We start from the raw sequence: 42,455 nt of genomic DNA on the forward strand, positions 1-42,455 counted from the left end.
CCGCAGATAGTTTACCAGCTGACTCAGCAAGCTGGGCTGATCCAGCCTTCAGCTGGGCAAGCACAGTCTGAAGCTCAGCTTTTTCAGGAGATCCATCAGGAAGCTGCGATATAAAGCCCTGCAGCTTTTGCTCTAAAAGAGCAGTGCCTCCACTGAGTTTTTGTGCCTCCGTTTGCCATTGTTCCAGAGATGAAGATAAGGTTTTCGCTCCATTTTCCACCTGCTCGGTTCCATCAATCATAACAGGAAGTTTTTCCTTTATTGTAACAATCCCTGCTTTTGTTTGTGTAACACCTGCTGACAGCTTTTGACTTCCAGATTCCAGCTGATCAGAAGCTTTACTTAATTCTGATTGGCCTTCAGCTAATTTCCCTAAACCTTCTGAAAGGGATTTAGCTCCTTCTGTCATTTCTTCTGAACCTTTTCTTGCTGAGCTTACACCATTATTGAACTCAATGGATTTATCGGCTAAAAGCGCCAGCTTCTCATGCAGCGTGTCAGAACCATCCTTTAAATCTGCAGCTCCTTCACTGATTTGAAGGGCCCCATCACTTGCCTGTCCAATGCCATCTGCCAGTTCCCCTACCTTATCGAACATCGTTTCAGCATATGTTTCAGTCACTTTTTCTGACAGAGACGCTTTAATTTTTTCTACAGCTGTTCCGCCAATTTGAGCTGATAAAAAATTGTAGCTCTCATTGGGAACGTAAATCAGGTTCATTTTCTGCGGATTGTCTTCCAGGAGAGTGGTTGCATTCTTGGAAAAATCCTTAGGGATTTCAACAAGCATATAATATTGCTGATCATTTAGATCTTTATATGCTTCCTCTTTATCAACAAATTGAAAATTAAAGTCCTTGCTTTCCTTTAATTTATCAACAAGATCATCGCCCAGATGCAATTCATTATCTTCAAATGCAGCACCTGCATCCTCATTAACGATAGCAACAGGCAGATCATCTAAATGATCGTATGGATCCCAAAATGCCCAAAGAAACATTCCGCTGTATAAAATAGGAATAAACACTACTGCGATAATAGGAATCAGCAGTTTTTTGTTTTTTAAGATTGCTGAAAACTCCTTCAAGAAAAGTTTGTTTCTCACCGTAAATCCCTCCGTAATAACTTAATGACTAATTTCCCCATTCGGTCATTTCTCTGAAAAAATAGAGGACTATCTAGTTCGATAATCCTTTCATAATGTATTGTTCAAACAGCATAGCTATTTTTTCTTTTTCCAAAGGTTCATGACGCTGCTCCCAATCAAATATGAGAGCAATATAAAGCTTCAGCATCACAAAAGATGTCAGTTCCGGATCGCATTTCCGGATTTCTCCTTTTTCAATCGCTTGTGTGACTTTGTCTTTTAAATAACTTAATATCGCATCCTCTACTTTCCCAATTACATCTGTAACAGCAGGAGTTCCCATTTCCTTTGCTTCCTGGAAAAGCTTGATTGTCAGCTGATGCTTCATGCGGAATTCAAGTATTTTATACAAACCCCGATGAACATTTTTATGAAAGGGCAAAGAAGGATCAAGCGCTTCATCAGCTGCGCTTTTCATTTCCATAATGAGCGTATGGATAATTTCATCAAACAGCTCTTCTTTATTTTTAAAGAAATTATAAATAGTGCCTTTTCCAACATTTGCAAGCTTTGCAACTTGATCCATAGTGGTTGCTTTATATCCAAATAGAGAAAATGATTTAGTGGCAGCCTCAATAATTTGCTGTTTCCGATCTGCTGACATGAACTCACCTCTTTAGAAAATGACTAAATGAACAATTTGGTCATTAGTACAAAAAGAAATTTACCATACTCTAAATGAAAAAGCAAGCTGAAATGATCCAATATAAAAAGCTGTCACACACGGACAGCTTTTTGCTTGTTGCTTTGCAAGTATTCAACTGCATTTCGAACTGCCTCTTCTGCCTGATCTATGCAGTCAGGAACGCCAAGACCTTCAAATGAACTTCCTGCCAGAAAAATGCCCGGCAGCTTTTCCTGTGCCTGTTTCTTTGCCAGCCCGACGCGTTCTTTATGTCCTACAGTATACTGCGGCATTGAATCCTTCCATCTTGTTACATAAACAAAGTCCGGATTCATTTTAATATTCATTGTTTTATTTAAATCATCAAGTACAACTTTAACAATTTGGTCATCTGACAGATCCACCACTGCTTCATCACCGGCTTTGCCAACGTAACAGCGCAGAAGCACTTTTCCTTTTGGGGTCGAATGAGGCCATTTCTTATGTGTCCAGGTACATGCAGTAATGGTGTAATCACTATGGCGTGAAACAACAAAACCGGTTCCGTCAATATCCCTCTCAATCGCTTGCTCAGGAAAAGCCAGCGCTACAGTTGCCACAGAAGTGGAAGGCATGTCTTTGAACTGCCCAAAAAGTCCCCAGCCAGAGAAAATGCTGCACAGAGCATGGTGGGGAACAGCCATAACCATGCAATCTGCCTGAAGGTTTTCTCCGCCATTCATTTCAACTGTATAGCTTCTGCCAGTCTTCTTGATCGATTCAATTCGATGGCCTTTTAATACAGTTCCAGGTTCAAGCTTGCTCTCTAGGGCATCGACAAGCGATTGAAGCCCCGATTTGAAAGTAAGGAACATCCCTTCTTTGCTTTTGCGGTTTGCGGCTTGTTTCGGGTGAGAGCCTGTGGACTTTTTCATTCCCAGAATTAAACTTCTATACTTCTGCTCAACCTGATAAAACTGCGGGAAGGTGGCCATAAGGCTTAATTGATCAATATCGCCAGCATAAATGCCAGAAAGAAGCGGTTCAATCAAATTATCGACAACTTCGTCACCAAGCCTTCTCCTGAAAAAGGCACCCAGTGACTGATCATTGGAAGAAGCGGAGCGCGGCAGCACAAAATCTGCCGCAGCTCTTGCCTTCCCTGCGGGAGAGAATAAGCCGGTTGTAATAAAGGGAGCAATTTGTGTAGGAATGCCCATGATTGATCCGCCCGGCATTGGAAATAGGCGCTGTCTTACAAGAACATAGGACTTACCGGATGTATTTCTCACAAGCTCTTTTTCCAGCCCTGCTTCATTGGCAAGCCGGGACGCACTTTGTTTACGGGCCAGAAAGGAATCTGGTCCTCTTTCGATCACAAAACCGTCTCGTGTTATTGTTTGAATCTTGCCGCCAAGACGATGTGAAGCTTCTATGAGCTTTACATCCAGGGCCATTCCTTTTTCTTTGGCTTCCTTCTGCAGATAGTAAGCTGCAGCAAGACCAGTAATTCCCCCTCCGGCAACAACAACTTTCTGTCTCTCTCCCTGCACGGTAAATCGCCTTCTTTTCTAATTTTTTGCTTATCTATTCAGCAACTTAAAAATGGCATCAGACATCGCATCAATAAACTCTGGCTGTGAATTTGGCATTTCTGGACGGTAATAGCTTGCACCAAGCTCATCAGTGACAACTTTGCATTCATAGTCATTGTCGTACAGCACTTCAAGATGATCTGAAACAAAGCCGACAGGAGCATACACAAATGCCTTGTAGCTCTTGTTTTCATAAAGGTCCCTTGTCAAATCCTGCACATCAGGACCAAGCCATGGTTCAGGTGTGTTTCCTGCACTTTGCCAGCCAACGGCATAGTTTTTGACGCCAGCCTGTACGGCAATCAGGTCAGCTGTTTCCTGCAGCTGATGCGGATATGGATCCCCTGATTGCAGAATCTTTTCCGGCAAACTGTGTGCAGAAACAATTAACACAGCTGAATCTTTTTCTTCAGCAGGCATTTTATCGAATGTTTCCTTTACACGATCAGCCCAATATTTGATAAACTTAGGCTCTTTATACCAGCTTTCAACTGATTTTATAACAGGACCGCCAAGCTTTTCAGCCTCTTCTTTGGCTCTGCCGTTATATGATTTTACACTAAAGGTTGAGAAATGAGGTGCAAGAACAATGCTGACAGCCTCTTCAATCCCATCCTCATGCATTTGTCTAACTGCATCTTCTACGAAAGGTTCAATATGTTTTAATCCTAAATACATTTTGAATTCATAATCGTCCTGAATTTCATTTAAATGCTGTTCAAGTTTTTCAGCCTGATCTTTAGTAATTTCTGCAAGCGGTGATATTCCGCCAATCGCTTCATATCTGCTTCTTAAATCTTCAAGCATTTCCTCAGAAGGCTTTCTTCCCCTGCGGATATGTGTATAGTAACGCTCAATGTCTTCTTCCTTATAGGGAGTTCCATAAGCCATTACAAGTAAACCAACTGTCTTTTTACCCATGTCTTCCACCTCAAATAGTTTTGTATCCAGTCCTTATTGTGCCAAAAATTAAATTGATTACCAAAACTAATGCTCAAGCAATGTGCCAATCGGTTTACCAGACATTGCTCAAAGCTGTCCTAAAGGTTACTTGTTTAGTTTGGAAGCAGAGTACTCATGAATAAAAGCAGTTAATTTCTTTAATGTGTCCGGATTAACCTCCGGGAAAACACCATGCCCAAGATTAAATATATAACCAGGCTGGGCCATTCCCTGATCGAGAATAGCTTTTGCTTTTTCCTCTATAACCTCCCATGGTGCAAGGAGAATAGCCGGATCAAGATTGCCCTGGACTGTTTTGGTGATGCCTTTTGCCCTTGCTTCCTGAATCGGAAGTCTCCAATCCAGCCCAACTACATCAAGCGGCAGATCATGCCACTCCAATGCCAGGTGGCTTGCGCCTACACCGAACATGATCAGCGGAACATTCTCTTCTTTTAAGGCAGAGAAAATACGATTCATTACAGGCTTAATAAAATAGCGGTAATCCTCCACATTTAAGGCGCCAACCCATGAATCGAAAATCTGGATAGCTTTCGCACCTGCTTTGACCTGGGATTTCACATATGTAATAGTCATTTCCCCAAGTTTATCCATTAAAGCAAACCAGGCTTTAGGTTCTGCATACATGAATGCTTTCGTTTTGTTGTAATTCTTAGATGGTCCGCCTTCAATCATATAGCTGGCAATAGTAAATGGAGCCCCTGCAAAACCGATTAGAGGCACAGTCAACTGCTCTTGAGTAAGAAGCTTAATAGTCTCCAGGACATATGGAACGTCCTCTTCCGGATTGATTTCCCCAAGCTTTTCTACATCCGCTATGGAACGGATAGGATTTGAAATAACAGGGCCGATTCCTGATTTAATTTCCACATCAACCCCCAGGGCAGGAAGAGGTGACATAATATCTTTATAAAGAATGGCAGCATCATTGTTATATTGCTCTACTGGCAGCCTAGTAACATAGGCACAAAGCTCAGGCTGGTGTGTAATTTCAAATAGGGAGTATTTTTCTTTTATCGCTCTATATTCCGGCTGCGAACGGCCAGCCTGGCGCATATACCAAACAGGAACATAATCTGTCTGTTCCCCCCTCGCTGCCTTCAGAAATGTATCGTTAAATGAGTTCGTCATTAAATTTTATCCACCTTTCAAGACTTGTCTGCGTATTATTGTAATATATATATACCAAAATTAGAAATCGCCAGTATCTATCCTTTATGACTATATCCTTTTTTCTCTGTTTTTGTATAGATTTGAAGGACAAATGTCAAAAAATTGACGTTTTTAACTATCTAAATAAGGGAAAATTAAAGATTGTAAGGATATTAGCTCATAAAATTTTTCAATTAATGAATGAAATGTTTAACAGCATGATATTTTCACTGAAATGACTTTCAAAAAACACTATAAACTTTTCCAATTGGAGTGAGAAAAAATGAAGATATATATGGCAAGAGGAACTTACGATTTTTTGAAAAAAATTGAAAAAAAGCACTCCAATGAAAACATGGTTGCAATGCAGAATACTGAGAGTGCCTTATTAATCCATGAAACAGCAGGAGCCTCCATCTTTAAAGAACCTCGTTCCTATGAAGTAATTGATTCTTCCGGTACATTCAATGATGCAGGATTTGCAGTTCTGAATAATATACCTGTTACAGATGAAGGCAGGCCGCTTTTTGAGCACCGGTTTAAAAACAGGGCAGGACTTATTGAAAATGAACCGGGATTTACGGCCATCCGGGTTCTGCGGCCACTTGAATCAAACACATATATCATTCTAACACTATGGAAGGATGAAAAATCCTTTAAGAACTGGCAGAATTCCAAAGCATATGAAAAAGCACATGAAAAACGCGGGACGGAAAGCGGCATCGATAAGACACCGAATATATTCTCCAGCCCTTCATATGTGACCCAATATTATATCCCTGAAGAAGAGAAATAAGAAAAGCGGAAGCGCCTTGCCCACCCCCGACAAGCACAAGACGAGCCTTCCGGAAAGGCGTCCTTTGCCTTTTTGGGAGGATTGGCTTGTGACCTCGAGGGGGTAGGCGCTGGAGCTAGACAATTATCTAACTTAAGAATTCATACATTCTTTTAATTTAATAAAGGATGAGCTGCAGCAGCTCATCCTTCTCTATGCCTGTCTTTTAATTATGCCATTTCGATTGGCATAAACTGCTGCCTGAGTACGGTCAGTCACACCCAGTTTACTGAGGATATTGCTTACGTGTGTTTTGACTGTTTTGATGCCAATGAACAATTCCTCACTGATTTCCTGGTTTGTCATCCCTTCCCCAATGCAGAGCAGAACATCAAACTCCCTTTCAGTTAAATCATCGTGAGGCTTTTTTTCTTTTTCTCTAAAACGGCTTACCATTTTCCCCGCAACCTTTGATTCAATAACGGACTCTCCTTGTGCAGCTTTCTTAATTGCATTCACAACCTCGGCAGCATTTGCTGTTTTAAGCATATAGCTGAACGCACCCGCTTCAATTGCCGGGAAAACTTGTTCATCATCGTAATAGCTGGTTATGATTATAATTTTGCACCCAGGATAGCTTTTTAAAATCTCCCTTGTGGCTTCAATTCCGTTCCCATTTTCCATCAGCAGATCCATCAGAACGATTTCCGGCCGTTCATTGAGTACAAGCTTTACAGCTTCATTTCCGCTTTCTGCTTCCCCAATTACCTTTATTCCAGCTTCCGTTGCCAAATAAGATATAATGCCTTTTCTTACCATTTCATGATCATCCACTACAGCAACACTGATCATTTCAGCCTCTCCCCTTTTGCCGGAATTTTAATATCTATATAGGTTCCTTCATTTTTCTTAGAACGTATTTTGAATATTCCTCCAACTTCTTCACAGCGTTCCCTCATTGTCTTCAGCCCATAGGAGGTGATCCTCTCTTTATGAGGATTAAAGCCTTTTCCATTATCAGCAATAAAAAGATAAATGTAATCTTCTTCTTCCGTTAAGGTTATTTTTATATTCCCTGCATCAGCATGGCGGAGTACATTGGATAGGGCTTCCTGCACAATCCGAAACAAATGCTCTTCCGCTGCTTTTGAAAGATTTTCAATCTCATCAATGCTTGCATTAAAATCGATGTTTGTCTTTGCCTTTAACTCCTGTATCAGCTTAATAATTCCATCGCATAGCCTGTCATCACTCAGCTGCACGGGTCTCAAATGGAGAAGAAGCGCCCTCATTTCCCCCTGCGCTTTAGCAGCGATTTGAGAGATTTCATTTAACTGCTCTCTTGCTTTGTCGCTATCTAAATCGAAAACTCTTAGGGCAGCTGAAGACATCATACTCAAAGCGAAAAGCTGCTGGCTCACTACATCATGCAGATCCCTTGCCAGGCGCTGTCTCTCTTCCATCACAGCAGCTGAATGGGCTGTTTGTGCCAGGATAGACTTTTCATCAGCTAGCCGCTGCATGGAAAAAACCTGCTCCTGGATATTTTCCGCCAGCTGATTCAGTTCATCTGAAATTAACCCTATCTCATCTTTTTCATAGGATTCCATCCGATCAGCATACTTGCCGCTCCTTAATGTTGAAACAAATAATAAAATATCACCGAGCCTGCCTTTAATTAAGTAGCTGCCCTTAAGTCCAAAGTAGGCTCCTGTAAGAAGTAAAATGGTTAAAGCATACAAAAAAAGCGAGAAGGTGCTCTTTATCGTCATTGGCGATTCAGGATTATAAAATAGATACACCTGTAATCCGACAAAAAAGATTAATGAACTTATAATGGCCATCATAATAAAACTCTGTACAAACCAATACCTGATCCCGGTTTTTCTCATCATATACCCCTATACTTTATCGATCCGGATGGATCCAATTTTTACTTGTACAGCGATTCTCAGCTTTCTTGATGCTTCATCGTAACCGGGCGACTTATATTGAAGACTGCGGTTAATGTCACCTGTCTTTTGATCAAAAATGCGAATGTCCCCTATATTAATATTTGACTGGATCATCACGGGAATGTTTTCAGGTATGATCATTTTTACATCCCCAATCCACCCTCTTACAATGACAGATGTCTCTTTCTCCGGGATGAAGGCCTTGCTGAAATCAATAAAATAATCACCGATCATTGTATATAAATCCATTGGCTCCAGAGACCAATTTGGCTGTTTAAAATCCACATCGCCAATCGAAAAACCTCTTATATTTTTAAGCGGCTGCGGGCTTTCGTATTTTGATATATTAATAACCTTCTTCTCCGCTGCACCCTTGTTTTTTTCATATATATCCGCTGGGAAATCCTGTTCAAAATGAATCTTCAAACGATCTCGTTTCAATAAAATATTAATGCCGAAAAAAATAAGGAACAGGGGCCAAAGTTTCCATATTTCCATAAACCTAAATTCAGTTACTTCAAAACGATCAAGGATTAATAGAAAAGAAAATACTATTAGAAATAACCCGGGAAACATTCCGCTCCGGCTTTTCTTCAACATGTATGACAGCAGGTAATGGAGTCCTGCAGCCAATAAAATAAAGGGGTAAATTACGACAAATACCTCTTTTATTTCCAAGGAAATGACACCTATGTTCATAAGGAGAAGCAAAACTCCAACTGCTGATAAAGTTACCGCGAAGATGATCTGATTAACTGACCTGTATCTCATAGGCGTTCCCTTCCTTCTTTTCTCCTATTCTTGTATTCGCTAAAATAGAAACCTTTTCCTTCAATATATTCATTTTATCACTCAGCTGTTTTACCGAAACATTCCGCAGAGTGGTTCAGCCTCCGCCTCCGGACGGATGCAATTCATATCACCATTTATTTCTTCCCATCATATTCTGTACTACATTCCAAATCGGGTGATTCGCCTAAATCGGCGCTTCTCTATGGAATTATGAAAGGGGGAAAATAGATGGGAGTTGAACTTACAGCCATCCATTGGATTTATGTTCTTTTTATTCTGTTAATTATTGGTTTCATGATTATGCGGAGAGATACAACCCTTGTCTGTATTGCAGGCATCTTTTTAATTGCCATAACGGCTACCGGCTCCTTAAGCAGTTCAGTCAGCAGTATTTTTACCAGTTTTATTTTTGCCATTACAGAACTCCTTTCCACCATACTGGTCATTTCGATAATTGTCGCCATGAGCCGGACACTGACCATAACTGGAATCAATGATGTCATGATCTCTCCTTTTACCAAATTAATCAGGACACCAGCGCTCGCCTATTGGACTATTGGGATTTTGATGATGGTCATCTCATGGTTTTTTTGGCCATCTCCTGCAGTTGCATTAATGGGAGCAGTACTTCTCCCAGTAGCCATCCGGGTTGGATTGCCTGCTTTGGGCGTGGCAAACGCCTACAAAAGAGAGTTATTGAAAGCAGATTTTTAAGGGGCCACAAATTAAGACACTCTTCGGTCAACACACTTTTTGCATTTGCAACATTCTAAATATGCTAATATGAACTTAAAAATGTTTTATTTTGTAGGTTTAGGAGGAGAATAATAAATGAACGAATCAAAAAGTCAGCAAATCATTCACTGCCCTCAATGCGGGGAAAATAAAGTGAAGGGTACAGCTTCTGCATTTAAAAGTATATTAGCATTAGGAATTTTCACTTGTGTAACGATCATCGGACTACCTATCGGAATTATTTTAATCATTTCTGCCTTTGTAATGAAACACTCTAAAAAGAGACTCACTTTTCATTGCCAGGAATGCAAACATGAATTTAAAGTGAACACCAATACATATGATGATTATTTAAAGGCAATTGGTCAATGAAAGTAGTAATCCAAACAATCCTGAATGTGGAAGGTAACCGCGGATTTAGAAACGGTGAATTTTTTGTACAAGATAGTGAATTTAAGAAAGACCCCGATTTTGCAGTGGCTGTTGTGGCATATGAGTGGATCCAGCAGCAGAAATGTGAAAACGGTCAAAGGAATACTATTATAGAGAAAGTGGCCTGGAATGAGGAAAACGATATAACGCAGATAGTCAGAGAGATTGAGCCGGTTTTACCGGAAGATGATTTGCCATTTTAAGCCCTTCAGTATGAAGGTCTTTTTATTATTCACAAATTCGACACAAGGACTTTTCTCCTATCAGCTGAATTAATTAGCTAAAGGGAGGGATATAGTTGAAGACTAAGAATAATATTAATCCGCATTGTCATGTCTGTATGGAAGAATTTAAGATGGGCGTAGATGTAGTAATGGATGGAACCTTCAAGGGGATTATACATGCAGCTTGTAACTATCTGCCGCCAGGTGAGATTGAAGATCGAGGAAAATTTGAGGATGTTGTCATGAGGAACCAAAGGTGGTTTAACCAATTTAATCATGTTATAATGCACTGAAATTAAAGCCCCTCTCGAGTGAGAAGGGCTTTTATTTTTATACTTCTTTTGCTATTTCACTTCTATTAGGAGCAAGTGGCGGTTGTTCTAACCATTTATTTTGTACCATAATATTAAACCATTTCTTTGTTACTATAAGGTTTTTTAGAATTGTACTTTCATAAGCGGTCACAAGGTCTGTTCGCATGGCTGATGCTAAACCTGCCCCATGATAGTTTTGAGCAGCTTGAAACAAGAAACCAATATGATACAACATTAACTTATCGGAGAAAGGAGAGTCCGTTGATGTTGTCACTTCTGTTTCCCAAGATTTTGGAACGGGTAAGTTATCCGCTTGCATGATTTTTGAAAATGATTTTATTTGACCATCAGATGTTTTCTCTGTATCGGTTAAAAACTTTCTTACCTCTTTTGTTTGAGCGACTTGACTGAATGCAATAGAAAGGGTTTTAGCCATTATGCTTTTTTTAAGGTTAAAAGATATACTTATGATTTCTGTCGCTGCTAATTTTCTACCCTTTCCGAAAAATCCATCTGTGAAATCTTGACTGGAAACAAATTCAGGGTTTTTAGCAGGATAAAATAAAGGATCTCTCTGGAAATTTCCTTTTTCAAGCAATAACTCAATTGTTTGGTGATACATCTTTTTTGCATCGTTATTGCAGGAATCGTAAAAATCCCTTAAGTCTTTTCTAACAGAAACAGCTAATGCAGTGCTGTGTCCTAGCAAGCCATGTAACGTCATGATATGTAAATAATTCAAGCAAAATATATCCGTGAACAATCTCTGTTTACCTTTGAAGAGGTCAGAATCATTAAATCCAATTGGAACGGGAAACCCTTCACTCTGTATAAAGGATACGATTTGTTGCTTTTGTTTTCCGAATGTCTTAATAGCATCCTCAAAAATGGCTTTAATTTGCTCGTCATCAATAATTGAAACCATATATCTATTAACAACATCTGTCATTGTACCGTTCACATATTCTCCCCATAGTGTACCTATCTCGGAAGATGTGAGCTTTAATTTATTATTTTCCATATTATCACCTCTTGAATATCATTTACCAATTCAGTAGGTGTTATAAATATTGAAAAAGTTAATGGGAGGATATAGATGAGGTAAAAATATTATTAAAGCCCCTCTCCATCGAGAAGGGCTTTTTATGTATTTTTTTATAATTCGGGAACACAATAATACAAAATGTTTCCGAGGTGAGTAAATGGATAAACTCTTTGGTTGGTTAAGAAAAGACACTGACAGTAATTCAGAGCAATTAGAGACCACACCAGAAGAAGAATATGACTTTGATTTTTATGATGTAATACATAATTTCGAAAGAAATGCCCCTCTTAAGTGAGAAGGGCTTCTTATGCTTATTTTACTCGAAGTACCTGTCCAACATATATCGTGTAATTGTCATCAAGGTTATTCCAATCTTTAATTTGCTGCACAGTGCTTCCATAAGTTCTGCTTAAAGAGTAAACAGTATCACCAGATACAACAGTGTGGTAAACAGCTGAGTTCTTTTTAGGAAGATTGAAGCTCTTCACAATTCCATTCACATGGCCGCGGGCAAGATTTTCAATAAAGGTACTTGATTTTAATTTAGCTGCATCATTATCATTGTCGATAAATCCATTTTCAGTTAACAACGCAGGCATATTTGATTCCCGAAGGACATGGAAGTTTGCCTGCTTTTTACCACGGTCATTAAAATCAACCAGCTTTATTACTTCAGCATGTATGTTATTTTGATATGTGGTGGTAGGTGCCCCAATACCTGGATAAACATAATCTTCATATCCAGTTCCCCCACCAGCATTAATGTGGACGGATAGATAGAAATCAGTTCCCCATGCATTGGCAGCATTCGTGCGCTCAGATAAGGATACAGTTTGATCTCCAGTCCGGCTCATCCGGATTAAAACATTATCATATTCAAGGGTCAGAATATCTTTAATACGTGTGGCAATTTGAAGTGTTAAATTCTTTTCTTGTAGTCCGTTTCCAATTGCACCTGGATCTGTTCCGCCGTGTCCTGGGTCAATAAATACTTTTACCATGTTTAATCACCTCTAATATTATTTTTATTCCCGTTTATATTTAACTGCTTGTACTCCTGTCCTTCATTCCTACATGACAATCACCCCTTTCAAGACATAAGAAAAGCCACCCCTGAAGGGCAGCTTATTTTGGCCATTGATATCGTTTAGCTTGTTGACTATCCTCGATACCCCTTGTTGTTGGATCATTTAAGGCATTCCAAACACTTACCACAATCAAAAACAAAACATAAGGATTTGAAATTGCACCAGTTAACAAATTAAAAACAGAACCCCAAGTAGTGAGGTCCTGTGCCGTCAAACCAAAATATCCGAGTATTGGAGCAAAGAATGCGAGAAATAGCTGTGAGAGAAACACAGGATTTTTAAATCGTATTTTCCAATTAATCATTTTAATTTCCTCCTTATGCTTTAAATACCTCAAATACAATTGCTATACTACCACCCACAATGGCGACAATTGTAGCTGTAATTAGAGCAGTAGTAATAGTACGCTTAAGCCACTTGGTATCCTCTTTTATCTCCTTTAAATCACCCTGGATATTCTGAATGGACTGATCTTGCAGCAATGTCTTATCCTGCAATCGGCGAATATCACCTTTCATATCCTCTATATCTTTTCTAACTGACTCTTGCCAAATATCCAATGTGCCCGCCTCCTGTGTCACCCACAATCCCCCCTTGAAGGCAAAATAAAAAGCCCTATTAGGCTTCTTTCTTTTCTTCTATTATTTTTATTAGCGCATCTTGCTGAGCAAGCAATACAGCATTCTCTCTCTCAAGTTTTGCAATTCTTGATGTTAATGTGTCGACAATTAAATCCATGTCAATTGGCAGCTGGTTTGGATCCACTCATTTCACCTCCTTCATTAAGTCTCGCCTCTAGTTCGGCAATTTTTGTTTCTAACTCATTAACCCTTTCCTGCAGGTTCTCCGGTTTAGACTCCTCCGGATTAGGACGTTTCACTACGGGATTCAACTTTACCATCATCAATCACCTCGATTACTCTAGGCTCGATGTAAACGAAATCTCCACTGTATGAGCCATCAGGCATCGTTTTCACAGTAATTAGCCGATGGAATAGCTTGCCGTCCTGGTCGTAGAATGCGAGGGTGTCCCCGCCCAGGTACGTCACTAATAGCCGGTAGTCATAGCCCTCACCGTCTTCAACGATGTACAAGTCGTGAAGGACTGGCATTGTGCTATCGTAGTACAAGTCAAACTCAACCGCCGGAAGGGCGAAGGAATCGAGTGTTCCCTCTCCTACCTTAACGGCTTCATTCGTATAATCAAGTTCAAAACCGGTCATAAAACGGCGGTTCTGAATAGTAATACGTTCAATCATTTAAACGCCTCCAGTCGGTTTAAGGTTCGAAGACAATCATTACGCGGCACTTGATTGAGTACGCAGTGGTCGACGCAACGACGCGTGTCAAGTACACCCGGAATCCGGACATCGACTGATTATATACAGCAGGCGTGAATCGGTATGAGTTGTTATCGTACATCGTTACTTGGACGTGGAAAATGTTTTCCGCGCCACTAAAGTTGTAATCGAAATAGGACAGGTTCTCACCAGAGGCTATGTTGACAGTAAGCTCGTCGATGTAAATAACGCTGTTTGCGTTCTGCACACCGTGGATGGACTCTATGTCACTGTCGATTTGGACACCCGCTGCCCAATAGTACTGATTGTTATCTGCACGAAGTAATGGCCTAGGTAAGTACGACTTATCCGTATAGAAAGCAGAGTAGGTCGTGCCGTCTGTGTCAGTATCTAACCGCATCATCTGTTTATCCGCGCCATTTCCGGTACCTCGGTACTGCCATACTTCGAATCCGAAGCGTTTGTTGGAAGCACTCGGGGTACTGTTATCTCGACCAGTGACAATCGATACACCCGACCAATACGTAGGGTTAGAGGTACCCCCGCCTGTTGTGTAGTTATTAATGGCGATAGACGGGATAAGACCGTCCGTATTGCCGTCCTTAGTAGCCCTCATTATTAAGCGACCGCGGTCGACGCCTGCGATATTTGTACCGTATATCTCCGTTCTCTCAAGGTCCTTACTTGCCCTGTACCAAGACCTTGATGTTGTGCCGTCGCTTTCCATGAATCCTAACCTCAACTCGTCGCGGAAACTGTGGATACCAAGACTTAGTGTTCCGTTGCCGGTGTCACGCTCGTCTCGGATGATCCCCACGCCAGCTCCGTTCACCTGGTCGTCGAAAATCCAGAAACCTAGCTTATTAATCGCAGCTATCTTGTTTCCGTTTCGGAATGCTTCTATCTCCCCGTTGTTAATGATAACTTTACTTCCGAGCCCATCATCAGTTTCAAGCCTTACACCTGTTAATTCACCGGCTGTAACCTTGCCAAGATTAGCGACAATCGCGGATAAATTCGATACGTCGATGTGATTCGCTTTGATGACGTTAGCTTCGATTTGCGTTGTGCTATCAACGATATTTGGACCTTGCGGACCCGTTGGTCCCGTAGGTCCTTGGGGGCCTTTAGCTGCCGCTGGACTAAAGTAGAGGTCGTAAATGTGAGGACTCATAGAACTAACCGTGCCGAACGAACTGTCTACCGATAGAGTGCGTCCCGAAGAGGTAGCGACTGTCCTCACTAGGTTTCCGTTATGGTAATACCGAACTTCCGTGTTATCGTAGACAACCGAAAACACATCTCCCACCGCAAACGGTGTAGCTGTCCCTCTTGAGGTTCCACTCTCATAGAAACTGAATGTCCCCGCACTTCTTAGGTAGAATGCGAAATCTAGGCTAGTGTAGCTGGCATCCGTCGCCGGGTCAGAGTTGAGGCCAATCATAATGTTATTTGAATTGACTCCAGCCTTAAACGTTAGAAAAGCTCCTCCAGTGTAACTCTCAGTTGAATACGCCTGCGAGTCCCATGTAGAACTTCCCGTTAATTTTGACAGCCTTCCCTGAGAATCAACTGTTACAGTACCTGTTGTGTTCCAACTTAAAACGAATCCAGGGAGTCCTTGTGGCCCCTGTGGACCTTGAGCCCCGGTATCCCCTTTGTCCCCTTTCATCAGCACCCAATTGTAATCAGCTGGGTTAGTCGAATCTGCTGCAGTGTAATCGGTGTAAGTACCGATATACGTTTTTCCTACTGAAGAGGTAGTACTGAAACCTGCTGTCCCTGTTGAATTAGTGGCCCAAGCTGTATGGAAGTATGGAGTCCTCCCATCAGCCCCAGCAGGACCAGGCAAACCTTGTTCCCCATCAGCTCCCTTTATCAGAGTCCAGGCATATTTAGTCGGATCTGTCGAATCAGAAGCAATATGATCTACATAGATACCAATATACAATTTATTAGTGGAATCACTTACTGAAAATCCCGTTTGGCCATCTGCACTATTTGCATAGGCAACATGAGTGTAAGAAGAAAGACCATCAGCTCCCTTTGGTCCCTGAATACCTTGGTCTCCCTTGGGACCTTGCAGCCCTTGTAGACCTTGAGGGCCTGGATCTCCCTTTTCTCCTTTAACTAACTGCCAAGTATATTTTGATGGTTCACTAGAGTCAGCTGCAGAAAAATCAGTATAGGTTCCAATATACGTTCTGCCAGTTGCATCTGTCGTACTAAACCCTGATGTACCAGTAGCATTGTTAGCCCAGGCGGTATGAAAATAGGGGGTTTTACCATCTGCCCCCTTAGGGCCGGGAAGTCCTTGTGCACCGTCGGCTCCCTTCATAAGTGTCCAATTATACATACCGGGATCAGTAGAATCATCAGGGATGTTATCAACATAAATCCCAATGTATTCCTTGTTAGTTGAATCAGAAACCGAGAATCCGACCGTTCCGTCACTGCTGTTGGCGTAAGCGATGTGGGTATAAGATGATACTCCGTCTTCACCTGGTGGCCCTTGAATTCCCTTGTCTCCTTGTGGACCTTGTAGCCCCTGTAATCCTTGTGGACCCTGTTCCCCTTTAGGACCTTGAGGGCCTTGTGGTCCAGCCGGGCCTTGCTCGCCGTCCTGTCCATCATATAAATCAACAATGGTAAATTGACCTGTTTGAATCACTTCTCCCTGGAAACCTATGTCCACAAAAAATGTTGCTTTTGTGTCCACATCTGCAGACGCAACTGTGATAGACTTTCCTGCGCGCGCAAAAGCCATATCCCGTACACCAGATTTGTCATGTTTCGTCCAGCTGTATGAATATAGATTTCCGCCTTGGTCTACCTCTGTGCCGGTTAGAAAAACACGAGACGTTAATGTCGTAGTACCGGCTCCATTCTTAAAGACATCACCTGCAGTAGATTCGACATTAACCACAAGTAACCTCGCCAGCCTGCGCTGTATCTCCAGCTGCATGGAACTCCATAGAGCGTGAATATCTTCCTCACTATATTCAATGAAATCACCCAGGACAAACTTCTTCTTCGATGGATCACTAATTGATCGTTCCTGGCTATGCACTCGGGCATCAAGGTAAATCGGAGGCTCAAATTTTGAATCCTTAACGCGAATGGAATCACCAAAACGAACTTTTTTGTTCTTAAGGCCAGGTACATTCTCAAGATCAGCTGCTTCTGCCCTGTACTCTATGATGGCGTTAATACGCTTCTCAAGTTCATTCTCTGTTAACGTTGTCAACAGCTCCTCAGTCATTTCTTGATTATTCGACTGAGGCTCATAAGTTTCTATGATGTGTGACCGCTGACCCGTAGAAGGATCCACACGTCCCCACCGTTGCCATGCATCAGAATCGGAAACGGTTACTTCTAATCGAGTTCCATCCTCACGCTCAGGTCCAATACCTACAAGGGCTGTGATGATACTGTCCGTGTCCTCGATGCGTTCAATGCCAATTAAATCATGGCCGAACTCGACTTCACGCCCCCGCCATTCACCTATTCTCTTCACCATGTCAACATACAATTCGATTAGAACGGACTTCAATACGGAACTGCAGTTCCAAGTTAAATTCAGCCGAAATTATCTGTAAAAGCGAGTAAGGATCTGTATGTTTTTCAATATCAATCGTTCGTGTTCCTAATCCTTCAAGCCTGCCTGCCCGCCATTCAGTACCTCCGACTGCTAGCGATACAAGCGTAGATAGTGATTGTGACGAACGCTTACCAGGAGAAATTACTTTTGCTTTCCGGAGTTCTAAATACGATGCATTTGACTTGATATCTACGAATTGACCACCTTGTCCACTACGATATTTTCTGTCATTGATAATAATAAACTCTAGATATCTGCCATCTTCATCGGGGATGACTATTCGGTTTCTTTTGCCTAAATGAGTAGAGAACAGCTCGTCTCCAAAAGTAATGAAGTCATATGTTTCTGTCGTATCCTTTAACGATTTGCGATGGACGTCATTCCAAAACTCTCCTATATCAATGACGGACAGAATTTTATCTGTTAAACCGTCCACTACATGAATCATTTGAACCTCTCCTTAAAGGTGACAGACGCATTAAATGCCCCTTGAGGTAATAACGTTAAAAGGTTTTTACCTTTATTGAGCACAAAGTATCGAGCCCCAAACGCTTTAAGATCTGTGCGATCGATTCCGTTTATTAAAATGTCTCTGGTTTCATGGTTGAATGTGATTACATCCCCCGGGTAGGCAATGTATGGCGTTTGATCAATTGCAACCTGTGATAAACTGTATGCACGAATATAGTCGATGCGATTTGTATGCGGAGATGGAGTGGTTCCATGTTTTTCGATAAATATCCCAACATATTTCAGTTGACCTCGATGTGCGTCGTTAACTGTCGTCCACGTTTGGGTTAACTGATTCACATGTGTACCGTCCCCCAGAACACGTGCCACATAAAATTGGAAGGTGTCACCCGTCCTTCTTAGCCTTAAGTAGACCGGGAAGTTCTCCCACTCGTACCGGTAATTACGAGAACTGACAGCATAATTAATGAAGTCCCCAACGTAAGGACCTACACGTCCTTCTGCTGATTTGCGATGCATCGAAGTAATAATGTCAACAGCGTTCATCATCGCGATGTTCCGTAACTGATCATCAAATAACGAGAATCCTACACGACCTGTTTCCGGAATACCTGACAATAACTGACCTCGCAACTCGACTTCGAAGTCTGCAGTTAAAGGTACCTCTTTGTAAACATAAGGGCCATGATATGAGGAACCGGTGCCGTAGGAAGGTGCAGTAATCCCGGCTCCATCGTAGCCTATCGTTCCTTCTGTTGCTCCCATTCCAGGAACCACTGGCTGCCAAGTGCCGATTGTTGATCCGTCCTCGAAAAGTAATGATGTACGAGTATCGACCGGAGTGGCTGTAACCTCTGTCGGTTCGCCTATTAACATATATTCCTCTACACCTTTTTGAACCATTGCAAAAGTGATTTTCTGCAACACTTCCAGGTTTATTATCGGGGGAGTCTCCGCAGAACCACTGTTTGTGATAATACCGTCCTCAGGAAAGGGATCTGTTTTTTCTTCGCCGTATTTGTATGGATCTGGACAGACAAAAGTAATGATCCCTTGCCCGATATGAAGGGCATCTTCTATATCAAAAGAACCGTCTACCACAGCATAATAAGTTCGGTTCGGTCTTTTATCAAATATCAAAGGAGCAGGCTTTTCAGTAAGCAACCACTCTGCAAGTTCCTCTTCCAAATCACTGAGTTCAGCATCATTTATCCCTTGGAAAAATACTGGCTGTTGAATAACCCTGACTAAGGTGTCAGTACTCTCCAAATGGGCACCTGGCATCCCGGGTATGGTTAGTAAATTCCTTGAGACAGGGGCAAATACTGATTCCTTTCTGCCTTCGTCCTCACAAAAAAGGAACGATTTTCTGGTCCCGTTAAAAGAAAAAGAAAAAGCCAAAGAAATCACCCCTTAGAAAACTTTCTAATTCTGTTTTGGTTAAATTCTTGTAATTCTGTCACATCATCGACAACCATTTCAGCCAGTACTCTCCTATCCGGAGTAACCATTTGGATGATCATAGGTTGTCTTGTACCCATGGTGGATGCAATGCCTCTTCCAATAGCACCTAGTGTTTCCTCGTTTAACGGGAGCGCTGCTTCCGGCCCTGCTTCACCGGCGCCTTGTAGCATGTTCCCGCTCATACCAAAAATGGTTGGTTGAGTAAATATAGCACCCTTTGCATTCCACTTAATACCGATTTTCGGGACTCTTGGTGGATTTAATCCAAAGTCGCCTGAAATCGTAAATTTAGGTAGTTTCGGCATTTTTATTTGCGGAATTGATAGCTTCATACCTGTGAAAAATCCTTTAATATCGGAAACAATCCCACTAATTTTTTCTTTTGCCGATTGAATGGGGGAGAGGATTTTATCCTTAGCTTGATTCATAACCCTGGATGCTCCATCTCGCAAACTATTAAATTTGCTAATCGCTCCATCCTTCAGTTCATTGGCTTTATTCACAAATTTTGTTTTCAACTCCTGTCCTTTCCTCACAGCATCTACAGTTAATTCAACAACTTTTCTCACAGCCTTCACCTTTAATTCATCTACTTTTTCCACCGCCCCATCCTTCATGTTGTTAAACCATTTTACAAAGTCCTTCGCTAATTTCGAGGTTGTTTTTGATATCCAAGAAGTGAACTGATCCCATTTCTTGCTTAACCAGTCCGAAATTTCGCCCCAATTTTTAACAGCATACACAATCCCAATAATGGCAGCTACTACTGCCGCAGCAATTGCAATGATAGGAAGAATAGTAGTCATCAGTGCTCCTACACTAATTCCTGCAGCTCCTGCGGTAGTTGCAATGGCAGTAAATATTGGGGCTAACACTGCTCCTACTGCCACTAAAGCTCCGATGGCGGTAGTAGCTATGACAATTCCTTTCGTAAGTTCAGGATTTTCACTGGCCCATTCAATAATTTTTGTTGTGAACTGTGTAACATCTGTTACAAGAGGACGCAAAGTATCTCCCAACTCTTTCAGTGCCATTTGATGTTCAACCTCAGCTTCATTTGCTTCTATAAGGGCTTTATTCGATTGCTGATAAGATTCATAAAAGCTTTTTACCCCTGTATCTGACAGAGTTTGCAAAACATAATCCGTCTCTGATCCATTCTTTTTAGCTTTTGCCAATCCTTCATTAAATGTTTCAAGGGACATTCCGCTTCGCTCTAATAGCTCAGCAAACGAACCTGCTGCTTCACCAACCGCAAAAGTCTCTTGAATACCATCTGCAATACCTTCAGTTGATAATGTGTCAGAGAATTGGACGTATGCACCGTTAACGTACTCAATCGCTTCCGCTAATTGATTATCATCGAATCCTGTCGCCATAAGGTTAGATACGGTTTCTACTGCTGCACCTGTATCTCCGCTTACTGCAGCAACTTTTTTAAATGATTCCTCAATTTTTTCACCGGTAAAACCCCATGTTTCAGCATTGGACTGTAATCTTGACAATTCAGTACTTAACTCTTTTGTACTTTCTGCAAGACCAGCGACAGCTGCAGCTGGGAGGGCTCCAGCTAAAGCCTGTGCTCCTCTACCCAACATACCTAATTTACTTTCAGCTCCTTCAGCACTTTCCTCCACATCATCCAATCCCCTGGAAAAACGTGTCATTTCGGAACGCGCTTGGTTCAGACGAGTTTCTAACTGCATAACTTCTACAGAATTTTCTCCGTAAGCACGACGGGTTGCCTCTAGTTGTTGCTCTAAATTATCGACTGCTCTCCTGGCCATATTCATCTGTTGGGTGTATTGTTCCTGGGCAAGTGCAGCCCGATCAGCCTCACTAGCATTTTCTCCTAGTTGAGCCCTCTGCAATTCAAAAGCACTGGTTAACCGTCTTTGTTCAGCTTCAAGTGTATTGCCATCATCCTTTAGCTTATTAAGCTCATCTTGCACTTCCCGGGCAGCAATGGCTTCATCTGTCAGACCAGCATTAACACGCTCCATTGCCTGCTCCAATTTGGTATGGGCATTTTCTGCAGTAAGCAATTTATTGTATAGCTTCTGCAGATCTTCTGCCGTTGCGCTCGAATCGTTTGACATGGCTTCAAATTCCTCACGGAGCATTCGCACCTTTTCGCTTGAAGCTGTCATCTGTGTTTGAAGCTTCTGCTTTTCAGCTCGAAGCTTCTCAGTTTGGGATGCGTTTTTTCTCATGGATTGAATCTGATTTGTATATTCTTTGGCTGCAGTCTGCATGACCATATTGATTTGTTTAAGCGTTTGAGCGTACTGCACTTGCCCATTCATCCGGAAATTCAGTACAACGTCTCTTTGGCGTTCTGCCATGTATCTCACCTCCCATTAAAGAAATGGCGTTTGATCAAGTGTGTAAATAATCGACGGTTTATCTTTCACTAATGCATCTGGATTTGTGTATTTCAGGTGCATAATGAATTGCTTTAGCAAATGATTAGGAGTTATGTTGAAAAAATCGTCCATAGGCAATCCTAAAATCGTATTCCCGACATAAAAATAAAAATCCCAATCCAGTTCGGATTGAGATTTCGCTTTATCGGTGAATACGTTCTTTACTTTTTTTCGGTTTTAATTTTCTCCATATCACTTTTCTGGAAATTTTGATTACTGAAGATATCAAGGACCTTTTGAAAAATACCAGGTAGATCAGAAAGTGGAATAGAAGTTTCAATTTCTCTTGGGGTACAATCTGTACCACCTGCTTTTACCATGGCATAGATTAAGGCATTCATCAGTCTGATTTCGGTCTTACCTAGTGTTAGCTGCTTTTTCTGCAGCATCCTGTTGATATCTTTTTCAAACACATGATATGGCTTACCGTAAGCTTCTTCAACAAGAGGAAAACTTTTAAATGTAAAAATAACAGGAAACGAAACACCCTGGATGTTAATGGTGTCTCGATTGATATTGACGTTTACTAAATCACTAAGCTTTGCCACTTACAATCACACTCCAGTTGGGAATAGAGTTTCTAATTGAGACTGATCTGCTACAACTTGCGCCATAAACTCTTCAGCAGTAATGCCAGTCGCACTATCACGAGCAGAATTAAAGTCAACCTTTGTAACTTTATTAAATAATAACGGTGAAGCAGTCATGACCAATTGCTGTGTGGGTATGGTCGATTCTTCAGTAGCCGATGTATAAGACTCCTGTGGTGGTGTTACCTGGACTCGAGGGTACCAACGAGCGATTTTAGATCCGTCATTCAAGGGAGCAATAAAGCCTACCGCAAAATAAGGCAGTTCCTTAACATCTGAAGTTTCAAATACAATTCCTTTTGTGGCCAGGTAACCCATAATCTTATCTGTTACTTCAACCGGGAGAGCCGTGTGATCTAAAGTCAAGGTAAACGTGGAGTTCTTAGTAGCATTGACAAACAACATATTTGAGGCCCATTTTGTAGCCGTTGTTGGATTCCCCTGTATTCCAATGGTTTCAATGGTTGGTAAACTATAAATTTCTGTATCATAGGTTGGTATTGCCCCAGCTGTATCTTTTCCACCTGTCATCGTTGCAATATATAAGTTCTCCACACCAACCGGATAAAGCATTTCTTTTGCTTTTACCATCGTTCTCATCCTTTCTTATCCAAATATTCTTTGAGCCATAATGTCAATAAGTCTTTCCTGTTCCTCATCGACTGTGTTCCGGACAAAATGTTGCCCTTTGACTCTTCCTTTTCCGCTGGCTTTTTTATGGCCGTGTTCAACCATGTACCAGTAGTAAGCATCTTTTTCAAACTGGACGGAAACATAATCATTTTTAATAACTATCTTCAGACTGTCCCTCAAGTGCTTCTTGTTTTTAGAAGAAGTTTTTATCCTGCTTTCCAATTGACTAACAAAGTATTCAGCAGCTTGCACCAGTTCATCCTTTTCAACTGACTGATTAACATCAATCATCGTTCTTAAATCATCCAACGCCTGGGCAAAGCCATTGTTATTATTGGTCATTAATTCACACACCTCACATTTGTAATGAATTGCGTGATGGTGCTGTCATTTTCATCATATGGGTAGCCTTCAAAACGACTATATTCTACTTGGTATTTATTAAAGACCGCTTTCAATGGTTCGTAATCAGCTTCTGTGCCATTAGTAATTAAGGCAATTTGATACAGAGGCATGGATTTGAGAACCTTTGAGGATGACCGCTTTTGAGCCTCATTAACAAATTCATAAATGATATAAGGATAAACCGCAGTTGTTGGTGCGTCATCCCTATAAACTGTGATGCCGGACTCCTTCATGATGGAACGCAGCTGCTGGAGATTAACCTGCATAAGATAAATTCAACTCCATCAAACGCTCATCTTCTTTCGTATAGATGCGTTCAATATTATACTTTTTTCCTCTGATCTCAATGCGATAGTCTTTTTGATTATCTTCTATCGCTCTATCCAACCGAACTTCAATTTTTCTCACCACTTCATTAACATCTCGTTCGGCAAATATTTTGTCTGTTGAGGTTACTCCCAGATTTCTATATTTGATTTCACGATCTAATGGATAACCCATTACAACCCGGTCAGTGGCCGGATCAATGGTCTCACCAAGCTTCAGAAGGTTTGCTGTCCATTTTAATTGATTAGTTCGTCTCGGCATCCGAATACAGCTCCTGTGTTACCAATGTGGTATCAGTTTCTTGAGAAGTGGTGTCCATATCTGAATAATTCTCCTGGACAAAGAAAGGAGTTAAAGCATCAAGCGCCTCTCCGAGTTCCTTCTCGGAAACCCGGTACTCATAAAAGATTCCAGCAACCATAATCACCAAATACTCCACCTGACGGCCAAGAGCATTTTGAACATATGTCTTGGCTTGTTCCAAATAAAAAGAAAGCATGGAATCATCCATGCCCTCTTCCCAATGAATATGCTTTTTTAATTTTTGGATCAGTTCATCCATAGTTTTTACCCGCCAACAGGAGCAGTCGCGCCGACTTCATAACGGTAAACAGCTGGTTCAAATGGTGAGTATACAAGCTGACCGTCAAGCAAGTTGTAAATCTTGAATCCAACACGATTTGTATCTGCATATTTTTCAACCAGCTTTTGAATTTCCATAGCCCCGATAACATCTTGAATCTTGAAAGCTTTGAAATCTCCAAAATAAAATACTGGCTTAGTTGGATCCGTTCCGTCTGCAGCATCTGTGAAGTCAACTTTGTGCCCCAACAATTTGTAGCTTACTCCTTCAGTGCCAGAATCGTATAGAAGGGGACGACCTTGAGCATCGAGCAAACCTTCTAGAGCTGTAACAGCTGCGCCATTAATAATCCACATTGCCTTTTTCCGAACTTCAGTAGTAACTTGACCTTTCATTTTCACAAGCTCTGAATAAAGCTTGTTTGCAAGGCCCGCCTGCGACAAGTCAACTGGTGCAGATTCATAATAGGCAACAGCCTTTTTAGCTAATGCCCCAGGGTTTTCATTTCCTGCATCATTTCCATTGAACATGTAATTTGTTTCTTTTCTAACATATGCCTTTTGCAGCTCTTCGATTACAATGTCTTCAACTTTGAATCCTGGATCAGACATGTTAATGATTTTCTTGGAGATAGTTGCAAGAGCATCAAATTCAGCTGGTGATAAGAATACTTCATCAAATTCAATTTCTGTCTCAGGAATAGGATTCGGACCAATATGTCTTTCTGTTTTAGTCACATTCGCATTTGCTTTACGGACCAGCACCGGATATTTAACATTTCCATTTGTTTTTACACGTGTTCCATATTTTCGAAGCAGATTTTCTTCCTGAGCATACGAAATGATTTCATTAACAACCACTTCAGGAATCAAAACAGAACCATTTTGAGTTTGCACCCCTAACGCACGCGCTTCTGATTCAGTGATTTGACCTACCACGAATTTTGCGAATGCAGATCTTTGCTCCAGCTGTTTTCTTGCTGTGGACTTGTGACCACGGGTGGACAGGCCAGCTGAAATCTGAGACATGATTTCAGTTCGTCGTTCAGAGCTTAAAACATTTACAGCTGAACGCTGACCTTCCTCTTCACCTTCTTCATCTCCAGACCCTTCCCCGGATCCTTCTTCGCCATCTTGGTCACCGCTGCGGCCTTCCTCTCCTTCGCCTTCCCCTTCACCATCCTGAAGGTTTGCAAGAGCATCGGCAATAGCTTGCGCTTCATCCGCAAGATCCTGGACTTCTTGTTGCACAGTTTCCAAATCCTCAGCACGAACTTCATTTTTTTCCAACTTAGTGCGCAGCTCAGTAAGACGCTTTTTGTTTCTTTTTTGCATGGCAAGTAATTGTTTTTTATTCATTCTCCAAAACTCCCTTTATTTGATTTAATATTTTGATCCGCTGTTCTACGGTTTTATCTACCTCTTTGCTTCTAACCAAAGTTACCTCAGTATCTTCATATGCCGGTATCGACACGACTGAAATTTCATAGAGTTCAACCTCATGAATTGTCCTCAATGCCGGCTCCACTGAATAATCCCAGGTCTCTTCAGTAGCAAAGAAACCGAAGGAACACTGATTTATATCTCCCCTGGACATGCTCTCTGCTAAATCTTTGGCAAGAGATGTATTCGGCAGCTCTACTTCAAACTTCAGCCCTCTGTCGTCCTCTGACAGCCTCAGTGTACCGCTTTTGGTTCTTCCTAAGACATTGTTCCAGTCATGGTTAAACAATGCCCGTATATCGCTGTTTGTTGAGATAGACTTGCTAAAGGCTCCAGGCATAATCACTTCCTCAAAATAATCACCGATGCTTGTCTTTGAATTAAATACTGCAGCGTAACCACTAATAACAGCCGGCTGATCATTTACCGCATCCCTTGTCCTAAAATTGGTGATGTCAATTGTCCTCAGTTCCCTTTTCTTTGTCATTTCCATCACCCCCCTTCAAGCTATCATCTGTAGCATTTTTCTCTCCGATTTTAGATAGATCATTAGAAATATAGACTGCCTGGGTTTCTGGAGTATTTTGCTTAGGGAATCCCAGCATGTCGGCCACATTGTCAGGAGATGTGATCCCGGTCCGAACGATGTTATAACCAATGTTCGTCTTAGTGCTGTAGGGAACAAAATCAAGAATATTAATCTTGAATTTAATTCGCTTTTCGGAATTGGGACCAAAAAAAAGAAGACTTAAATGGTCTTCAAAATTTTTCATTATTGGTTTTACAGCCTTGTTATGGAGATACATCATGGCTTTCTCTAAATCAGATTTTGTTAAAGAAATATAAGTATCGACATTGACACCTAGAAATTTGCCCAGATCTTTCTTATACACATTCAGATAAGCTAAAATTTTATCATCTTCAATTGTGCTTTTCATAGTATCGATGGAATAACCCTTACCCAGAGGGATCATTTTCACAGACCTTGATTCGTCGATAGCTTCTAGTTGGTCAAGGATGGCTTTTATTAATTTCGACTGCGCTGCGTTCTGTGGGTTGATATGAGCATCCAGTTTAAGCAGGAAGGCTAGTAAACCACCTTTAGAGTATTTGTCCGTCAAAACCTTTTCGGCGCTCATAACACCCTCCAGAGTGTTCTTGCCAAGCTGTAAAAGTCCAACTCCTTTAAGATGATCCGTACCGATGTTTTTAATATGACGAATCATAAAGGCTGGAATCTCGGTACTACCAATCTTATAATGCTCTATCAATCTCTCATCTAACTCAGTATATACATTAGCTGCCAGATGCAGCTGAGTTGCATCCAATACTGGGAACACTTCACCTTGTAGCAGATATGAATTGGTCATGAGCTTGATAAACTCCGAGCTTGTCAAATAATGATTAGGTTTTTTAAGAACTCTCAGGGCAGGATCGTTTCTTATCTCGTTTCCTTCCAGATCTTCCACAACAATTTCAGCCAGCATCATCTGATTGCTAATATCCTGCAGCAATTCATAAACGTCACTTGATTCTAGGATATTATCATCACTAACATACCGGCCACCGTAACGAATAGTACTCGAGTAAATATCCTCAAACCATCCGCGCTTCTCAGCTTGCTTGTAAAGAAAATTTGAAAAACTGTCGCGTAATCCCAATTGCTCACCGCCTTTCTATACATAAAAAGAGTCCTTTCGTTAAGGACTCTTAATTAATGAATACATTATTTTGGTTACGATAATTTTCTATATGATTTTGTATAATACGTATCAATTTATTATAATCATCGGCTAATCCTCTATGTTCTTCGTAAGTTATTTCTTCATGAAAATTACAGAATTGAATTGTATCGTCAATTTGCTTGATGACATCAGCAACATCTTTATGAATTAGATGAAACTTTTCATAAATCATTGGCCTAATTTTATCTTGATAAATATTAATCTCAAACTCAACTTGAGAGCCACCAACAAAAGTGACCAGCAAATCCTCACCATCAATTTTGATTATTTGATTATAGATGAGTAAGGTTTCGATTGCTTCTTTTCTTTTCTCTTTGCTCTCTTCTCGTGCAATTTCTTTTGTTAATAAGTCATGTTGCGATTTTCTTGTAAAGTACCCTCCAATATACGCACCTCCAAGACCTGATAAAACAGGTAATAGCGCATTTAAGAAAGCGAGAATATCTTTCATATTTACCATCCTATCCAGTTTTATATATTTATATTAACATTTTTTTACTGAATAGTACTTAATGCATTCTATATGCTGTTATCTATAAATCTCACTAATCAGATCATCCATTCCATTTTCATCTATGTCATCCATGAGCATCATGGTTTCTTTATGAGCAACTAAAAAAGCAACAAATCCATCAATTTTCTTTTTGGACTGTCGCTTACTCGGAGCCTTCATGCCATTCATATTTGTAATTACTACCACATTGAGAGCACAGTATACAAATAAAGGATTATCCGTATACAATCTTTGCTCATAAATGATTCTTTCAGCATCATCAACCATGGCATTCATAACCGTTGGGTATTGATTAACCGCCAGACACTCTATTCCAAGATTTTCACACTTCTCAATAAGCTTCTGGGACATGGCTGGATCATAGTTAATCTGCTGAACATCATACAATTCCATACAATCTGTTATATATTCAAGTACCTGGTCTTGATCAATCATCTTCCCATCACAGAATTGAACAAAACCGCGCTCTGCTAAATCTGTATAAGGTACGTTATCCTCTTTTTCCCTATGCTCAATGTCTGCATTCGGAATAAAGTACATTTGTTTTACCTTTAAGATTGACTTCCCATCATCATCATGCAATGGAAAATTCAAACTAACACAAGTTAAGTCGGTTGTTTTCGATAAATCCAAACCTAAATAGCAAGTTTCCCCAGTCAGATCACCAAGATCCTCCACAAGAACATGTTCAACCTGATCTTGTTCAAAGAAATTATCTGCACCATTCACAAAAACATTTAGGTGCTTGGATAAAAACTCCGCCTTCTTATGAGCAGAACGTGCAGCTGTAATAAATTCTGTCTCCAAAGCTTTCATAGAAACAGAAACACCGATGTTAGGATTGACCATGGCCCAGACTTTTCGGTCTGTCCAATCATATCCTTTATTCGGTTCGTAAATCATGACAAAGTTTGAATCGTTGTCATCATTTTTCAAAACTTCTTTGGCTTCCCGATACACACGCATCCCCACTGATGAGGACCCTTTACCAGCAGTTGAAATATTAAACATGATGGGCTCATCACGAGCAACCTGGGCTGACTTGAAGTTGTCGTATTGATCCATATTTTCTTGTTTATGAAGCTCATCGTTTAAAACAAAGTGAGGGTTTGAACCCTCGATAGAATCAATATTTTTAGACATAACTATAAATTGATTCTGATATGCTAACTCTTCATGAATATAGTCATAGGTTACGGATGATATAGTCCCTTTTGGCCCTTTATAAATACGAGATGCATTCATTAGTGCATCATGATTAAGAATGGTAGAAGCAAATGGCTTAGCTGCAAATTGCGCTTGATTAAAATCACTGGCACAGCAATAACAATCAGCTCCTAGAACACCTTCACCAAACATGGAATATCCCAGGGCTCCTACAGCAACCAAAGTTTTACCATTTTTCTTTGGTATCTGTATGTAACATTCCCGGGTTACACGAACCACTTTGCCTTCATTCTTGTGGACCCAACCATAAATCCAAGAGTAGGCGAACTTCTCCCAATCTTCCAGAATAAATGGCTTCCCAGCTAAGTCGCCTTTAGTATGCCTGACAAAGGTTTCCACCCAATCCATCATTTCATTGGCTCGATCTACATCAAACCAAATATCTTTTCGCTTTTTCCATTTGTACCACCGATCTATCATTTTCTTAATAGTATCAGGATATTTCTTTGGATTCTTTCTTACCTTCTTCGCAAAAATATCAGCGTAATTTATTCCGCGTTCAATCATTTTACATTCCGCCATTTTTTCCGATGGGCTGTAAGGTCATCCTCCACTTGCTCCGGCTTTTTCAACTCTTCATCTTTTCGAACAGATGAACCTCCAGTGATAAGTTTACCAGGCTTAGATTTATTGGTGAGGCCAAGCAAATCTAAGGCTTTTGTTTTCTTATCAGCCCAGGTCTCTACCTGCTGCGCAAGAGGATGCTTTGAGTTGTTTGTGGCCCCGGCTTTATTCGTATGCCTCTGCGTTGCTGGGTACCCTTTTTCTTTCCACTGCAAAAACATCGTCATATAAATTTCATAGATATCAAGATAGGATTCTATCAACGGATCCAGGGTTAGGGTGTAAATTTCGGCATCACGCATGATCTTCAAAATCCGCTGCTTCTCTGCTTCCGTTTTTTCAGCGACGATTTTTTGACGTTCCTTTTTTGTGGCCATTTTTTACACCCCCCCTTTATTTATTAAAATTTTCATCCAACGATAAATTTTCCGCCCATGCTACCCTATCTTCCCACTGGCCCGCATTTAAAATTTGGCAGGGGGGGCTTGAAAATATTTTGGAAAAACCGGCTGAGCTTTTTCCTTATCTTTATTTTCTTCAATGATGTGACATTGAGGACAAAGTAGCATGAGATTGTTTTCATCCAGCCTAAGTGTTGGATCCTTTTTAATCTCAATGATGTGATGAACATGAGCTCGCCTGCCATGTACGAATCGGCCACACCGTTGGCAACAGCCACGTTCTCTTTCATAAATAAAAGACCTGGTATCTTTCCAGGCCTTTGAATTATAAAACTGTTTATTGTCATGATGGTAAATCTGTTTCTTCTTTTGCTTCTTCTTTATGTACTTCCTTGACCTCTTGTGGTCATCGCAGTATGCGCCACGACTTATCTTGTTCCTGCAACCGTTGAAATCACAGTACTTCATTCAGCATCAGACAATACTTTAATAATGTCATCTTTCTTCTTAACTTCTGCTGGAATATCAACCTTATGATCAGCTGCATATGCACGCAGTTCCTTAATAGTCATATCTGTTATATTTACTGCAGTAGCATCTGGATCCTTAATGTTATTCACTCCTGTGATCATACTTTTCGGATTAACAGACACTTCAAAATCTGGTTCCTGGACAGCTGGTACAAATAGCGTTTTCTTTTCTTCCGTGTCCCAGTATTCAGTTCCCTGTGCAGATTTTCTAATCTCAACTCTCATTATTAATTCCTCCTTAGTATTTTAACCCACGAATCTGCGTTCTAGATAAATGAACAGCAAATTTCAAATCGCCTATCTTCTTTCTCAATAAAAAAAGCATCCGTTTACGGATGCTTCTAGTTACCTATAAATTCATCATTATTTCTCTTGCATTTTCTTCACCGTCAAACCATTTATCTATTAGTTCTTCAGTATTCATTATAAATAAATCCCTGACAAACTGCCCTTCCAAATTATCCTCACTTGGTAAAAAATAATCTTTAACAGTATATTGGACTTTTTTATGTTGCGCATGAAAGGAGACAATAGGTAACCTTAAAACAGTCTCACCTATTTTTTCTCTATCTAATTTTGAAAATAACATTTTCCATAATCACCACCTTCCTACCTAATAATTCTACATTAGGTAGGAATTACCTCCATTAATGTCGAAAGTACTAGAAAAAAGGAGGTGAAAATATGGTTAAGAAAAAAGAACCACCTGTTCATACTGTACCTAATAGCAATGGTGGCTGGGATAATAAACAAGGTGGAGAAACAATAAGTCATCACAGAACGAAGCAGCGTGCTATAGATGAAGGTAAAAAAGAAGCTAAGAGAGACCAAACAGAACATCGTATCCATAATAAAGATGGAAAAATTGGTCAATCTAACAGCTATGGAAACGATCCACATCCTCCTAAAGGTTAAGGAACAATCAGGGCAACCTCTTATATTAAAGGAGGTGTCCTTTATTTAATATTAATAGTAAAGGAAGACGACACTTCCAAACAAAGTACTTTCTTAATATATTTCATTAATATCATATTAGCATGACTTAACCAAAACATCCTGCCACAATCCTGCCAAAAGTCTGCCATTTATTACTCTATATCACCATATTTATTTATTATATTTTTTTTCCCTTCCTGATAGCTCTCTTCACTAATTATGTTATTCTCTTTTAATTGTCTTAGAGAATCATATAATCTTAAATGGTAAGCTGAGGAAAGATCATCAGTAGGATAATCTGTATAGTCATCGTCTATTTCATCTATTAGTGCAAAATATTTTTGTTTTAATAAAGTGTAGAAATTTTTTTCAACCAAAGTCTCTAATTCGTCAATTGTAAAACCCAGTATTATCTTTTCATTATTATTAGCAATAGCCAGTTTTCGCCTTTTACCTTCCGCATTAATCCAAGGGCTTTTGTTTCTTCCTCTACTAAAGGTCTTAAAAGAGCTGAAGATGCCTACATTTGCCTTTTTAGAACGTAATAGTTCTACTAAATCAGTAACTTCTCTGACCCCAATTGAGTCTTTATGGTTTTTGGATTCACCTACCATCCTCAAACCAATATTCCTAAATACAAATGGAGGAACCATACCATCAATAAAATTGACAATATGGTCTATTTGATTATCTCCTTTAAAAACATTTGGTTCGACATATCCAATCACAAACCTTCCATAAACAAATGTCATTAAATCTTCTAAAGCGTCGCCTTTTTCCTTCCTTGTACCTCTATCTAAAGTAGTCCGGACCTTATCAATTAATTGAAGATAATAACCTATTTCTTGGTCGGAAATAGGTGTCCAAATTTCATCATCTGCAGCACTCATCATATATTTATTAAAAGAAATAGTATCCTTCATAGAGATGCCTCAAAAATTTCATTAGGAAGATTTTTTTTTACAAAAGCTACCCTTATATTTTGCGTATTCAGTTTTGAATCACAATGAGGACAAGTAAATTTCTCACTAACAATAAAATCCCTTAGCTCTTTTTTATTTATAAATTCAAATCCGTGCACTAACTCCGGATCATCATTTGAGCAGAATATATAAAACCTTGCTTCTAGTACTGATTCATGAGCTAGAAGTGATAAAATGGTCTCCATCAATGGGAGAGGTATCTTAGTTTTACGAGATAAAAAATGAGGTGATGCAGTAGCATCAGGCTTGAGAATCGTCAACTCCTCGTCCAAAATCCTCAAGATCCGTGAAGAGAGAGATAGATTCAATTTCCTCTTTATATTTATTAAGTTTTCGTAAAACATTATCAACTACCTCCTTCCCAGTACTTGATGTAGTATATTTTTTCAATGAAAAGTATTTATCTAATTTCTTAATTATATAAGGATATTCCTTTTCTTCTTCAATATGAATTAAGCCTACATTTAAGACTTCTCCATGTTCCCACATTAAGCTTATAATATCTGCAGCTTCAGCATGACTTAAAGCTTTTCCTCGAGTATTTGCTTTAAATTGTGTTAAGCCTCTATCGGTCTGTTGCAGAAAGATTTTAAATGGTATTTCCTTTGTTACCCTTCCATGAATTACAACCATTTCACTATCGTAAATATTTTCAAGAGCTCTTTTTATTCTTAATATTGAATCTTGACGATCAAGATCAGGGTCAAATTTTTTAAGGCTTTTTAATAAATCCGGAATATGTTTTTTTGTAAAAACTTCACTTTTTTCTTCTATTATAGGGTTATTATGGTAAAAATATTCCTCAGATATCTTTGCTAAAGCATTCACAACCCATTCAGGCTCTTTTAATGTAAAACCAAGTACATTTTCTCTGAAAAAATGCAAAATAATCCAAGTAACATCATCGATATCCCGTCGCTTACTTTCACCGTATATTGAGGCTAAACCTGCCGTAGGGTGCATAAATAATATAACTGATTTAAGGTTAAAATCAACAATAAGATAAGCAAGGTAAACGTGGTTTCTCAATTCCATTTGTCCGTCAAGTTTTTTCACCTGAACCTGGGAAGGAGCAGCAATCGTAAGTAGTACCTGGTTTTTACTTTCAATTTTCGAAACATTAACTAACCTTATTTTATTTAATTCTTCAGGACTAATATCATAAAGAGGTGTTAGCAGCTTTTCACACTTATTATAAATTGTTTCAACTGAACAATCCTGTAAAAAGTCTTCCTCTTCTGCTTCATATATAAAAAGTGAGTTATTTCCCTCTAGTTCAACATGACCTAACCATTCCATAAAGTTGGAGAATGGAATCTGACCGAACATCAAGTCTCTTATGATATTTTCTCTAAAGACTATATTATTTCTTGCACGTTGTACATTAAATTTCTGATGTAAGATAGATAGTCTATTTGAATCAGCTCTCTGTAAAAAATAATCAATGTTCTTTCTTTGCTGATCTGATAATTCATTATAATTTCCAATCATTTTATTTCCCCCTATCAAATTATTATTACGCTCCATGGTTTAGATAGGTTTAGTTTACAATATCTTCTATAATTTTACACCACTAATTACCCATATCTTATATTGTGTGTAATTCACTTAAATGCTGAATCCCTTGTTACTCATACATTTAAAGCACTTCTCTAAAATGAATTACACATGAGTAAAATGAAGGTAATCTTGTAATAAATGAAATAAAAAAAGCACTGCAGCTAAACAACACTGAGTGCTCTTAAATCCTAAAAGACTTTATTGCCTGGTTCATCATGTCATCGCTAATACCAATGTAACGAAGGGTGAAAGCTGGATCAGAGTGGTTAAGTATCTTCTGTAGTAATGCAACATCTCCTGTTTTTTTATATAAATGATAACCAAATGTCTTTCTCATTGTATGTGTGCCAATGTCATCTAAACCTACATAATCTGCTGCATGCCGAAGAATTTTATAAGCCATACTTCTGCTGATAGGTCTATTTAGACCCTTTCTGCTTTTGAAAAGAAATTCATGATCTTCTTTCCCCTCAATATACCACTTGAATTCTTTTTGAAGCTGAGTGGTCATATCAATTCGCTTTTTCTTTTTGGTCTTTATTTCAATAATATTAAAATATGATTTTTTCACATCATTCACTCTTAGCTGCAAAATATCCGAAATTCTTAGCCCAGAATTAATACCTGTTACAAATAGCATGTAGTTTCTATCTGATTGTTCCTTTAAGAACTTCTTCATGTATAAAATCATATCTGGATCGCGAATAGGTTGTACAAAATTCATGCCCAAGTCACCGCCCGTTCTTCGTAAACCTCTAATCTTAGTGCGAATGCAAGCTTATAAAAAGCCTTGGATTTGTGGCGCTGATACGTCCTCTCACTCATATGAAGCTCATTAAACACCTGGTAATCATAAATATCATCTTCCGTCATATAACGCCTAATTATAATTGCTCTCTCTTTATAAGCAAGACGATTTACAGCCATGGAAATTCTCTTTATATATTCACTTCTTGCTCTTTCATATTCAGCATTCTTTATTGCTGCATCTTCAGTGGATGAATGGAATTGATTTGTGCGGGCTGGAAGTTCCAATGAGAAATGTTGTGTGACTTTGGGCAATTGATTCAATTCCTGTGTTAATAGCATAATCCGATACTTTTCCAAAGCATCTTCCACATTCCTTTTTGTTTCTTCGCGATTAATTTCGGCTAAATGAAAATCTAATTGTTCCCTCATTCTCTAACCCCCTGATTATTGATAAAAATATAAAAGGGCACCAAATAACGTCTATGCGTCATTTAGTGCCCTCCACTTTTTGGTTAGGCGCAATATTCTATTTTCCCTAATTTAACTTGTTCTGCTATTAAACATCCTTTACACCTTCCGTTTCACCGTCGTTTCGAGACGATCAACCTTCCCTCCAAGGGATACAATAAGGGTTTCACCGTAATCTGGGAGGTCATGTACTATAAGTCGGCCGTCTTTTACAACGTACATTTTAGTATTATTCATTAAATCGATTTCAGCTGTGCTTCTTTCTATATTTGATTTCACCATGATCCCTCCCAATGGGTTATAATATATTTGGGTGGCCGGGAGAAGTCCTGGCTTTTTTTATTTTCCGTATCGAGCTTCTGTGCCTTTTTTGCTTCTCCATCTATAATCCATTCCTGAATTGGCTAAAGTGGTATCGGACTTCTTAACTTTCTTTGCTGGTCGAATAGGATGCTTCTTGATGTATGCCTGGCGCTCTTCCTCTGTCATAAACCAGACCTCGACTTTGCCGATCATCATTAATCAACTCCCTCTATCTTGTGTTCCCTTACTAAAATCTCTCCAATGTCATTTCTTCCATAAAACTAGTAAAATATATCTATTTAACTAACATGAAAATACAGGTATACTATCTAACTGTTGGAAAAATAATAGGAGGTTGAGATTATGAAAAAACTACTAATTGTATTTTCGGCACTGGTGGTATTATTAAGCTTCAACACTGCAGCTAGTGCAAACACGATTATTGACAAGTCCGAAATCAATATGAAGCCTAATACATATTCAGTCATGACAACAAGAGCAATCACTGTCCCTGATGGTGCTTGGTTAGGTGTATACGTTGATGATAAAGGGGTCAGCGATTGGCAACATGAGTGGTTGACTTGGGAAGTTTATTCCCCTGATACGAAACAAGTAATTAACTTGCCAGATTCAGGTGACTACAACAATGTTATTGGTGTACCAGCTGGTAGATATATTTTAAAACTCAGTTGCTGGTACAAAAATGGCGATCTTCTTACCCGCAGCTACGGCTGCAGTGCAACTGGCATATTAAGCTCACAATATAAGTAATTTCGGAAGAGACACTCACTCATGGGTTGTCTCTTTTGCTTTTCTAAGAAGTATACAGAACTATCATTTTGTTTCGCTAAATGATCGAACTATACATTAACCTTTAATGCTTTCTCACATTTTTTATTGCACCAATAACATAATGCAGTATCTTCTCTGTTCTTTTTGTAAAGAGTAACTACTTGTTTTTTGCATTGAGGACATTCCTGTTTATCGTATTTCATTTTCATTCCTCCTTAATTCGCTTTTTTCTCTTTTGTTTCATTCCACCCCCGGCCATCCAGCCACCGTTCAATACTGGCTACAAAGATATCTAATCCACCGCACATACCTTTTATGTCAATGTGTAGGGCGTACCCAGAGAAGCCTGGCCCCTGATAAAAACAAACGCCCTTATATTTCTCATGCTTCCTGATCAGTAGTCGTTCCTTCCCTCTGAAGAACTCCATCTTCTCGCCCTGTCTTAGATCAATTATTTGATCTTCCAGGGCGAAGGAGAATATATCTAATTGCTTCATTCCCTCACCGCCTGGGGGACTTAAAAATTTTCTTTTCCAAGAATCTACCAAAATTTGATTGTAACGTATCTCTTATAGATCTATACTTTTTACTAAAAGGAGAATTTTATGGAAAACCTGAAAGATATAAAATTAACTAAACATAATACCCCCTATTTCACAGATCTAAATGTTAAGCTACCCAGATTTTGTCCTCATTGTTCTCAGGCAATTTCTGCACAAACTATTGAATTTTATAAATTAAGGTACACATCTAAAAAGGATTTAAATTTATTCCTGCATTTATGCCCTGATTGTTCTAGGTTCTTTATGACTCTTCACCTAAGAAATTCTGACTCTGATAAAACACTAGAATTTGTATCTGTATATCCTAATCTTAGAAAGGCAAATTTCCATCAACTAATTGAAGAGATTTCTCCAAGATTTGTAGATGTTTACAACCAGGCCTATACAGCTGAACAACAAAATAACTTTGAGGTTGCTGGTGCAGGTTATCGCTTATCTTTAGAGATTTTAATAAAGGATTATGCAATTAACAGTCTTAAAAAAAATCCTGAAGAAGTTAAAAAGAAAAAGTTAGCAGATGCTATAAGAGATTATTTGGATGACCAAGAAGCGCTAACATCTGCTGATGTTGTTAGAATACTGGGCAATGATTATGTTCATTACGAGCAAAAATATGAAGAAGTTGGTTTCCCTGATCTGAAATGGTATTTAGAAATGTTTATCAAAAAGATCGAGTCAAAACTTCTCTTTCTTAATCCTCCTGTTCGCACACGTCAGCTTGAGAAGAGAAATTAATAGATATTTTAGTATTGGCTAATTCATCTTTAAATGAATTAGCCTCTTTTAATAACTCGTTTATCCTGTTTAACGACTTTATTAATTTTGTTTATCCTTTCAGCACACCAGCTGATACAAATAAATACCTCCAAGCCCTTGCTAATCTTTCCTTACGACGACGGGCAAGTGATCTTCCCAACCGTCTTTTCCGTTTAATTTTGTTTGCCATCTGATACACCTGCCTCCTCATTTCTTGACTGAAGCTCCCTTGCTGCAGCATAACGATCTTTCATTCTGGCACATTCATCTTTTGCAATATCATAAAGTTGCTGATTAGTAGCCTTTGATAAATCCATGTCAGCACACCCTCTTTACATCCCTTTCACTTATCTTAAAAATGCTGTGATTTTCTTGGCATTCAACCGAACAATATAAAACTTCAGCAGTTGTCACGAGAAACGATTTCCCACAACATGAACACTGGCTATTTTTCCCCATTGAGTTACCTCACTACAGATTTGTTAATGGTTTACTCTCCTTTTAAGCCTGTCTTCCGTCTGTCAATGTGATTTTGTCTGGCAAGATGGATGAGAGCAAGCAAGACTTCATCGGGATCCCTTTCAAAATATTCACCTATCCAAGTAATGCTAAATTCTCTATCCCATAAATCCTTTAGAACAGTGAGTTCAGCATCATCCCAAATAAAGTCTAGCTCTTCAAGGACAATCACTGTTTTCCTCCTGGCTTCCCTTAGAAGAGATTCCTTGTGAAAACCCATCAACTCACTTCTTTCACGAGTCTTGCACTTTCAAGTTCTGCTTTTCTCATGGAAATTCTTTGGCAAAACTTCTCAAAACTTTTATCCTGTACAGGTGCTGGCCCACAGTTAGGGCAGTTATGATAGACAATTGAGAAACTGCCAACCTCATGAATAACTTGTGTGCCATTGCATAAATTACACATGTGTTTTTGCTCCCTTCTTCAATCGCCAATCAGCGCCTTCAGTTTCTAATAAAAATTCATCTGCCTGACCTATAAGCCTGCTGGCAGCTGCATAGCCTATCTTTTCGGCAAGGCTTCCTCGATCTTCGTTTGAATTAAACACAATTGGTTTCTGAGACCTGTATCGTTCATTGATGATGGTGTAATACATTCTTTCTCGCGGTTCAGTCCAGTTCACTTTTCCGATATCATCCCAGATAAGGACGTCTGCATTTAGAACGTTTCTGAGCAGTTGGTTATAAGATTCACCTTCATCACTCATCATTTTTGCCTGCATTAATTGCTCCATGAACATAACATCAGATACGATCACAACATTGAATCCATCTTTGATTAGCCTCTTAGCTAATGAAACTTGTAAATGCGTTTTTCCTATCCCGAAGTTATTGTGTTTTTGTTTAACCGCAGATCTTTCGGAAGATGGTAGCTCCTTTAGCCTTTGTTCGCCGAAAACAGCAACAAACCCGAAATTCCAAGGGGGAATAATTTTCTTTTTGCGCCCTTCATTGTCTTTTTCGATTTTAAAAAGCTTAAGATAATCAAAAGTTGATTGATACATAGATTCTTGAACTTTAGATAAACGCTGGTAGTTTTCGAAATTTGCATTTGTAAACTCATCAGGAATCATTGAGTTTTTAAATCGTCTTTTCCATGCGTTTTTTTCTCGGCAATCACATGGCCTAGCAACGTCATAGCCATCTTCATTCTTGTAAAGAATAAACTCCGTGTCATTACAGGCTGAGCAATTATAATTATCCTCCCCATGCTCTCCTTGCTGCTTCTGCTTCTCTGATGGCCTGTTCTGCATTTTTTGGTGCAGGTCTGCCAAAACCTGATCCATGCTTGTAAACCTTTGATCGCCTCTCATTATTCGCATCCCCTTCACCTTGATTTTTCATGAAATTATCGAGTATATACCCAACACAATAGCCGAGACTGTTAATACGATCTCGATGATGTTTAGGCTCAAAAGTGTCAAACCTTTGTTTAAGCAGTGAAAGAGATTCCTCCAGAGGAACGGTCGAAAGAATTTCAGCAGCAGCATCCTCATCTTTTGGAGAGTGAGCAAATCCATGACCTCTTAGAGATATAAATTGATTAATGAGCTCGGCTCTATTAGCTGCAGCTATTTCTTCTTCTTTTTCTTTTTCTTCTTCTTTTTCTTCTTCTTCTTCTTTTTCTTGTCCACTTATCGTGGACGTATCGTCAAAACCTTGATTTAATAAGGTTTCACTTTTTTTACCATTTTTATCAGTACGTATCGTGAACGAATCGTAAATGAATTTGATTTCTTCCTTTTCGATTCGTTCACCTACAAATGAGATAAGGGAAATATCCTTCACATTTTTAAGTTCAGCCCTCACACAATCGAGTACTGGTTTTCCGCCTCGATTGAAGTTGTAGCGCCCCCAATTTTTGATAGCAATTTCCCTTGTTTCAGCGTTATAGAGGACCAATTTATGGTGATTAATAAACCGATCTAGAAGGGCATTGACGCTTTCTGGGGAATACCCCATATCAAATGCCATTTGTTTTTTTGTAATTTGGTAGATTCCAATTTGAGTAGTATTAGAGTTAGTCAGCAGGTAAAGGAAAAAGTATTTATCTTCTGCTGTCATTTCCTCGACCACTTTAGGATCATCCCAAAAATCGGTGTGAATCATTCTGAACTTAGCCATATCCTTATCCTCCTTTTAGTCTTTCGCAAACAGCCAATCCATCCTCAACTTTTAATAATTTGTAATCTGGATAGCGAGTTAAATATTTCCGCACCTGGGCTAAAAAAATATGCTCTGAGAGCACTTGCTCTTTTTCTAACAGCCAGTTAGGAATCAGCACTTTGGACTGATTGTTAAATGAACCAATCATTGTTCAATAAAAATGTGAACATCATGATTTTTACTTTCTGGAAGACTCTCTTTGATCTCACGAGCTACTTCCCGGCATTCAGATACACTGTCAGCAGGAATAAACGCCCAGTGAACTGTGTGAAAGTTCTCATTTACCTGGATAGAAAAATCAACTGAAAAAAGCATAACTTGTCCATCCTTTGCATAGATTCAAATAAGTTTTCTCGGCAAGCCTGAATCTTGCCGAGTGAATTAGCATGTGCTAATATGAAATCAAATCATTAATTTATGTGTCTTATTTGGCAGTGAGCTGTGGTGAGCTTTCTGCTTTTTTCTTTTTGTTTAATTGTTTGAATCCTGTCTGCTCATACATTTCTAGTAAACTACTTAGAACATTATCTGCGTTAAATTGCTTTGGATATTGCAAATGAAGCTCAGCTAATGACTTTGCCTGCAAACCCATTTCAATATACTTTTCCCTCTTACTCACTGGCCTTTTTCCTTTCGGCATCCGTGAAATCCCCAATCAAAATTCCCATTATTACTAAAAATTGAGTCCCGAGTATCATTGCAAATACATAACCTAAATCCACTGCTTATCCCTCCTTTGAGATTTTGAATTTAGCAGCCCAATCTATTTTTACACCATGGCTTTTTAGCTTGCTGATCAATTGATCTAATTTCTGTTTTTTAGTTAAAACCATACTATCCATCCTCCAATTATCGGCATTAGTTGCTGAATTAAATTAATTCCATCAAGACCATACATAAATGCAACAGCTACTTCTGGTGATTGAGTGTTTGTCATCCATGCCTGGAACAGTGACATTGTTGGTTCTTTTCTATCAGATTCGTATTTTGATATGTCAGACTGATTGATAAATAATTTTTCTGCTAACTCCTCCTGGCTAAATCCTGCCCGGGTCCGACACGCCTTTAATATCGCGCCGAATTTCATATGTAATTGATCACCTCCTTATATTCCAAAATGGAATACTTATTAAAGGAAAATCTTGCTAATATTTAATTAAGAAATCTTCCTTGGGTTCCAGTTTTCAATAAAGTTAATTACTGATAACATCTCATTAGGGTGTAACTCTTTGTAGCTGCTGACATTGTATTTCAGTTTTATATCCCGGTAGATTGCTGAAAATAGTTCTGAAGATTCCTGTTTATTCCTTGCAAGTTTATTAACCCTTTGAGTTACACCTATTCGCAGCCGTTTCTGTTCACCAGGAAGAAGTGTTTGGATGCTCATTTCGAATTGGCCACCTTTTCACTTCTTGCATCCTTTTGCTGATCAGAAAGACTTCTGAGAAGTCCAGGCAATAAATATTTGTTTACTGCCTGGGCCAACCTATCAGCAGGAACTTTGATCATGTAAAATCGCCTCCTTAATAATGTTTATGCGGTTTTGATTGTCCGTTATTGCTAAAAAACATTGGATTTGCGTCGCTTTATTTAACCTGTAGTTAAATTCGAGGAT

General features: G+C 39.5%; 57 protein-coding genes and 2 pseudogenes (1 of these 59 only partly in view). 9 read left to right on the forward strand and 50 right to left on the reverse strand.

The window, feature by feature from the left end; genetic code table 11:
* The 5 genes from MKY20_RS23575 to hemE all read right to left on the reverse strand — a co-directional run.
* A protein-coding gene (locus MKY20_RS23575) for a YhgE/Pip domain-containing protein (RefSeq protein ID WP_341003175.1) crosses the window boundary here: on the reverse strand, nt 1-1,105 show its 5' portion. Its footprint begins 1,064 nt before the window's first position; the window shows 1,105 of its 2,169 coding nt (coding positions 1-1,105); its start codon is at nt 1,103-1,105; its stop codon lies beyond the left edge, outside the window.
* Between the two features lie 73 nt (nt 1,106-1,178).
* Nucleotides 1,179-1,751: a TetR/AcrR family transcriptional regulator gene (locus MKY20_RS23580; protein ID WP_009331405.1), complete on the reverse strand. Its 573-nt coding sequence runs from the start codon at nt 1,749-1,751 to the stop codon at nt 1,179-1,181.
* Between the two features lie 113 nt (nt 1,752-1,864).
* On the reverse strand, nt 1,865-3,304 hold the full coding sequence (gene hemY, locus MKY20_RS23585; protein WP_217026621.1) for a protoporphyrinogen oxidase: 1,440 nt from the start codon (nt 3,302-3,304) through the stop codon (nt 1,865-1,867).
* 30 nt (nt 3,305-3,334) lie between these two features.
* Complete coding sequence (gene hemH, locus MKY20_RS23590) at nt 3,335-4,267, reverse strand: ferrochelatase (RefSeq protein ID WP_009331409.1); 933 nt, start codon at nt 4,265-4,267, stop codon at nt 3,335-3,337.
* A 126-nt stretch (nt 4,268-4,393) separates the two neighbouring features.
* Nucleotides 4,394-5,440, reverse strand: a complete 1,047-nt coding sequence (gene hemE / locus MKY20_RS23595; protein WP_019381432.1) for a uroporphyrinogen decarboxylase — start codon at nt 5,438-5,440, stop codon at nt 4,394-4,396.
* Nucleotides 5,441-5,744: 304 nt separating this feature from the next.
* Between hemE and MKY20_RS23600 the strand changes: the two genes are divergently transcribed.
* Nucleotides 5,745-6,257 (forward strand): antibiotic biosynthesis monooxygenase family protein, encoded by a 513-nt coding sequence (locus MKY20_RS23600; protein WP_341003182.1) that lies wholly within the window; start codon nt 5,745-5,747, stop codon nt 6,255-6,257.
* Between the two features lie 192 nt (nt 6,258-6,449).
* Here the strand turns inward: MKY20_RS23600 and MKY20_RS23605 are convergent, their stop codons facing one another.
* From MKY20_RS23605 to liaF, 3 genes are read right to left on the reverse strand one after another with little or no spacing between them, the layout of a single operon-like run.
* The gene (locus tag MKY20_RS23605; protein ID WP_009331415.1) at nt 6,450-7,088 is read right to left on the reverse strand and encodes a response regulator; all 639 of its coding nucleotides are present in this window, start codon (nt 7,086-7,088) and stop codon (nt 6,450-6,452) included.
* On the reverse strand, nt 7,085-8,131 hold the full coding sequence (locus MKY20_RS23610) for a sensor histidine kinase (protein WP_009331416.1): 1,047 nt from the start codon (nt 8,129-8,131) through the stop codon (nt 7,085-7,087). The genes MKY20_RS23605 and MKY20_RS23610 overlap by 4 nt, the downstream gene beginning before the upstream one ends.
* A 6-nt stretch (nt 8,132-8,137) precedes the next feature.
* Complete coding sequence (gene liaF, locus MKY20_RS23615; protein WP_251174433.1) at nt 8,138-8,962, reverse strand: cell wall-active antibiotics response protein LiaF; 825 nt, start codon at nt 8,960-8,962, stop codon at nt 8,138-8,140.
* Between the two features lie 249 nt (nt 8,963-9,211).
* On the opposite strand from liaF, the pseudogene MKY20_RS23620 reads away from it, so the two are divergent.
* The 4 genes and pseudogenes from MKY20_RS23620 to MKY20_RS23635 all read left to right on the forward strand — a co-directional run.
* Nucleotides 9,212-9,664 (forward strand): annotated as a pseudogene (locus MKY20_RS23620) (hypothetical protein); the annotation flags it as partial.
* A gap of 150 nt (nt 9,665-9,814) precedes the next feature.
* Nucleotides 9,815-10,090, forward strand: coding sequence for a hypothetical protein (locus MKY20_RS23625; RefSeq protein WP_341003186.1), 276 nt, complete (start codon nt 9,815-9,817; stop codon nt 10,088-10,090).
* Nucleotides 10,087-10,353: a hypothetical protein gene (locus tag MKY20_RS23630; protein ID WP_341003187.1), complete on the forward strand. Its 267-nt coding sequence runs from the start codon at nt 10,087-10,089 to the stop codon at nt 10,351-10,353. The genes MKY20_RS23625 and MKY20_RS23630 overlap by 4 nt, the downstream gene beginning before the upstream one ends.
* Before the next feature lie 95 nt (nt 10,354-10,448).
* Nucleotides 10,449-10,667, forward strand: coding sequence for a hypothetical protein (locus MKY20_RS23635; protein WP_341003189.1), 219 nt, complete (start codon nt 10,449-10,451; stop codon nt 10,665-10,667).
* Nucleotides 10,668-10,704: 37 nt separating this feature from the next.
* Here MKY20_RS23635 and MKY20_RS23640 read toward each other — a convergent pair whose 3' ends face one another.
* Entirely contained in the window at nt 10,705-11,709 is a 1,005-nt protein-coding gene (locus MKY20_RS23640) for a DUF3231 family protein (protein WP_341003191.1), read from the reverse strand.
* 181 nt (nt 11,710-11,890) lie between these two features.
* On the opposite strand from MKY20_RS23640, the gene MKY20_RS23645 reads away from it, so the two are divergent.
* Complete coding sequence (locus MKY20_RS23645; RefSeq protein WP_341003192.1) at nt 11,891-12,028, forward strand: hypothetical protein; 138 nt, start codon at nt 11,891-11,893, stop codon at nt 12,026-12,028.
* A gap of 16 nt (nt 12,029-12,044) precedes the next feature.
* Here the strand turns inward: MKY20_RS23645 and MKY20_RS23650 are convergent, their stop codons facing one another.
* The 24 genes and pseudogenes from MKY20_RS23650 to MKY20_RS23765 all read right to left on the reverse strand — a co-directional run bounded on the left by MKY20_RS23650 (nt 12,045) and on the right by MKY20_RS23765 (nt 31,634).
* Nucleotides 12,045-12,734: an N-acetylmuramoyl-L-alanine amidase family protein gene (locus MKY20_RS23650; protein WP_341003194.1), complete on the reverse strand. Its 690-nt coding sequence runs from the start codon at nt 12,732-12,734 to the stop codon at nt 12,045-12,047.
* Between the two features lie 124 nt (nt 12,735-12,858).
* Entirely contained in the window at nt 12,859-13,125 is a 267-nt protein-coding gene (locus tag MKY20_RS23655; protein ID WP_284521290.1) for a phage holin, read from the reverse strand.
* A 13-nt stretch (nt 13,126-13,138) separates the two neighbouring features.
* A complete protein-coding gene (locus MKY20_RS23660; RefSeq protein ID WP_252246294.1) occupies nt 13,139-13,402 on the reverse strand; it encodes a hemolysin XhlA family protein in 264 nt (87 codons plus the stop codon).
* Nucleotides 13,403-13,439: 37 nt separating this feature from the next.
* Nucleotides 13,440-13,586 (reverse strand): hypothetical protein, encoded by a 147-nt coding sequence (locus MKY20_RS23665; protein ID WP_252245775.1) that lies wholly within the window; start codon nt 13,584-13,586, stop codon nt 13,440-13,442.
* A 101-nt stretch (nt 13,587-13,687) separates the two neighbouring features.
* Nucleotides 13,688-14,080, reverse strand: a complete 393-nt coding sequence (locus MKY20_RS23670) for a hypothetical protein (RefSeq protein ID WP_341003199.1) — start codon at nt 14,078-14,080, stop codon at nt 13,688-13,690.
* 19 nt (nt 14,081-14,099) lie between these two features.
* A complete protein-coding gene (locus MKY20_RS23675; RefSeq protein WP_341003201.1) occupies nt 14,100-17,675 on the reverse strand; it encodes a phage tail spike protein in 3,576 nt (1,191 codons plus the stop codon).
* Nucleotides 17,644-18,171, reverse strand: a complete 528-nt coding sequence (locus MKY20_RS23680) for a hypothetical protein (RefSeq protein ID WP_341003202.1) — start codon at nt 18,169-18,171, stop codon at nt 17,644-17,646. The genes MKY20_RS23675 and MKY20_RS23680 overlap by 32 nt, the downstream gene beginning before the upstream one ends.
* The gene (locus MKY20_RS23685) at nt 18,168-19,595 is read right to left on the reverse strand and encodes a distal tail protein Dit (protein ID WP_341003204.1); all 1,428 of its coding nucleotides are present in this window, start codon (nt 19,593-19,595) and stop codon (nt 18,168-18,170) included. The genes MKY20_RS23680 and MKY20_RS23685 overlap by 4 nt, the downstream gene beginning before the upstream one ends.
* Before the next feature lie 5 nt (nt 19,596-19,600).
* Nucleotides 19,601-22,003: a hypothetical protein gene (locus MKY20_RS23690; RefSeq protein WP_341003205.1), complete on the reverse strand. Its 2,403-nt coding sequence runs from the start codon at nt 22,001-22,003 to the stop codon at nt 19,601-19,603.
* A 242-nt stretch (nt 22,004-22,245) separates the two neighbouring features.
* On the reverse strand, nt 22,246-22,632 hold the full coding sequence (locus MKY20_RS23695) for a hypothetical protein (RefSeq protein WP_341003206.1): 387 nt from the start codon (nt 22,630-22,632) through the stop codon (nt 22,246-22,248).
* A 6-nt stretch (nt 22,633-22,638) separates the two neighbouring features.
* A complete protein-coding gene (locus MKY20_RS23700; protein ID WP_341003208.1) occupies nt 22,639-23,265 on the reverse strand; it encodes a major tail protein in 627 nt (208 codons plus the stop codon).
* 15 nt (nt 23,266-23,280) lie between these two features.
* Nucleotides 23,281-23,649 carry an HK97-gp10 family putative phage morphogenesis protein gene (locus MKY20_RS23705; RefSeq protein ID WP_341003211.1) on the reverse strand — a complete coding sequence of 123 codons (369 nt, stop codon included), beginning with the start codon at nt 23,647-23,649 and terminating at the stop codon, nt 23,281-23,283.
* Nucleotides 23,649-23,978: a hypothetical protein gene (locus tag MKY20_RS23710; protein ID WP_341003213.1), complete on the reverse strand. Its 330-nt coding sequence runs from the start codon at nt 23,976-23,978 to the stop codon at nt 23,649-23,651. The genes MKY20_RS23705 and MKY20_RS23710 overlap by 1 nt, the downstream gene beginning before the upstream one ends.
* Entirely contained in the window at nt 23,968-24,300 is a 333-nt protein-coding gene (locus tag MKY20_RS23715; RefSeq protein ID WP_341003215.1) for a hypothetical protein, read from the reverse strand. Before MKY20_RS23715 ends, MKY20_RS23710 begins: the two co-directional genes overlap by 11 nt.
* Nucleotides 24,301-24,358: 58 nt before the next feature.
* Nucleotides 24,359-24,601: pseudogene (locus tag MKY20_RS23720) on the reverse strand (head-tail connector protein); the annotation flags it as partial.
* Between the two features lie 5 nt (nt 24,602-24,606).
* Entirely contained in the window at nt 24,607-25,980 is a 1,374-nt protein-coding gene (locus MKY20_RS23725; protein ID WP_341003217.1) for a phage major capsid protein, read from the reverse strand.
* On the reverse strand, nt 25,973-26,551 hold the full coding sequence (locus tag MKY20_RS23730) for an HK97 family phage prohead protease (RefSeq protein WP_341003219.1): 579 nt from the start codon (nt 26,549-26,551) through the stop codon (nt 25,973-25,975). The genes MKY20_RS23725 and MKY20_RS23730 overlap by 8 nt, the downstream gene beginning before the upstream one ends.
* Entirely contained in the window at nt 26,520-27,725 is a 1,206-nt protein-coding gene (locus MKY20_RS23735; protein WP_341003221.1) for a phage portal protein, read from the reverse strand. Before MKY20_RS23735 ends, MKY20_RS23730 begins: the two co-directional genes overlap by 32 nt.
* A gap of 49 nt (nt 27,726-27,774) precedes the next feature.
* Nucleotides 27,775-28,260, reverse strand: a complete 486-nt coding sequence (locus tag MKY20_RS23740) for a hypothetical protein (protein WP_341003222.1) — start codon at nt 28,258-28,260, stop codon at nt 27,775-27,777.
* Between the two features lie 78 nt (nt 28,261-28,338).
* Nucleotides 28,339-30,057, reverse strand: coding sequence for a terminase large subunit (locus MKY20_RS23745; protein ID WP_341003223.1), 1,719 nt, complete (start codon nt 30,055-30,057; stop codon nt 28,339-28,341).
* Nucleotides 30,054-30,491 carry a P27 family phage terminase small subunit gene (locus tag MKY20_RS23750; RefSeq protein WP_341003224.1) on the reverse strand — a complete coding sequence of 146 codons (438 nt, stop codon included), beginning with the start codon at nt 30,489-30,491 and terminating at the stop codon, nt 30,054-30,056. Before MKY20_RS23750 ends, MKY20_RS23745 begins: the two co-directional genes overlap by 4 nt.
* An 87-nt stretch (nt 30,492-30,578) precedes the next feature.
* Entirely contained in the window at nt 30,579-30,983 is a 405-nt protein-coding gene (locus MKY20_RS23755) for an HNH endonuclease (protein ID WP_341003227.1), read from the reverse strand.
* A complete protein-coding gene (locus MKY20_RS23760) occupies nt 30,980-31,270 on the reverse strand; it encodes a hypothetical protein (RefSeq protein WP_341003230.1) in 291 nt (96 codons plus the stop codon). The genes MKY20_RS23755 and MKY20_RS23760 overlap by 4 nt, the downstream gene beginning before the upstream one ends.
* 124 nt (nt 31,271-31,394) lie before the next feature.
* Nucleotides 31,395-31,634, reverse strand: coding sequence for a hypothetical protein (locus MKY20_RS23765; RefSeq protein WP_341003231.1), 240 nt, complete (start codon nt 31,632-31,634; stop codon nt 31,395-31,397).
* Nucleotides 31,635-31,729: 95 nt separating this feature from the next.
* Here MKY20_RS23765 and MKY20_RS23770 point away from each other — a divergent pair, with 95 nt between their 5' ends.
* Nucleotides 31,730-31,960 carry a DUF2188 domain-containing protein gene (locus tag MKY20_RS23770; protein WP_341003233.1) on the forward strand — a complete coding sequence of 77 codons (231 nt, stop codon included), beginning with the start codon at nt 31,730-31,732 and terminating at the stop codon, nt 31,958-31,960.
* A gap of 173 nt (nt 31,961-32,133) precedes the next feature.
* On the opposite strand, the gene MKY20_RS23775 is transcribed toward MKY20_RS23770, so the two are convergent.
* The 6 genes from MKY20_RS23775 to MKY20_RS23800 form a co-directional block, all read right to left on the reverse strand.
* Nucleotides 32,134-32,904 carry a hypothetical protein gene (locus tag MKY20_RS23775; protein WP_341003234.1) on the reverse strand — a complete coding sequence of 257 codons (771 nt, stop codon included), beginning with the start codon at nt 32,902-32,904 and terminating at the stop codon, nt 32,134-32,136.
* A 300-nt stretch (nt 32,905-33,204) separates the two neighbouring features.
* The gene (locus MKY20_RS23780) at nt 33,205-34,455 is read right to left on the reverse strand and encodes a hypothetical protein (RefSeq protein ID WP_341003236.1); all 1,251 of its coding nucleotides are present in this window, start codon (nt 34,453-34,455) and stop codon (nt 33,205-33,207) included.
* Nucleotides 34,456-34,705: 250 nt separating this feature from the next.
* Nucleotides 34,706-35,248, reverse strand: coding sequence for a tyrosine-type recombinase/integrase (locus tag MKY20_RS23785; protein WP_341003238.1), 543 nt, complete (start codon nt 35,246-35,248; stop codon nt 34,706-34,708).
* Complete coding sequence (locus MKY20_RS23790; RefSeq protein WP_341003239.1) at nt 35,245-35,703, reverse strand: ArpU family phage packaging/lysis transcriptional regulator; 459 nt, start codon at nt 35,701-35,703, stop codon at nt 35,245-35,247. The genes MKY20_RS23785 and MKY20_RS23790 overlap by 4 nt, the downstream gene beginning before the upstream one ends.
* 138 nt (nt 35,704-35,841) lie before the next feature.
* Nucleotides 35,842-36,024, reverse strand: a complete 183-nt coding sequence (locus MKY20_RS23795) for a DUF3954 domain-containing protein (protein ID WP_341003242.1) — start codon at nt 36,022-36,024, stop codon at nt 35,842-35,844.
* 57 nt (nt 36,025-36,081) lie between these two features.
* Entirely contained in the window at nt 36,082-36,261 is a 180-nt protein-coding gene (locus tag MKY20_RS23800) for a hypothetical protein (RefSeq protein WP_341003243.1), read from the reverse strand.
* 147 nt (nt 36,262-36,408) lie between these two features.
* Between MKY20_RS23800 and MKY20_RS23805 the strand changes: the two genes are divergently transcribed.
* Nucleotides 36,409-36,816 carry a hypothetical protein gene (locus tag MKY20_RS23805; RefSeq protein ID WP_341003244.1) on the forward strand — a complete coding sequence of 136 codons (408 nt, stop codon included), beginning with the start codon at nt 36,409-36,411 and terminating at the stop codon, nt 36,814-36,816.
* Nucleotides 36,817-36,905: 89 nt separating this feature from the next.
* On the opposite strand, the gene MKY20_RS23810 is transcribed toward MKY20_RS23805, so the two are convergent.
* The gene (locus tag MKY20_RS23810) at nt 36,906-37,040 is read right to left on the reverse strand and encodes a hypothetical protein (RefSeq protein ID WP_341003247.1); all 135 of its coding nucleotides are present in this window, start codon (nt 37,038-37,040) and stop codon (nt 36,906-36,908) included.
* Between the two features lie 12 nt (nt 37,041-37,052).
* Nucleotides 37,053-37,334, reverse strand: coding sequence for a hypothetical protein (locus tag MKY20_RS23815; RefSeq protein WP_341003249.1), 282 nt, complete (start codon nt 37,332-37,334; stop codon nt 37,053-37,055).
* A 108-nt stretch (nt 37,335-37,442) separates the two neighbouring features.
* Between MKY20_RS23815 and MKY20_RS23820 the strand changes: the two genes are divergently transcribed.
* Nucleotides 37,443-38,135: a hypothetical protein gene (locus tag MKY20_RS23820; RefSeq protein ID WP_341003251.1), complete on the forward strand. Its 693-nt coding sequence runs from the start codon at nt 37,443-37,445 to the stop codon at nt 38,133-38,135.
* Nucleotides 38,136-38,329: 194 nt separating this feature from the next.
* Here the strand turns inward: MKY20_RS23820 and MKY20_RS23825 are convergent, their stop codons facing one another.
* The 9 genes from MKY20_RS23825 to MKY20_RS23865 form a co-directional block, all read right to left on the reverse strand.
* Nucleotides 38,330-38,473, reverse strand: coding sequence for a hypothetical protein (locus MKY20_RS23825; RefSeq protein WP_341003252.1), 144 nt, complete (start codon nt 38,471-38,473; stop codon nt 38,330-38,332).
* A 173-nt stretch (nt 38,474-38,646) separates the two neighbouring features.
* Complete coding sequence (locus tag MKY20_RS23830; protein WP_341003253.1) at nt 38,647-38,847, reverse strand: hypothetical protein; 201 nt, start codon at nt 38,845-38,847, stop codon at nt 38,647-38,649.
* A 225-nt stretch (nt 38,848-39,072) separates the two neighbouring features.
* Entirely contained in the window at nt 39,073-39,987 is a 915-nt protein-coding gene (locus MKY20_RS23835) for an ATP-binding protein (protein ID WP_341003254.1), read from the reverse strand.
* The gene (locus tag MKY20_RS23840) at nt 39,872-40,798 is read right to left on the reverse strand and encodes a hypothetical protein (RefSeq protein WP_341003256.1); all 927 of its coding nucleotides are present in this window, start codon (nt 40,796-40,798) and stop codon (nt 39,872-39,874) included. The genes MKY20_RS23835 and MKY20_RS23840 overlap by 116 nt, the downstream gene beginning before the upstream one ends.
* 186 nt (nt 40,799-40,984) lie before the next feature.
* Nucleotides 40,985-41,155: a hypothetical protein gene (locus tag MKY20_RS23845; RefSeq protein ID WP_341003258.1), complete on the reverse strand. Its 171-nt coding sequence runs from the start codon at nt 41,153-41,155 to the stop codon at nt 40,985-40,987.
* Between the two features lie 109 nt (nt 41,156-41,264).
* Complete coding sequence (locus tag MKY20_RS23850; protein ID WP_341003260.1) at nt 41,265-41,480, reverse strand: hypothetical protein; 216 nt, start codon at nt 41,478-41,480, stop codon at nt 41,265-41,267.
* A gap of 183 nt (nt 41,481-41,663) precedes the next feature.
* Complete coding sequence (locus MKY20_RS23855; RefSeq protein ID WP_341003262.1) at nt 41,664-41,927, reverse strand: helix-turn-helix domain-containing protein; 264 nt, start codon at nt 41,925-41,927, stop codon at nt 41,664-41,666.
* A gap of 69 nt (nt 41,928-41,996) precedes the next feature.
* Nucleotides 41,997-42,227 carry an ORF6C domain-containing protein gene (locus MKY20_RS23860; protein ID WP_341003263.1) on the reverse strand — a complete coding sequence of 77 codons (231 nt, stop codon included), beginning with the start codon at nt 42,225-42,227 and terminating at the stop codon, nt 41,997-41,999.
* Nucleotides 42,224-42,349, reverse strand: a complete 126-nt coding sequence (locus tag MKY20_RS23865; RefSeq protein ID WP_341003267.1) for a hypothetical protein — start codon at nt 42,347-42,349, stop codon at nt 42,224-42,226. Before MKY20_RS23865 ends, MKY20_RS23860 begins: the two co-directional genes overlap by 4 nt.
* Between the last annotated feature and the right edge of the window lie 106 nt (nt 42,350-42,455).

Source organism: Cytobacillus sp. FSL W8-0315, from assembly GCF_038002905.1.
In the GTDB taxonomy this organism is placed as follows: domain Bacteria; phylum Bacillota; class Bacilli; order Bacillales; family Cytobacillaceae; genus Cytobacillus; species Cytobacillus pseudoceanisediminis.

What these genes read in the sequence shown, in the direction of transcription:
- MKY20_RS23580 (WP_009331405.1), bottom strand. Translation starts at nt 1,751, where the DNA reads ATGTCAGCAGATCGGAAACAGCAAATTATTGAGGCTGCCACTAAATCA.
- hemH (WP_009331409.1), bottom strand. Translation starts at nt 4,267, where the DNA reads ATGGGTAAAAAGACAGTTGGTTTACTTGTAATGGCTTATGGAACTCCC.
- hemE (WP_019381432.1), bottom strand. Translation starts at nt 5,440, where the DNA reads ATGACGAACTCATTTAACGATACATTTCTGAAGGCAGCGAGGGGGGAA.
- MKY20_RS23600 (WP_341003182.1), top strand. Translation starts at nt 5,745, where the DNA reads ATGAAGATATATATGGCAAGAGGAACTTACGATTTTTTGAAAAAAATT.
- MKY20_RS23605 (WP_009331415.1), bottom strand. Translation starts at nt 7,088, where the DNA reads ATGATCAGTGTTGCTGTAGTGGATGATCATGAAATGGTAAGAAAAGGC.
- MKY20_RS23610 (WP_009331416.1), bottom strand. Translation starts at nt 8,131, where the DNA reads ATGATGAGAAAAACCGGGATCAGGTATTGGTTTGTACAGAGTTTTATT.
- liaF (WP_251174433.1), bottom strand. Translation starts at nt 8,962, where the DNA reads ATGAGATACAGGTCAGTTAATCAGATCATCTTCGCGGTAACTTTATCA.
- MKY20_RS23625 (WP_341003186.1), top strand. Translation starts at nt 9,815, where the DNA reads ATGAACGAATCAAAAAGTCAGCAAATCATTCACTGCCCTCAATGCGGG.
- MKY20_RS23630 (WP_341003187.1), top strand. Translation starts at nt 10,087, where the DNA reads ATGAAAGTAGTAATCCAAACAATCCTGAATGTGGAAGGTAACCGCGGA.
- MKY20_RS23640 (WP_341003191.1), bottom strand. Translation starts at nt 11,709, where the DNA reads ATGGAAAATAATAAATTAAAGCTCACATCTTCCGAGATAGGTACACTA.
- MKY20_RS23645 (WP_341003192.1), top strand. Translation starts at nt 11,891, where the DNA reads ATGGATAAACTCTTTGGTTGGTTAAGAAAAGACACTGACAGTAATTCA.
- MKY20_RS23650 (WP_341003194.1), bottom strand. Translation starts at nt 12,734, where the DNA reads ATGGTAAAAGTATTTATTGACCCAGGACACGGCGGAACAGATCCAGGT.
- MKY20_RS23655 (WP_284521290.1), bottom strand. Translation starts at nt 13,125, where the DNA reads ATGATTAATTGGAAAATACGATTTAAAAATCCTGTGTTTCTCTCACAG.
- MKY20_RS23670 (WP_341003199.1), bottom strand. Translation starts at nt 14,080, where the DNA reads ATGATTGAACGTATTACTATTCAGAACCGCCGTTTTATGACCGGTTTT.
- MKY20_RS23680 (WP_341003202.1), bottom strand. Translation starts at nt 18,171, where the DNA reads ATGATTCATGTAGTGGACGGTTTAACAGATAAAATTCTGTCCGTCATT.
- MKY20_RS23690 (WP_341003205.1), bottom strand. Translation starts at nt 22,003, where the DNA reads ATGGCAGAACGCCAAAGAGACGTTGTACTGAATTTCCGGATGAATGGG.
- MKY20_RS23700 (WP_341003208.1), bottom strand. Translation starts at nt 23,265, where the DNA reads ATGGTAAAAGCAAAAGAAATGCTTTATCCGGTTGGTGTGGAGAACTTA.
- MKY20_RS23705 (WP_341003211.1), bottom strand. Translation starts at nt 23,649, where the DNA reads ATGACCAATAATAACAATGGCTTTGCCCAGGCGTTGGATGATTTAAGA.
- MKY20_RS23710 (WP_341003213.1), bottom strand. Translation starts at nt 23,978, where the DNA reads ATGCAGGTTAATCTCCAGCAGCTGCGTTCCATCATGAAGGAGTCCGGC.
- MKY20_RS23715 (WP_341003215.1), bottom strand. Translation starts at nt 24,300, where the DNA reads ATGCCGAGACGAACTAATCAATTAAAATGGACAGCAAACCTTCTGAAG.
- MKY20_RS23725 (WP_341003217.1), bottom strand. Translation starts at nt 25,980, where the DNA reads ATGAATAAAAAACAATTACTTGCCATGCAAAAAAGAAACAAAAAGCGT.
- MKY20_RS23730 (WP_341003219.1), bottom strand. Translation starts at nt 26,551, where the DNA reads ATGACAAAGAAAAGGGAACTGAGGACAATTGACATCACCAATTTTAGG.
- MKY20_RS23740 (WP_341003222.1), bottom strand. Translation starts at nt 28,260, where the DNA reads ATGAAAGATATTCTCGCTTTCTTAAATGCGCTATTACCTGTTTTATCA.
- MKY20_RS23745 (WP_341003223.1), bottom strand. Translation starts at nt 30,057, where the DNA reads ATGATTGAACGCGGAATAAATTACGCTGATATTTTTGCGAAGAAGGTA.
- MKY20_RS23750 (WP_341003224.1), bottom strand. Translation starts at nt 30,491, where the DNA reads ATGGCCACAAAAAAGGAACGTCAAAAAATCGTCGCTGAAAAAACGGAA.
- MKY20_RS23755 (WP_341003227.1), bottom strand. Translation starts at nt 30,983, where the DNA reads ATGAAGTACTGTGATTTCAACGGTTGCAGGAACAAGATAAGTCGTGGC.
- MKY20_RS23760 (WP_341003230.1), bottom strand. Translation starts at nt 31,270, where the DNA reads ATGAGAGTTGAGATTAGAAAATCTGCACAGGGAACTGAATACTGGGAC.
- MKY20_RS23765 (WP_341003231.1), bottom strand. Translation starts at nt 31,634, where the DNA reads ATGTTATTTTCAAAATTAGATAGAGAAAAAATAGGTGAGACTGTTTTA.
- MKY20_RS23770 (WP_341003233.1), top strand. Translation starts at nt 31,730, where the DNA reads ATGGTTAAGAAAAAAGAACCACCTGTTCATACTGTACCTAATAGCAAT.
- MKY20_RS23775 (WP_341003234.1), bottom strand. Translation starts at nt 32,904, where the DNA reads ATGAAGGATACTATTTCTTTTAATAAATATATGATGAGTGCTGCAGAT.
- MKY20_RS23780 (WP_341003236.1), bottom strand. Translation starts at nt 34,455, where the DNA reads ATGATTGGAAATTATAATGAATTATCAGATCAGCAAAGAAAGAACATT.
- MKY20_RS23785 (WP_341003238.1), bottom strand. Translation starts at nt 35,248, where the DNA reads ATGAATTTTGTACAACCTATTCGCGATCCAGATATGATTTTATACATG.
- MKY20_RS23790 (WP_341003239.1), bottom strand. Translation starts at nt 35,703, where the DNA reads ATGAGGGAACAATTAGATTTTCATTTAGCCGAAATTAATCGCGAAGAA.
- MKY20_RS23795 (WP_341003242.1), bottom strand. Translation starts at nt 36,024, where the DNA reads ATGGTGAAATCAAATATAGAAAGAAGCACAGCTGAAATCGATTTAATG.
- MKY20_RS23800 (WP_341003243.1), bottom strand. Translation starts at nt 36,261, where the DNA reads ATGATGATCGGCAAAGTCGAGGTCTGGTTTATGACAGAGGAAGAGCGC.
- MKY20_RS23805 (WP_341003244.1), top strand. Translation starts at nt 36,409, where the DNA reads ATGAAAAAACTACTAATTGTATTTTCGGCACTGGTGGTATTATTAAGC.
- MKY20_RS23810 (WP_341003247.1), bottom strand. Translation starts at nt 37,040, where the DNA reads ATGAAATACGATAAACAGGAATGTCCTCAATGCAAAAAACAAGTAGTT.
- MKY20_RS23815 (WP_341003249.1), bottom strand. Translation starts at nt 37,334, where the DNA reads ATGAAGCAATTAGATATATTCTCCTTCGCCCTGGAAGATCAAATAATT.
- MKY20_RS23820 (WP_341003251.1), top strand. Translation starts at nt 37,443, where the DNA reads ATGGAAAACCTGAAAGATATAAAATTAACTAAACATAATACCCCCTAT.
- MKY20_RS23825 (WP_341003252.1), bottom strand. Translation starts at nt 38,473, where the DNA reads ATGGATTTATCAAAGGCTACTAATCAGCAACTTTATGATATTGCAAAA.
- MKY20_RS23835 (WP_341003254.1), bottom strand. Translation starts at nt 39,987, where the DNA reads ATGAGAGGCGATCAAAGGTTTACAAGCATGGATCAGGTTTTGGCAGAC.
- MKY20_RS23840 (WP_341003256.1), bottom strand. Translation starts at nt 40,798, where the DNA reads ATGGCTAAGTTCAGAATGATTCACACCGATTTTTGGGATGATCCTAAA.
- MKY20_RS23845 (WP_341003258.1), bottom strand. Translation starts at nt 41,155, where the DNA reads ATGCTTTTTTCAGTTGATTTTTCTATCCAGGTAAATGAGAACTTTCAC.
- MKY20_RS23850 (WP_341003260.1), bottom strand. Translation starts at nt 41,480, where the DNA reads ATGCCGAAAGGAAAAAGGCCAGTGAGTAAGAGGGAAAAGTATATTGAA.
- MKY20_RS23855 (WP_341003262.1), bottom strand. Translation starts at nt 41,927, where the DNA reads ATGAAATTCGGCGCGATATTAAAGGCGTGTCGGACCCGGGCAGGATTT.
- MKY20_RS23860 (WP_341003263.1), bottom strand. Translation starts at nt 42,227, where the DNA reads ATGAGCATCCAAACACTTCTTCCTGGTGAACAGAAACGGCTGCGAATA.
- MKY20_RS23865 (WP_341003267.1), bottom strand. Translation starts at nt 42,349, where the DNA reads ATGATCAAAGTTCCTGCTGATAGGTTGGCCCAGGCAGTAAACAAATAT.